This is a genomic window from Bacillus sp. FSL K6-3431, from assembly GCF_038002605.1.
Taxonomy (GTDB): Bacteria; Bacillota; Bacilli; order Bacillales; family Bacillaceae_C; genus Lederbergia.
Window position 1 is genome coordinate 4726585 of sequence record NZ_JBBOCT010000001.1, and the last position, 57671, is coordinate 4784255.

A 57671-nucleotide genomic window follows, 5' to 3' on the forward strand; every position below is an offset into this window, starting at 1 on the left:
TCGGGTCAATGCTTTACTTCCCGGCACAATCTTAACGCCATTTGTAGAAAATTATTTAAAAACGGCGTACAGCGATCCTGAAGAAGCGATTGAAAATATCAAAACAAGACAATTAAGCGGTGAATTAGGAAGGCCAGAAGATGTTGCCGACGCGGCTTTATTTTTAGCATCTGATGAAGCGAAATTTATGATGGGCTCGCCGCTTTACATCGATGGCGGAGTTGTCTTCGGAAAAAATGCGTAGCACAGCGTAGCGACGTGCCAGGCACCCGCACAGCTCTAGAATAATTCTGAGTTGTGCCAAAGTTGTGTCAGAGCCAGGTACCCAAAAACGCAATCAAAAAACGAAAGGGATGGATTACTTTGAAATTATTAACATTTGAAGATCAAGGGATACATAGATTGGGAGTGCAAACGGAGCAAGGAATTGTTGATGTTGCTGTTTCTGCTGAGAAGGTAGGTGTGGTAGATCTTAAGACAGATGTAATGTCTGTTATCTCCGCTTCTAGAGAGGAAGTAACCAAGCTTGAAGATTTTATTAAAACTGTTATCGCGGACAATCAAGCTGTATTAGTAGATGCAGATACGATTACTTGGGGACCAGCCGTTACAAAGCCACATAAAATTATTTGTGTTGGTTTGAATTACCGCAAACATGCTGATGAAACGAATGCTCCATATCCTGAATTCCCGATTTTATTTAATAAATTTGATAACACTTTAACAGGTCATAAAAGTGAAATTCCAGTACCAAAAGTAACAGAAGAACTTGATTATGAAGTGGAGTTAGGTATCGTTATTGGTAAAAAAACAAAATATGTAGAGGAAGACGAAGCGCTTGATCATGTATTTGGTTATTGTACCGTAAATGATTTATCAGCTCGTGATTTACAAATGAGAACACCACAATGGTTGCTTGGAAAAACTTGTGATAAATTCAGCCCTGTCGGACCTTATCTTGTTACGGCGGATGAAGTTGGCAATCCTAATGATCTTAATTTAAAAACATATGTAAATGGAGAAGTAAGACAAGATTCCAATACATCTGATATGATTTTTAACTGTAAGGAGATTGTTAGTTATATTTCTCAATATATGACGTTGGAGCCGGGGGATATTATTTTAACAGGAACACCTGAAGGAGTAGTATTGGGTCTTCCGAAAGAGCAACGAGTTTATGTTCAGCCAGGTGATGAAATCACAGTCGAAATAGAAAAATTAGGTTCACTTACAAATTACTTTGTAGAGGAGAAATAACAACGATGCTGAAAGGGATTCCGCCTATCATTTCCCCTGAATTGATGAAAACATTGATGGAAATGGGACATGGTGATGAAATAGTGTTAGCAGATGGGAATTTTCCTTCTGCTAGCCATACAGAACACCTCGTTAGATGTGATGGTCATGGAATACCGGAATTATTAACAGCGATTCTAGAGTTTTTTCCACTTGATACATATGTAGAACATCCTGTTATCTGTATGGATGTGGTGTCAAGGGATCCTGTCCCGACTATTTGGACAGAGTATGAGGAAATAATTAATGATCAGTTTAAATATCCGGTTCCGATGAAATGTATTGACCGTTTTGAATTTTATGAACGTACAAAAAAAGCCTATGCGGTAGTTGCTACTAGTGAACAATCTAAATATGCTAATATTATTTTGAAAAAAGGCGTTATTTAAAGGTTTTTTTAACTTCAATATATATACTTGCCAGTTCTGTTCATCCTCTTTTATTAGGTAAATGAAGAGGATGAACAGATTTAATTTAAGCTTTATGGGGGGCAAAAATGAAACCAAATGTTTTATTAGTAATGGTTGATCAAATGAGGTTTGATTGTTTAAGTTCAGCTGGACATCCAATTGTAGAAACACCAAACATCGATCAGCTTGCTCGTGAAGGAGTACGATTTACGAATGCCTATTCGGCAACGCCGACCTGTGTGCCAGCACGTGCAGCTGTGTTAACCGGTATGTCGCAACAATCACATGGCCGCGTTGGTTATCAAGATCGTGTGCCGTGGAATTATCCTCATATGCTGCCAGAAGAAATGAGTCAAGCGGGCTATCACACCCAAAGTATTGGAAAAATGCACGTATATCCATCGCGGAATTTATGTGGGTTTCACAATGTCATTTTGCATGACGGATATTTGCATCATAATCGTTTCAAAAATACACCATACCAAGAGTCGTTTGAACAGACGGATGATTATTTACCATGGCTAAGAGAACGATTAGGCGGGCATAAAGATATAACAGATCTCGGTTTGGATTGTAATGCATCGGCAATGAGCCGACCTTGGCATTTGCCAGAAGAGTATCATCCGACAAATTGGGTTGTCACCCAATCGATTGACTTTTTGCGCCGTCGTGATCCGCGCAAACCATTTTTCTTGAAAATGTCATTTGTTCGTCCACATCCACCATTTGATCCGCCACAAGCTTATTTTGATTATTATATGAGCAAGGATATAGATGATCCGGTAATTGGTAATTGGGCAAAACAGGCGGATGAGGCAGCAAATGGATTATTGCCTACAACTAGAATTGGGATCGTTCCGGAGCAGCGTCTGAAGCGAGCGAAGGCGGCCTATTATGCGTTAATTGCCCATCTTGATGATCAGATTGGTAGATTTATACAATCGATGATTGAATATCAAATCTATAATAATACAGTTATTCTATTTGTATCCGATCATGGAGAACTCCTTGGTGATCATCATTTCTTGGGGAAATCACTGGCATATGAAGGCAGTGCAAAAATTCCTTTTATTCTTGCTGATCCAGGCAATCTATTAAATATTAATAAAGGAACAACCTGCGATAAAGTTGTTGAATTACGTGATATTATGCCAACAATATTAGATGCGGCCGGAGCACCAACCCCAGAAACGGTTGAGGGAGAAAGTGTTATTCCGTTAGCGAAGGAATCTAATCCAGATTGGAGATCCTATATTCATGGAGAACATGCTTATGGTGATTTATCCCATCATTATTTAGCAAATGGAAAAGAGAAATATATTTGGTATTCGCAAACTGGCGAAGAGCAATACTTCGACCTAGTGAAGGATCCACAAGAAATGGATAATTTAAGTGAAGATCGAACCTACGTGGAAAAGCTTAATTATTGGAGAAAGGTACTTATTAGCGAGCTGAAGGGCAGAGAAGAAGGCTATAGCGATGGGACACGGTTAATTGTCGGATGTCGGCCAACAGCTGTACTCCAACATATTATTAGCTAGTAAATAATAAAAAGGGTGTGGATATATTGGAAAAGACAAAACTCGCTCTACCAACAAAAGCGCAAGTAGCATGGCAAAATTTAGATTTAGGAATGTTTTTTCATTTCGGCATGAATACATTCTGTGATCAAGAATGGGGAGAAGGCACTGATTCTCCATCATTGTTTAATCCAACAGAATTAGATGCGAGGCAGTGGGTAAGGGTTGCGAAGGATGCGGGATTTAAATATGTTGTATTAACTGCAAAACATCATGATGGTTTTTGTCTGTGGCCAACTAAAACGACCGATTACTCAGTGAAATCAAGTCCATGGAAAGATGGCAAAGGCGATGTAGTGCGTGAGGTTGCTGATGCTTGTAAAGAAGAAGGTGTGCATTTCGGCATCTATGTCTCACCTTGGGACCGTCATGAACCATGCTATCAAGATAAAGAAGCGTATGATGACTTTTATTGTGAACAATTAACAGAGTTGATGACACAATATGGACCAATGATGGAAGTCTGGTTTGATGGTGCTGGTTCCGAAGGTAGAGTATATGATTGGGAAAGAATGATAGGGATTATTAAGGAACATCAACCAGATGCAATGATATTCAATATGGGACAGCCAACGATTAGATGGGTCGGTAATGAAGAAGGTTTAGCACCTTATCCTTGCTGGAATACTGAAAGCGCTGCAAAAATCAGTATGTTTTCAGATGACAAAGTCGATTGGCTTCCAGGCACACCTGATTGGCTTCCAGCAGAATGCGATGTTCCAATCCGCAAACGGCATTGGTTCTGGCATCCAAATGATGAAGAAAGTTTGCTTTCACTAGATCAATTAATGCATATTTATTATAATTCAGTAGGACATGGCACAAATCTATTATTAAATCTATCTCCAGATGACCGAGGTTTGATTCCAGAGGTAGATGTTGAAAGATTAATGGAATTTGCTTCAGAAATAAATAGGAAATTTTCAACTTCACTTGGCAGTACAGAAGGCAATGGGCAGAAATTAGAATTAACGTTAGAAAATGAGACGACAATTGATCATATAGTTTTAATGGAAGATATTGTTTTCGGTGAGCGAGTAAGGAAATTCGAATTAGAGGCTCTTGTGGATGAGGAATGGATTTCAATCGGCGAAGGTAGTGCGGTTGGTCATAAATATATTAAACAAATCCCCCCGATAAAGACAGAAAAGCTAAAATTAACTGTAACAGAATCAGTTGAGACACCAATGATTAAAGAGTTTTCATGCTATAGTTCTGAAAAACGGTAAGTCAATTAGTTTTAATAAAAGAATAACGGATCAGGTTCATGTGTTTCCTAACATGAATCTTTTCTTTGTAAAAAAAATTGAAACATTATTGGTATGATAAAATGAGCATAGCCATAAATCTACAACTTTACAATACTACTAGGTGGAGAGGAGCCGGAAATGTTTAATTACTTTGAAAAAATACGTATCTTTAGAACGATCCTACTATCATATGTGTTAATCCTCCTAATTCCCCTAATATCAAGCTTTATTATATATCAAATCAGTATCCATAAAATAAAGGAAAATGCGACTGAGAATAGTAAAAACTTATTGAATCAAACGAAAGATATTATTGATCGGAAAAATGAAGAGTTGGAAAACTTCGTCTACCAGATCTCTATAAATCCAGATATTAATCAGTTGATATATCGAAATGAAAAAACTAATTCTAATCATGTTTACGATATCTATAAGATAAAAAATAGCATTAAACCATATGGGTATACAAATACGTTATTTCAAGACTTTTACATATACTTTAATGAAATTGATACAATTGTATCTCCAAAATCTTCCTATGTTCGACCCAAAGACTTTTATAATAATCATATGTATCAGGAAATAAGTTACGAAGATTGGATGAAAAATATCAATCAAGCATTTCATGCTCGACATTATTTACCATCAACTAAAGTGAAGATTTTGAAAAGTACAGAATCAATTATTACTTATGTACAATCCATTCCGCTAGGTACTAAAAAAAAGCCGCAGGCAAATGCCGTAGTTATGATTAATGAAAAAGAGATTGGTGGATTGTTAAATAGAATATCATCACAATATGATGGAGCAACCTTTATTCATGATGCAGAAGGGAATATTATTGTTAGTGACAATATGAAGGCAAGTATGGTTTCATTCAATCAGGCTACGAAAAAATATTCAATAAAAGATAATAAGAAGAAGTATATTATGATTGAATCAAAATCCGATAGCAATAAGTGGACATATGCTGCGATCATTTCAAAAGATAAACTTGCAGAAGATGTGATGTACATTCAAACAGTTAATTATGGTATCGCTTTAATTACGATTATCGTGGGATTATGTATCGCTATATACTTTTCATATAAACATAGTATTCCGTTAAATCGCCTATTGGGAATCATGTCTATTCCAGAAACAGGAACGGTTAAAAACCCATATGATTTTATTCATAGCAATGTGGAAGATATTATTACTAATAACGATCGCTTAAAAGGCCAAATTAAGGCGCAGCTACCTATACTGCAGGATACGATCATCAGAAAATTAGTCACTGGAGAAATCTCTTCCTCCAGAGATACGATCGCATTAATTGAGCAAGCTAACATCCCACTTAAAGGGGCCTTTGGTTACGTTGGTATCGTGCAAATTATTCATATGTTTAATAGAGTAGATAAGGACATGCTGGATGAAATGAATCTTGCCCAAATAATTATTCAAAATGAATTTGATGATATTTTTAAATTAGCTGCACTTTACTGTAGTCTAGATGTAGATCAAGTCGTATTTTTGATGACCTTTTATAAAAAGCCTTCACTTCTAGAGGAAAAAAAGCTAGAAGAGAATCTAATATTATTATTAAAGCGTTTAGAAGAAAAATATAGTTTAAAAGTGAACATAGGTATGGGCAAGAAATTTGAGCAGTTTGTCGATATTCATCAATCCTATGAAGAAGCAAAATTAAGCTTACCGTTTATTCAATCGATGGATGATACAGCAACCGTTTATACATACACGGACCAATCATCTGACGGGAAAATGGATTTCTATTACCCTATTGAGCTTGAACTGCGCTTAATGAATGCCGTGATGAATGGAAATTTAGAGGAGGTAAAAGAGCTACTAACTAAGGTATATGAGGAAAATGTAGAAGAAAGAATGTTGACACAGCAAATGGCTGGTCAAATCTTAGCGTCTTTGAACGGTACGATTATGAGGCTCCTAACAAAAAATACACAGCTCAAAAAAATAACAGTTGATGAAATTCGGGAACATATCGAAGAGATAAAGTCAAAGAAGATTGAATTTGATAAAGATATGAAATTGATTAGAGAGATTTTGATGAAAATTACTCAGAGTATTCACGAAAAAAAGATAGTGGGTAGTCAACGAATTATTCAAAAAATAAAAGAAGTGGTTAAACATGCTGCAAGTGACCCGGATTTATCACTGTATAAAATATCGGAAATGGTTGATTTTCCGGAGAAGATGCTTCCGGTGATATTTAAAGAACATACAGGGATAAATATCTCGGATTATATAGAAGATGTTCGACTAAATTTCGCGAAATCAAAGTTAACTCAAACAGATGATGCAATAGAGGACATTGCGCTGCATTCTGGATATAATAGTGCTCATTCTTTCAGACGCGCTTTTAAAAGAAGTACAGGAGTATCGCCTTCTGAGTTTCGGAAAATGATGAAAAATGCAAAGGATAAATAAGCAAAAAACTGTGCTTACAATAAATTGTACCATGTTGATCTAATGTACTGTAGATGAGAGTAACTTAGGAGAAACCCTTGATATTAAAGGTTTTTTTTCACTGTACGTTGGTTAATTATTGGATCTTTCTATTTCTTACGATTCTTTATATAGTTTTGTCATTGCGAAGGCGCTAGACAACAATAAATGTAAGCGTTTTACAAAAGGAGGGGATATGGAAGTGATACAAATTAGTCAGCCGACTATTCAAGGTGCAAAGGGAACAGAAGTTATTATTAGAAAAAAGTCGCCTTTAAGGAGAATGAAAAAACACTGGCAACTATATTTTTTAGTCGCGATCCCATTAATTTTTTTAATTACATTCAAGTATATTCCTATGGCTGGAATTGTGATTGCATTTAAGGATTATAGTGTTGTAAAGGGGATTGCCGCAAGTGATTGGGTCGGTCTTAAGTATTTCAAGTACTTTTTCGACAGCCCGAATTTTACTCTATTAATAAAAAATACACTTGGTTTAAGTATCTATGGTTTAATCGTCGGATTTATTTGTCCGATCATTTTGGCACTAGCACTAAATGAGGTGCAGAATGTTCGCTTTAAAAAACTTGTGCAAACAGTTACATATGCACCATATTTTATATCTACTGTAATCATGGTGTCGATAATTATCTTATTTTTATCGCCTTCGGCGGGACTGTTTAATAATATTCTCGGTTTATTTGGAATGGAAGCTAATAACTTTTTAGGCAACCCAGCGTATTTCAAATCGATTTATGTTTGGTCAGATGTGTGGCAAAACACCGGGTATGCAACGATTATTTATTTAGCTGCATTAGCAGGAGTAGATACAGAATTGTATGAAGCCGCTAAGGTGGATGGTGCGAGTAGAATACAAAAGATAATGAATGTTGATTTACCAGGAATATTGCCAATTATTATCGTTTTATTAATATTAAATATTGGAAATATTATGGCCTTGGGATTTGAAAAAATCTATTTATTGCAAAATCCATTAAATATCAATTCCTCAGAAGTGATAGCAACATATGTGTATAAAGTTGGATTGCTTGGAGCGAACTTTAGTTTCGCAGCAGCAGTTGGTTTATTTAATTCAATTGTTAATTTTGTCTTAATTATTTCAGCTAATTCAATTTCTAAGCGATTCTCATCATCAAGTTTATGGTAGGTGAAAAGGATATGAATGCAAAGACGAGTATAAGAATAAAAGAATCAATGGGCGATCGTTTTTTCGTTGGTGCAATTTACGTATTATTGATATTAGTTTTAATAGCCGTTCTGTATCCGCTTATTTATATAGTCAGTGCTTCATTCAGTAATCCATCTGCTGTAACATCTGGTCGAGTTTGGTTACTTCCGATAGATCCGACAATTTTAGGATATACAACAGTTTTTAAAAATCCACAAATTATTCAAGGTTTTTCGAACTCGCTGTTTTATACAGTTGCCGGCACATTAATAAGTGTAAGTATTACTATTATGCTAGCCTACCCACTCTCTAGGACAACGTTTTATGGACGCAAACTTATTATGATCATTCTTGTGTTTACAATGATTTTTGACGGCGGTTTAATCCCATTGTATCTGGTTGTAAAAAATTTGAACTTTATCGATACGATCTGGGCACTTTTACTACCTTCAGCTCTTGCTGTTTTCCAAGTTATCATTGCTCGTACGTTTTTCCAGTCAACCATTCCAGCAGAGTTAGTGGAGGCAAGTGAAATGGATGGTTGTAGCGATATTGGATTTATCTTTAGGGTTGTCTTACCATTAGCAAAGCCGATCATCGCTGTACTTGTGTTGATGTATGCAGTGATGAAATGGAATATGTATTTCGATGCATTAATCTATTTAAAATCGGAAGAACTATTTCCATTACAAATTATTTTAAGGAGTATCCTAATTTTGAATACTGACCCATCTGCAAATATTCAAGAAATGTTGAAGTTGCAAGGACTAAAAGAGTTAATGAAATACTCTTTAATTGTCGTTTCGAGTCTACCAGTTTTGATCCTCTATCCTTTTGTTCAAAAGCATTTTGTTAAAGGAATGTTAATCGGATCAGTAAAAGGGTGATCTGTAAAAATGCTTGTAAAATGATAGAGATTTGTAATGGATTTATATAAATTTAATAAAAAAGGGGAGAGATTTTATATGAGAAGGTTAGGATTTTTTAGTCTTACTCTATTAGTAGCACTTTTCATGATTCTTTCAGGGTGCGTACCTAGTAAGACTAATTCAGGAAATAGTCCTTCAAAGGATAATTCAGACCCAGATGGTCCAATAGAGGTATCTATTTTTACACCTAAATTTTCTAGCGATGCAGATTATAGTAAGGATCCATTTACGAAAATGGTTGAAGAAAAATTCAATATGAAAATTAAATGGGAGTATGTCAATCAAGATGCTGCAAAGGAAAAACGTCAATTATCGTTAGCAAGCGGGGATTACCCCGATGCATATATGTTAGTTACTTGGGTTGATAATATTTCGAAAGTAGATGCCCAAAAGTATGGTAAGGAAGGTGTCTTCATGCCATTAAATGATTTAATTAAAGATCACGCACCTAATATACAAAAGGCGATGGAAGACCTACCTTATTTGGAAAAAGGTATGACTGCTCCAGACGGTAATATTTACGGATTGCCATTAGTTAATGAATGCTATCATTGCTCAGTATCCGGGAAAATGTGGATTAATACAGAGTGGTTGGGGAATTTAAACTTAGAAATGCCGAAAACGACAGAAGAGTTTAAGAGTGTATTAGAGGCATTTAAGAATGATGACCCGAATGGAAATGGAAAAAAAGACGAAGTCCCTTTGAGTGGAGAAACTCCTAAGCTAGGTGGGAATCCTATTCAATTTTTAATGGGTGCCTTTATTCCGAATAACGGGATGGATTATATTAACGTCAGTGATGGAAAGTTATCATTGGGTGCCATGCAGCCGGAATGGAAAGATGGTTTGAACTATGTTCAATCATTATACGCAGAAGGACTAATCGATCACGGTGCATTTACACAAAATGCAGAGGCTTTTAAACAATTGGGGACACCTGAAGGAGATGCGATACTTGGAGCTGGTGCGGGGCAACACTCGGGCATCTTTGTAGACTTGCAATCCGAACACTCCAAAAACTATGATGTTATACCACCTTTAAAGGGACCTAAAGATGCTCAGTATACGTCGTCCAATTATGGAAACGTAAATAATTTTGCTTTCGCAATTACTGACAAAGCAAAAGGAAAAAAAGCGGAAGCCTTAATTAAATTAGCGGATTATTTATATACTGAAGAAGGTACAATTGCAACGACAAGAGGAGAAGAAGGGGTCAATTGGAGGAAGGGTGAGCCTGAAGATATTGATTTAAATGGTGAACAAGCAAAAATCGTAACCATTAAACAAGATCCAGATTTAACAGATGAAGAAAAAGAAGCTTTAAAGTACGGTTGGGGAGAAAGAGGCCCACTTATGTTGACGAGAACAATCAGAGACGCAACTGCGACTGATATAGATGAGTGGTCACCAGAAGGTTATGAGCGCAGATTGTTTAATGCAACTAAAAAATATGATGGGTTCCAACCAGAAGAACAATTCAATTTCGAATCAGCTTGGGTTAGTCCAGAAGATGCAGAAGAAGTTTCTTTGTTGAAAATCAATATTAATAAATATATTGAAGAAAATATGGTCCAATTTGTTACAGGCTCAAAGAATATTGATAAAGAATGGGATAATTATATTGATGGCTTTAAAGCATTGCAAGTCGATCGTTATCTAGAAATCTATCAAAAAGCATATGATTTAGAGTAAAAATGATCTAATAAACTAAAAACGAATACACTAAGTTTTTTAACTGAAGTGTATTCGTTTTTGTTATAATAAATACATATATTTACATTAGTTAGGGGTAATTGGATATGGATAAAACAAGAATCATTGATGTAAGAAAGTATGAGGGAGAAGTTGGCCCTTTTCAAGATTATACAATGATAGTACATAATTTGCTGCAGGATTTAAAAGGCTCAAAGGAACATTTAATTGTTTCATTTCCGCAAGGTACTTATCATTTTTACCCCGACTATGCTCCGAAGCGGGAGTTTCATACTTCTAATACGGACACAAGAAATCATCCGATTAAGAGAGTTTGCTTTCTTATAGAAGAATTGGAAAATATAACAATAGAAGGAAATGGTTCATTATTTCTTTTTCATGGTGATGTCATGGGATTTGGAATCTTTCATTCGAAGAACATTCAATTGCAAAATCTATCATGGGATTATGAGGTGCCAACTTTATCAGAATTGATGGTTCAAAGAACCGGAGAAGAGCAGGGGAGTATTTATGCAGATTATAAGATTGGTGATAATATTCCGTACGAAATTAGCGCAGATCAACAATCTTTTTATTGGTTAAGTGAGAGAAGTCCTTATTCAAAGGAACTGTATTGGAAAGATGAAGGATCTAAAAATGATATGGTCATTGTTGGGTTTGATGAAAGATCTGGGGTCAAAAGAAGGCATAAGGTGAATGGCGGGCCGTTCGCAAATAATAAAATAAGAATAGAAGAGCGCAAAAAAGGTATTGTACGTATTTATTATGATCGGGCGCTTCCAACTGAAGTTATCCCCAATCGTGTATTTGAATTTTGTAAAGTAACGGACCGTAATACAGCAGGAGTATTAATTTGGGAAAGTGAAAATATCTGTTTAACGAATGTAACGATCCACTATATGCACGGTTTTGGATTTTTGGTGCAAATGAGTGGTGATGTTTCTTTTCTAGAGACTCACTTCGTACCGAATACTGCCAAGGGGAAACATGGTTCAAGCTTTGCCGATTCTATTCATGTATCAGGTGCTAAGGGAAGGATTATAATTGAAGGATGTACCTTTACACATCCACATGATGATCCAATTAATATTCACGGTACTTACACGAGGATCCAAAAAATAATCAATGATCATACATTGGAAGTTATTTATGCACATCATCAACAATCTGGTTTTCCGCAATATCATATCGGAGATAAAGTTGTCTTTTTTAATCGAGCTACAATGGGAGAAGATTTCGCTGATGAATATGAAGTAATAAAGGTAGTCCACCCTGGACAAGAAGGAAATGATTTGCAAACAATGCAAGTGTCATTTGATCAAAAGTTACCGTTTGAAAAGATACAGAATGAGCATGGAGAGTATTTATATGTAATGGAGAATGTGACATATACACCTGAAGTAGTAATAATAAATAATTCCTTTGCACATGTACCGACAAGAGGCATTCTCTGCACTACACGTAAAAAAGTGCTAATTGAAGGAAATCACTTTCAAAATATTACGATGAGTTGTATATTTATCTCAAATGATTCAAATGACTGGTATGAATCTGGCCCTGTTAGGGACATGACAATCCGAGGTAATACATTTTACATAACCCCAATAGAGAGATGGAATTATCGTAAACCCGCAATTTACATTCATCCTATTGCATTAGGGGAGAAGGTATCGCCAGTCCCTATTCATAAAAATATTACTATTGAAAATAATACTTTTTATATGGGTCATGAATGTGCAGTTTCCGCTGAAAATGTTGACAATTTGAGCATTAAAAATAATAAAATTATTAATCTACAAGAAGATAGCGGTAATGAAATACAAGCTATTGAATATCAGCAGAAATATAATAGTGAGCATGCAATTTTATTTGAGGTCGACTCGTGTAAAAGTGTATTAATAGAAGGAAATCACTATGATCACTTCTCACCTTATGTTAGGATTAACCGGATGAGAGAAAGTGAGCTTATTATTAATAAGGAGCAGACTACAGTAGTTAATGCGTAGAAATAGATACATAATAATAGAATGAATGAGGGATTATCATATGAATCTTTTATCTTATAGTAAAGCGGCAAACGTTTGGACAGAGGCTCTGCCACTCGGTAACGGAAGAATAGGTGCGATGCATTTCGGTGGTATTGAAACAGATAGGTTTCAGTTGAATGCAGATACTTTATGGTCGGGTCCACCGAAGAAGAATAAGAAATACGATGATCAGGAATCGTTACAAAAGGTTAGAAAACTGATAGAAGAAGAGAAATACGATGATGCGATAAGTGAAACGAAGAATATGTTTGGCCCGTATACACAAGCCTATATGCCACTAGGGAATCTAGTGATTCAATATCTGCATGGCGATGTCGCCCAGAAATATGAGCGTGTATTAGATATTAATCAGGCGATTTCCTCCGTAAAATACAAGGTTGGAAAAGTTGAATATTCAAGGGAAGCGTTTATATCACATCCGCATCAAGTACTAGCAATCGAGCTTACAAGTTCAGTTGAAAAAAAGATAAATATTAATATCAGCATAGATAGTTTATTAAAGAGCAGAACAGAAAATGTCGAAGATAAGGTAATCCTACAAGGTATTTGTCCTGAAAGTTGTGCACCAACATATTTTCATGAGAATGAAGAGCCCATTATATATGGAGAATTTGGTGAAACACAGGCGATTCATTTCGAAGGAAGACTAGGTGTTGTTGTTGAAGATGGCCAAGTAGATTCCCAAAATGGAATTCTTTCTATTCAACATGCGACAAAAGCGATTCTTTATTTTTCTGTTGCTACATCATTCAATGGCTTCGATCAGTTACCGGGTACAGATTTTCGCGAATTAACTAAACAAAATGAAGCACATCTATCAAAGGCAATGAGTATCTCATATAATCAATTGAAAGCGCTGCATATACAAGATTACCAAAATTTATTTAAGCGTGTGGAATTCTCCTTACAAGATGGAAAATTAAAAAAGCAACTCGATACAGATGAAAGAGTGAAGAGATCCGGTGCTAATGACTTAGGTATGGTAGAACTATTATTCCAATATGGCCGTTATTTAATGATTTCTTCTTCTCGCGAGGGAACACAACCAGCGAATTTACAAGGAATATGGAATGATTCAATGCGTGCACCATGGTCATCAAACTACACATTAAATATTAATGCAGAAATGAATTACTGGCCAGCAGAGGTAACGAATTTAGCTGAATGTCATCGTCCATTATTAACAGCAATAGATGAACTTTCGAAAAACGGTACGAAAATGGTGAGTGAACGATATGGATTAAAAGGTTGGACGGCACATCATAATACGGATGTATGGAGACATGCTGAACCAGTTGGTGATGATCGCCATGGAGATCCGAACTGGGCGTTTTGGCCGATGGCAGGTCCATGGTTATGCCGCCACTTATGGGAACATTACATCTATTCGCAAGATAAAGAATATCTTACGAAAGAGGCATTACCAATCATGGCAGGTGCAGCGGCGTTTTGCTTAGATTGGCTAATTGAAGACGAAAATGGTTATTTGATCACATCGCCATCAACTTCACCTGAACACCATTTTTATACGGAAAATGGGCAAGAAGGATCTGTTACGAAGGGTGCGACAATGGATCTTCAAGTAATCTGGGATTTGTTTACAAACTGTATGGAGGCAGCTGAAGTTCTTAATTTGAATGACGAGTGGATACAGCAAGTAAAAGCAGCAAAAGATCGTTTGCATCCATTGCAAATCGGTAAATATGGACAATTACAAGAGTGGTTGATTGATTATGAAGATGTAGAACCACATCATCGCCATGTATCTCATTTATATGGACTTTATCCTGGCAATCAAATTACAGACGGACCGCTATTAGAAGCTACCAAACAAACTTTGAACAGACGTGGAGATGAAGGAACTGGTTGGAGTTTGGGCTGGAAAATTTGTCTGTGGGCAAGATTGAAAGATGGTGAGCGTGTCAATAAGTTGCTAGATCAATTATTTAACATTGTCTCAGCGAACAGAGAAGTTTTTATCGGTGGAGGATTGTATCCGAACCTATTAGGTGCTCACCCGCCTTTCCAAATTGATGGGAATTTTGGCTATACAGCGGGAGTAGCTGAGATGATTATCCAATCTCATAAAGGTTATGTGGAACTATTGCCGGCACTTCCGTCAACTTGGTTAAAAGGGACATTATCTGGTGTCCGTGTGCAAGGTGGATTTGAGGTAAATCTATCTTGGGACAAGATGCAAGCGAGTACATTAGAAGTAACTTGTAAAGCAGATAACCCCTTTGTTCTGAAATCAAGTAAATCTATCATCGTTCGTAAAGATGGAAATGAAGATAAAAAAATCGAGCCTGTTGATGGATTGATAGAAATAGAGATGGAACAAAATCAACAATATCAGTTCCTATTTTAACTTCATTCAGCAGAAGTCCCCATTTCTATAAGTGGCGGGATGAATACGATTTACCCTAATTCAGTGGGAGTGCAAACCCCGGTTGAATGAAGTGAAAGCCTCCGGCGGATGTCACAGATTTTTAGAGGAAGTTTATCGAGCGAGCTCGATAAAATCTGGACGCAATTCCGCCAAGGCGTAATTGATAATAAACATAGAATATTCCATTCATCCAATACAGATAGTATTTGATACCCGCTAATATAACGGAGTTGGATTGATTAAAATGACGGAAAAAAATAAATAATTGACAAAAGAGGTGAGCATAATGACACAATTAAGAATTGGTGTAATCGGGGTAGGCGGAAGAAGTTCGATTGTGCAATATTGGCATAATCCGGATGGGAATTCTGTTGTCGTTGGAGCAGCAGATATTTCACCAGAGTCACTAGAGAAGTTTAAAAAAGAAGTTAATCTAGACGCTTTCGTAACAACGGATTATCAAGAGTTATTAGCGAGAGAAGATATTGATGCTGTTGCTATATTATCACCGGATTATTTGCACGAGGAACATGCTACTGCAGCGCTACAGGCAGGAAAACATGTATATTGTGAAAAGCCATTGGCGATAACGCCAGAAGGATGCGACCGTATTCTTGATGAATGGAAAAAGTCAGGAAAACACTTGATGGTTGGATTTAATATGCGCTATATGAGTATGTACCAAACAATGAAAGAAATTATTGATTCTGGTGTGATTGGTGACATAAAAGCAGTATGGGTACGGCATTTTGTCGGACTTGGCGGGTATTTTTATTATCACGATTGGCATGGTACAGCAGCAAATACGACGTCATTATTATTACAAAAAGCCTCTCATGATCTCGATGTGATTCATTGGTTAACGGGAAGCTATGCAACTAAGGTATCAGCATTTGGTAGTTTAGATTATTATGGTGGAGATAAACCAAATGATTTGCATTGTCCAGACTGTGATGTGAAGGATACATGTCCAGATGTTAGTCTGAAACGGTTAACGCAATGTGCATTCCGCGAAGAAATAGATGTGGAGGACAATAGTATGTTAATCATGGAATTAGAAGGCGGCATTAAAGCTTCTTATATGCAATGTCATTTTACGCCAGACTATTCCCGAAATTATACATTTATTGGGACGAAAGGTCGTCTTGAAAATGATGATGTAAATGATAAAGTTTTTGTGAAAACAAGAAAGTCGGGTTCATGGCATGAAATGAGCGATATTACGTATGACATGAAGAAAACGGAAGGAACGCATGGTGGTGCAGACCCGCGCATCTGTGAAGATTTTGTTAATTTAGTTTTGGATAATAAACAACCATTAACGACACCTTTTGCAGGTCGGATGAGTGTTGCTGTCGGAGTCGCGGCAACTGAATCCATTCGTTCTGGAGGAAAAGTAGTCCATATTGATCAAGGGGAACATAAACCAAAAACAACAAATATAGAGGTGCAAAATGGCAAAGTTAACGTATAAGGATCAATCATTCTTACTAGATGGCAAGGAAACATTATTATTAAGTGGTGCAATGCATTATTTTAGAACAGTGCCAGAGTACTGGGAAGATCGGCTAATCAAACTAAAAGAATGTGGATTAAACACAGTAGAAACGTATGTGGCATGGAATATACACGAACCAGAAGAAGGGAAATTTGTTTTTGACGGTATTGCAGATATTGAGCGGTTTATTAAAACAGCTGAAAAAGTCGGTCTACATGTTATTGTCAGACCTGGACCATATATATGCGCAGAGTGGGAATTTGGTGGTTTTCCTTCTTGGTTAATGACGGTGCCGAATATTAAATTACGCTGCTTCAATGAACCGTATTTAGAAAAAGTAGAAGCTTATTTCGATGTATTATTTGAAAGATTACAGCCATTACTAAGTTCAAACGGTGGTCCAGTTATTGCTGTTCAAATTGAAAACGAGTACGGCAGCTTCGGGAATGATCAAAAGTATTTACAATATATGCGTGACAGTGTTCAAAAAAGAGTCGGCGATGAGCTTCTCTTTACATCAGATGGCCCTGCAGATTCTATGCTGAATGGTGGGATGATTGAAGATGTGTTTGAAACGGTGAACTTTGGATCACGTGCAGAATCGGCTTTTAAATTATTGAAGGAATACCAACCAAAGGCTCCACTCATGTGTATGGAATTTTGGCATGGCTGGTTTGATCATTGGGGAGAAGAGCATCACACAAGATCATCAGAAAGTGTTGTTGAGACATTAGATGAAATGTTACAACAAAATGGCTCCGTAAATTTTTATATGGCACATGGCGGAACAAACTTTGGTTTTTATAATGGAGCAAATCATAATGAGGAAATTTATCAGCCGACAATTACTAGCTATGATTATGATTCGCTATTGACGGAATCAGGAGATGTGACGGAAAAGTTCTATGCTGTTAGGAAAACTTTTGAAAAATATGTTGATTTGCCGGAGATGCAACTGCCAGCACCAACACAAAAAAAGCAATATGGTGAAATTCATTTTACTGAGCGATTTGCATTGCTAGATTCATTGAATCAACTTTCTTCTCCACAGCAAAGCCAGGCGCCATTGACGATGGAGGAATACGGACAAGATTACGGGTTTATCGTTTATGAAACAATTATTAAAGGTGCGTATGGTAGGCAAAGGTTGACTGTTCAAGATGTCCATGATCGTGGACAAGTTTATTTGAACGGCGAATATGCCGGCTTAGTTGATCGAATTAGCGGTAAATCTAGTTTGGAAGTTGATATTACAGAGGAAGAAACAAAACTACAGATTATTGTAGAGAATATGGGACGGATTAATTACGGTCCTTTCCTTGTTGATTTCAAAGGTATTACAGAGGGAGTCAGGATGGGGAACCAATTCCTATTTGATTGGACTGTTTATCCTCTACCATTAAATGAGTTGAGTAAGTTGCAGTTCACTGCGGAGGAACCAAAAGAAAATCATCCGTACTTCCATCGTGGTATCTTAGAAGTAGATGAGGTGGCGGATACTTTCATAGATGTGTCAAAGTGGACAAAAGGTGTTGTCTTTGTAAATGGCCATAATCTTGGTCGCTATTGGGAGATTGGTCCACAACAAACATTATATTTACCGGCTCCATTTTTACAAGAAGGAGAAAATGAAATTATTGTACTAGAATTGCATAAGCATGAACATAGTGTAATGTTTGTTGATACACCTAAGCTAGGATAAGTATTCATAAAAGGGGGCTATGGAGCCTCCTTCTAAAAAAACATTTACACGCAAAGTCTCCAATATTAAATAGATAAAAATGCTCCAAGAAGGAGATCTTATAATATGGAAAAAGTTGAAATAAGAACGATACATAGCAATGAGGAACTAGAACAGGTTTATGAACTATGGGCCAATGTTTTTCCGGAAAATAAAGCTTTTTTTCAAGAGCGCATAGAACTTAATTCAGATTATGATTTTCAAACTACTTGGATTGCGAAAGTGAATGGTAATATCGCAGCATCTGTGCAAATATTTCCGTATTATACCTACTACGAAAACACCTATTTGAAGGTAGGCGGGATTGGAAACGTAGCTACCTATCCAGAATATCGGGGACGAGGACTTATTCAAACGATATTAAAAAAGCAAACAATGTGGATGCGTGATAATGGTTTCGACTTATCCTTGCTATTCACAGATATAAATTCTTTCTATGAAAAAGCTGGGTGGCATACGGTTCCGATCCAATCTAATGTTGCAAGGAATATACCTGAAATACCAGCATTCGATTATTCTATTGGGGAATTCACTTATTCGAACTTGATAGAAGTAAAATCCCTGTATGACGGATTTTCAAAAAAAAATATTGGCCCTTGGATTAGATCATCTATCTATTGGGAGAGACAGCTCAACAAGAGAAATGAAAAACCCGCAAATTTTCTTATTGCCAAAAGTGATAATAAAGTTGTTGCATATATAAGATTTCAGTCTATGAATGGAAATATTGCGATTGATGAGTGTTGTTATAGAGAGGAACATGAAAATGCAGGGCTCTCTTTATTGAAAGAAATTCTTACTAGAAATAACGATTATCAGCGTGTTCGTATTACTTTAGCTAAAAACCATGTATTAACCCGTCACTTTCAGGAGTGGGATACTGAAACTGTTGTTGAAACATCTGGTATGTGGAAGGTCATTAATTTTTATGGATTACTGGAGAAATTAAGAGGTGTTTTCACTGATAGGATGCAGGTTGAAAATACTAGTAAATCAATAGATATGGACTATACTATTCTATTGCAATGTGGGGATCTCGATGCTCTTCTTGTAAGAAAAGAAAAGATAATTGATGTTAAAAAGCCTTCTGAATCATTTACTTATAACGAATTAATAAAACTAGATAATAGTGCATTCATCTCTATGATACTGAACGGTTCAGAGAAAAAGGGACCCGACCAATTGCAGAATTTATTTCCAAATGTCGACTATACTTTCTGGGGGACGGATTCTTTTTAGGAATACCCCAACAACCACTATCAAAAAATGCATATACAAAAATGCCAAAGGGAGAACCAAACTTCCCTTGGCATTTTTCGTTTATACTTAATCTTGCTTTTGGAATCCCCAATATTTCAGAAATGAAACGAGTTTACTTAGGACATTTGGGAAACTTCCATTTCAATACTATGAGGTTCTTCTTCCGGGATTACTTTTCTAAACTTAATATCTGCGATCCAGTATATAAGATAGGCAGAAACACTGAAAAAGAAAAAGAAAATTAAAAAGGTGAAGCGCAAAGATAAAATGGTCCAAGCGCCAAGAATAATCAAACAAATAATTGTTAAATGAAGTTTGTATAATCCCATTTGTAAACTGGAAATACATAAACGTTTGAATGTTGTACTCATATGGACCATAAGTGGATAAATACTTATGAAAGATAATAGCGCTAAAATACTAATAAATAGGAGCGCGATATAAATAAAAATTTTCATGGAAGCAGTTATTTGGGTTAATAAGTAGAAATCGTACATTAGAAATGCTCCAATTAATGTGAACAGAATGCCTACCAAATAACTCTGTTTCCAATTTTCGAGAAACATTTCCTTGAATTGTGAAAATACAGCTACATCTTCATTTCTTCTCCATTTTCGTATGACTCCAAAGAGCGCTGCAATAGATGGATAAATCGTAATAATAGGTATACAGAAAACAATAAACAAAATATTCAAATACATAAAATTATATATCCAAGTACCCGTTCGGTAGAAAATACCATCCATGCTAAAAATGTTCAACACCCCATAATATTAGAAATTGTGCGAAAATACTTTATAGTAATTATATCAAAAGTAAAGTAACCAAACAATGGCATAAGTATTATTGCACAATACTATCGTATGAAAAAAACTAATATTATCAGAATGAGAAAATTATTTTAGATGCTAAACAAGCAAAAATATGATAGAACTAATAATTAAAATACTTCGTCTTCATATAAGTCTCTCAATTCTCAGTAAAAGGCAAATATTTAACGACTCCTCTTATGAGCAGCTGGATATTATCGTCTAATATAGAATGGTATAAAACATAGTATGGATTAGACTTCAAAGTACTTATTGGTAAGTAAATAACTAAATTCATAGTCTTAAAGAGGAAGGGCTGTTCTGTATGCTCGGACGATTCAAAAAATATATTACATTACGGAATCAAATATTATTTGTATTTTTATTCGCAATGGCCATTGTCTTATGTTTAGTTGGATTTGTCATTTTTCATTTGGTAGGAACGATATTGACCAACAATGCTGATAAACAGATTCAGCAGACAGCTATACAAGCAAGTGGAAGAATTGATAATTTGTATAAACAACTCGAGTTATTAACGAGTCAGGTTGCTACAAATGCAAAAGTACAGCAATTGCTTACGCAAGAAGTAAAAGGGGATTTTGCTTCTTTTCAAGAAAGGCAGTCTTTGATGCAAACAGTTAATTCTTTTCGCGCTTACTCCAACGGCATTAATGCACTAGAATTGTATTTGCCTGATTTTCAAATGCTATATCCAATTGGCGATTCATATCTAGACCAAAAAATAAGTATTAATTGGGCTATGGAAGCTGATAAAGCAAAAGGAGCAATGGTATGGATTGGCAAAGATCCTAATAACTCTGAGCAATTACTTGCTATCCGCAGAGTTAGTTTAATGGATCGCTGGTTTTCCAAAGGTGGCTATTTATTAGTTTATATTGATAAAGGATATTTTAATTATCATAACGAGGCTGAGGGAAAACCCCCAGAAGATGAATATACGATTATATTCGATAATAATATGGAAACTGTATCTTCAACGATAAAAGCTGATATTCAAGAAATTTCTCCGCTTGATACATCTACAATATCTATTAAAGATATTGACTATATGATGGTAAAACAAACTTCCAATGCCACCTCTTGGACATTGGTTATTTTGACGCCATTAAAAAAATTAACAAAAGGCCTTGAAGTTTTAAAAATAGCTATTCTGGTTTCTGGGATCATTGGCTTTATCATTTTCTTTATATTATCTTTACCACTATCAACAATGATAACTAGACCAATATTCAGGTTAATTAAAACGATGAGAAATACGCATCGAGGTGAGCTTGTTCCAAGTCCAAAATCATCTTCAATTATTGAAATAGCCGAATTAAATAGAACGTATAATAAATTGGTCGCTGATACTAATCATTTAATTCAAGTTGTGTATGAGAAGGAATTACTTCGCAGCCATACCGAATTGAGAGCGTTGCAGGCGCAAATAAATCCCCATTTTTTGTTTAATACATTGAATGCGCTTTATTGGTCACTTGATGAAAAAGGAGAAGACAATTTGGCAAATCAAGTGATCGCGATGTCCCATTTATTCAGGTATACGATCAGTCAATCGAAGAAGGATGAATGGGTGACAATACAAGAGGAGATCGAACATATAGAAAGATACATGTTTATTATGCAAATGAGATTAGGGGAGGAACTAATATGGGAAATAACAATACCAGAAGAATACAGAAATGTCAGAATTCCGAAGCTTATGGTTCAGCCACTTGTCGAAAATGCAGTGATTCATGGTATAGGAAATAAAGTGGGTGGAGGGGAGATTAGTATTATTATCAAGAAATCCAATCAAACCAATCTACTTATTATTGTTCGTGATAATGGCCCAGGCATAGATAAAAAGACACTTGAAGAAATTATTGAATCTATGGAAAATGGTCAAGTTCAATCACCGAAAGGAACCGGCATAGGGATTTCTAATGTGAATAGAAGAATACAACTATACTATAAGGATATGAATGGTAAAGGGCTCGAGATAGATAGTAGCATCGGTAAAGGTACGATGGTCTCTTTTGAAATACCGATAAATGGAGGGGGATTGGGATGAATACAAAAACGATATTAATCGTTGATGATGAACAACAAGCACGACAAGGATTAAAGCGAACATTGGAAGGGTGGGGGAAGGAAAAGAATTATGTATTAAGCGCTAGAAGTGGAAAAGAGGCCCTAGCTCTTTTTGAAACGAATAAAATCCACCTTCTCATCACTGATATTAGAATGCCAGAGATATCAGGCATTGATTTGCTTAAAGCATTACAAAAGACAAATTATCAGCCTGTTGTCATTATTATTTCCAGCTATTCAGAATTTGAATATGCGCAAGAAGCAATTAGGCTGGGTGTAACCAATTATTTGCTGAAACCATTTACTAAGCAAAAACTAATTGAAGCAGTGCAGGATGCCTTAAAAACCGAGGAGAAAATAAATAAAACAGGAATCTTGGAAAGAGTGGCAGATGAGCAGCTGATGAAAATGGAGTCAGAAAGAAGTAGCATGAGAGATTCAATCAAAAATGCATTGGAATATATTGATATGAATATAAAAAAACAAATCAATTTAAGCGAAACGGCCAACCACGTACATTTAAATTCGAGCTATTTTAGTGTTTTATTTAAAGAGCAAACAAATATGACATTTAGTGAATATATTACCCGCAAAAGACTACAGGCAGCAAAGAATCTTCTCATTCATTCGGATCTAACCGTTGAGGAAATATCTTATGCTATTGGTTATCAAACCCCGAAATACTTTATTAAATTATTTAAAGAACATGAGGAAATTACACCAAGTAAATATAGAAAAATGGAATGAACCTAATAATAGTGGTATTTCCCCCAATTGTAGTGGTCTTATTTGCAAGCGCTAACAGTGATAAACTTTATACAAATGAATCATCAAGGGGGAGAAAATAATGATAAATAGAGCGCATACGTTAATATTGGTTTCCGTACTCGTTTTGGCAGTAGTCTTATCAGCTTGTACATCTTCAAATAAAGATGCCGGAGCTGGGGATAGTAAAGCTACTGAAAAAAAAATTAAGTTTATGCATTTATGGCCATCTGGAAGCTCTAAACAACAAAATATGATTGTCGAAGATATTATTAAACAGTTTGAAGCAGAAAACGAAGGTGTAAAAGTCGAGGTTGAGATACTTGAAAATGAACAATATAAAAATAAAATCAAAGTACTTTCCTCTTCAAATGATCTACCGGATGTCGGTTTTACTTGGGCAGCTGGGTACTTGAAGCCATTTGTAAAGGGAGAACTATTAGCTCCACTAGATGATGTGTTGGATGGTGGATTAAAAGATGCATTCGTATCAGGGACAACGGAAGCATATGCGATCGATGGCAAGACATATGGATTGCCTCTTGAATTAAATATCGCCCCCATTTATTACAATAAAAGCATTTTTGATAAATATAGTTTAGAAGTGCCTGAAACGTATGAGCAATTTGAACAAATCGTTAAAACCTTGCGTGAAAACGATATTGCTCCGATTGCGCTTGGCAATAAAGACCGCTGGACAGGCTCTTTATGGTATATGTATTTAGCTGACCGTATTGGTGGATCTGATTTACTCACACAAGCAATTAATCGTGAAGGTTCGTTTGAAGATGAAAGCTTAGTTAAGGCAGCAGAAGAAATTCAAAAACTAGTAAAAGCGAATGCATTTAATAAAGGATTTAATGGCTTGTCAAATGATGAAGGAAAGTCTGAATTTATGAATGATAATGCGGCAATGTATTTGATGGGTACTTGGGAGCTTCCTAACTTAACGACAAATGAAGATATTCCGCAAGAATTTAGAGATAATGCAGGTTTCTTTAAATTCCCGACGGTTAAAGGTGGGAATGGAGATATTGACAGTTGGGTTGGTGGACCTGGTGTGGGATTATTTGTTTCCGAAAAGTCGAAGGTAAAAGACGAAGCGAAGGAATTTGTTACATTCTTTGTTGAAAGATGGGGAGAGCAGGCAGTAACAAATGCTGGGGTCATTCCTGCCACGAAAGTAGACACTGCTAAGGTAGATTTGCCAGATCTTTATATTGATGTTCTTAACGAATTGAATAAAGCAAGCAACTTAACATTATTTGCGGATGTTCAAATGAGTGCATCTGTTGCAGAAACACACTTAAACTTAATTCAGTCTTTGTTTGGTAATGAAGTGTCGCCAGAAGACTTTGCTAAACAGCATGAAAAGGCACTAGCTGAGGAATAACTACATTGAAAGGACATATCTTCCACTCGGTATGTCCTTTCATATATTAAAAATGAAAGGAGTAACATAAATGAATAGAGTCATGTCAAATAAAAAAGTGATTGCTTTATATACAATTCCTGCCTTGTTCTTAATAATTGGTTTAATATATGTACCTATCATTTTAACAGGCTATTACGGACTGATGAAATGGGATGGAGTCGGCTCAATGGAATTTATAGGACTTGATAATTATAAGAAACTTATTAGCGACTCCATGTTTTGGAAAAGTGCCTATCATTCCTTTTTATTAGCACTCTTTTCAACAATGAGTCTTGTGATTTATTTACTCATATCAATTGTTCTTTCGGGAAAAATTAAAGGTGCAGATTTTTTACGAAAGGTATATTTAATTCCTATGTTACTTGCATCAGTGGCAATTGCACAACTTTGGATGAAAATTTATCATCCGACAAACGGGATTTTAAATACGATGCTCATGTCATTAGGAGTAGATGATCCACCAGCTTGGCTAGCAGACTCTAATATCGTTCTATTGGCTATTTTCATTCCGATTTTATGGCAATATGCAGGGTTTTATATATTGATTTATTATGCAGCATTAAAAAATATTCCAGAATCGCTCATGGAAGCTGCGAGAATAGATGGTGCAACACCACTACAAATTGCATTAAAAATCAAAATACCATTAATCATGAATGTCATTATGGTCACAATCGTACTAGCTGTCGTGGGGTCGTTAAAGTATTTTGATTTAATTTATGTGATGACAGATGGTGGGCCTAATGGAGCCAGTGAAGTAATGGCATCCTATATGTATCATAAAGCTTTCAGAGGATTTGACTTTGGTTATGGAAGTGCTATTGGATTTTTTCTATTAATTATTTGCCTTGTCGTTACATGGATCATACGCAAGGTGACGACGCCTAAGGAAGAAATTGAATTTTAAAGGAGGAGACAATATGAACATCAATACGAGTGCTGCAACCTCCACTAAACAACTGAAGCGAACGAGCACCAATCGGATTGCATACGGAACCATGTATATGTTGCTAGCAATTGTTGCTGTCTTTCAAATATTTCCGATCATCTGGCTTTTCCTTTTTTCATTGAAAAATAATCAGGAAGTATTTAATATGTCGCCATTCGCGATCCCAACTAATCCTAAGTGGGAAAACTACGTGAAGGTTTGGGTAGAAGGCAATATTAGTCAATACTTTTTTAATAGTGTCGTATACACATTGGCAGCAGTTATACTAACCGTTTTGCTTGCGAGTATGGTTACATTTACGATAACACGGATGAAGTGGAAGTGGAGCAAGCTAACATTAGGTTTATTCATGGTTGGTTTAATGATACCTGTGCACTCTACATTAATTCCGTTATTTAGTACTTTTTCAAAGCTGAATTTGATAGATAACCCAATTGCTATCATACTTTCCTACACTGCTTTTAACTTACCAATCACAATAATGATATTATTGGGTTTTTATCAGACATTACCAAGAGAAGTAGAAGAGGCAGCAATTATGGATGGCGCATCCATTCATAGGCTGTTTTTCCAGATTACTTTGCCAATGACAACGCCCGTCATGGCGACCGCCGGCATTATCAATATGATCTATAACTGGAATGAATTTGTATTTGTAAACACATTTATCAGCTCCGATCGATTCAAAACACTCACGGTTGGTATCCAGAATTTTATTGGTCAATATACAACTGATTGGGGAGCGATCGGTGCTACATTAATGATTAGTATTATTCCTATATTGCTAGCCTTCCTTTTATTAAGCAATCGAATTGTTGAAGGTATTGCAGCTGGCTCTGTAAAAGGTTGAAAAAGTTGTGTACTAGTATGGCACACTCTATGAAAGTGATTACATTAATATAAGTGGAGGTTTTTGAATATGACAAAAATTCTTAATCCAATTTTGACAGGTTTTCATCCAGATCCGAGTATATGTCGTGTAGGAGAGGATTATTACATCGCCGTATCCACGTTTGAGTGGTTTCCGGGTGTCGGAATTTTTCACTCGAAGGATTTGAAAAACTGGCATATTGTGAGTAGACCATTAAATAGGCTAAGTCAATTGAATATGATCGGAAATCCAGATTCTGGTGGAGTTTGGGCTCCGCAACTATCGTATAGTGATGGTCAATTTTGGCTTATTTATACGGATGTAAAGGTGACGGAAGGTCAATGGAAAGACTGTCATAATTACTTAGTAACGAGTGAAACAATCGATGGTGATTGGTCAGAACCTATATATTTGAATAGTTCCGGCTTTGACCCTTCGCTTTATCATGAGGAAGATGGTAAAAAATACTTGGCTAATATGTTCTGGGATCATCGGAAGAATAAGCATAATTTTTATGGCATCGTTCTTCAAGAATACGATCCAAAAGAACAAAAACTAGTCGGTAAATCGGAGATTATATTTAAAGGCACCGACATAATGCTGACGGAAGCACCTCATATTTATAAAATCGATGGCTATTATTATTTATTAACTGCGGAAGGCGGCACGAAATATGATCATGCAGCGACAATAGCAAGATCGAAAAATCTGTGGGGGCCATACGAAGTTCATCCGGAAAATCCGCTTATTACAGGTTGGGCAACACCGCGAAATCCTTTGCAAAAAGCGGGACATGCCTCGATCGTTCATACGCACACAGATGAATGGTTTTTAGTTCATTTGACAGGGCGTCCATTACCTAAAGAAGGTCAGCCGCTATTAGATCATCGTGGTTACTGTCCACTTGGAAGAGAAACCGCTATCCAAAGGCTGGAATGGAAAGACGGCTGGCCTTATGTTGTAGGAGGGAATTTTCCAGCATTAGAGATTGAAGGTCCGAATATGGAAGAGGTACGATGGGATGCAGATTATCCTGAGAAAGATGACTTTGATGCTGCTACATTGAATCTTCATTTCCAATCTTTACGAATTCCATTAGATGAAAAGACTGTTTCACTAAAAGCCAATCCTGGTCATTTACGTTTATATGGTAAAGAGTCATTAACGTCTAAATTCACACAGGCTTTTATGGCAAGACGCTGGCAGCATTTTAATTTTAAGGCAGAGACGAAGGTGGCTTTTAATCCAGAGTCGTTCCAACAATCAGCAGGTTTAGTAAACTATTATAACACGCAAAATTGGACATCTTTGCAAATGTCATGGCATGAAGAAAAAGGGAGAATACTAGAATTAATGACTTGTGATCAATTTATTTTTGATCAGCCACTACTTGGAGAGGAAATTCCAATTCCGCTAGATTTAGATTATGTTTATTTACGGGTTGAAGTGATAACAGCTATATATCAATATTCCTATTCTTTTGACGGTAAAAATTGGACAGCAATTCCTGTGAAATTCTCATCCTATAAGCTGTCGGATGATTATATACAAGGAGGAGGATTCTTTACTGGGGCATTTGTTGGTATGCATTGTCAAGATACATCGGGACAAAGTCTCCACGCTGATTTTGATTACTTTGTGTATAAAGAAGAACAGAACTAAATTATTAATATGTGAGGGTGATTTCACCCTCTTTTTCATAGCTCAAACATGTTTATTGCATTTGAATAGAATTTGTTGTTGACAAAATACGACTTAAAAAGCTAGTATGGTAGTGTACTACTTAAATATTCAGATTTATTTTACTTTTTAAATTGTAAGCGTTATCGACGGGTATTAATAATTTGTGCACTCTCGTGAGTAGTTTATATTCCTAAATGAATCGGCAGAAATATAGTAAGCAGTAGAAAAGAGACAGAATAAAAGAATGGAGGATATTCTTATGCAAAATATGAAACAAAAAGTAATGGAAGCAAATAGTTATAAGGCATGGTTGCAATACGCCCGAAAAATAGAAAATAAGCAAAAGGACTATTATTCAGCTTATTTTCAAGCGATTACTTATTTTGAAGAATCAGAAGTAATCGATGCTGCTATCCAAGAATTAGCACGGGCAGTAAAAGGGATGTTAGACATAAGTCCTGATATCAAAAAGGGTTCGATTGACGAACAATCAGCAGGAATTATCCTTAAGGTAAATTCGACATATGTGACCAAGGAGCAGCAAAGATATAGCAAACAATTAGACGCATATCAAATAAAACAAGATGATGAACAGATTATCATTAGTAGTGGCTCTGATAAAGGGATTTTATATGGAGTATTCCATTTACTTAAAATCGTTCAGTCAGATGAATCGCTTGAAGGGATGTTGATTAGTGAAAAACCACGGAATCAGCTCCGGATGATTAATCAATGGGATAATATGGATGGAAGTATTGAAAGAGGGTATGCTGGCTCATCCATTTTTTATCAAGACAATCAATTTATTGGCGACGGTAAACGGATTGAGGATTATGCAAGATTACTATCCTCTGTAGGTATTAATGCTATTTCGATTAATAATGTAAACGTACACAAAGTGGAAACTAGATTAATTACAGATCTGCTTCCAGAGGTGAAAAAAACAGCAGCAATTTTTAGAAAATATGGGATCACATTATTTTTAAGTATCAATTATTCTAGCCCAATTGAAATTGGGGGTCTCACTACCGCGGATCCGCTTGATCAGGATGTGCAAGTATGGTGGGCAGAAGCTGCGAAGAATATTTACGCGCAAATTCCTGACTTTGGTGGTTTCGTCGTAAAGGCAGATTCAGAGCACCGACCGGGTCCTTTCACATATGGAAGAGATCACACAGATGGAGCGAATATGCTTGCCAAGGCATTAAAGCCGCATGATGGAATCGTTATTTGGCGCTGTTTTGTTTATAATTGCCTGCAAGATTGGCGTGATCGAAAAACCGATCGTGCAAGAGCTGCATATGATCATTTTCAACCACTTGATGGGCAATTCGCTGATAATGTGATATTACAGGTGAAAAATGGTCCAATGGACTTTCAAGTCAGAGAACCAGTATCACCATTGATCGGCGCTTTGAAAAAAACAAACCATTTGCTTGAATTACAGGTAACGCAGGAGTATACAGGCCAACAAAAGCATCTATGTTATCTCGTACCTCAATGGAAAGAAGTATTAAATTTTGATACATATGCAAATGGAGAAGGTACAGAAATTCACAATATTATAGCTGGTGATGTATACGAGTATCAATATAGTGGTTTGGCGGCCGTTTCTAACATCGGTGCAGATTTGAATTGGACGGGGCATGATTTGGCACAAGCCAATTTGTATGGATATGGTCGTTTATGCTGGGATCCTACTTTGGATACGCAGGAACTGACATTGGAATGGATTCATCAAACCTATGGAAAGTTAGATAGATTAGTAGATTCATTACTGCAAATTATGCTTAAATCATGGGAAATTTACGAGAAATATACTGCTCCCCTTGGTGTTGGCTGGATGGTAAATCCAGGGCATCATTATGGTCCTAATGTAGATGGATATGAATATTCGCTTTGGGGTACGTATCATTATGCCGATCGAGATGGGATCGGAGTAGATCGTACGATAGAGACGGGTACAGGTTATACCGAACAATATTATCAACCGAATGCAGATAGGTATAATTCACTTTTCGACTGTCCGGATGAATTGATTCTTTTTTTTCATCATGTGCCATATACCCATCAGCTTCAATCTGGAAAAACAGTTATTCAAACCATTTATGATACTCATTTTGAAGGGGTTCAAAATGTACAAGCTTTACATGATGAATGGTTAACGTTAGAAGGAGAGATGGATGAACAGCGATTTAAAGCTATTTCCCAACGGTTAAATGACCAATTCGAACATTCAAAACAATGGCGTGACATGATCAATACTTATTTCTATCGAAAATCAGGCATTGAGGATGAACAAGATAGAATAATTTATTGAGAAAAAGCGGAGGCGCCTGTTAACGATGTACGGACAGCATCAACAGGATTATGGGGGCGTCGGTTATCACAGGACATGGCAATTTTAGTCGACGATCCTTTGTTAACATGCTCGAGATAAAGGCGGTCAATGTTGACTTATCGTAGGATGCTTTCTGAAGTTTCCAAGTCGCCGGGTGCTGTACCTAGACAAAGAAAAGCTACTGTGTAGAGCGTGAAATGATGATAGTTATTATTTTAAGGAGTTTATATAGAAAAGTATATTAAAGAATATAGAAGGGGGAGAAATATGGAACCCATAATTGAAATAAAAACGCAGCCTCGAAAAAGTAGATTGGTTCTAGGCCTTCGGGCTATAAAAAAGGATTGGCAACTCTACTCGTTATTAATACTACCAATCCTGTATCTTATCATATTTAAATATGGACCAATGGCTGGAAATATTATTGCCTTCAGAAAATTCGTACCTGGGGGAAGTATATTCGGAGAAAGCTGGGTTGGTCTACATTATGTGAAAATGTTTATAGCTGATCCAACATTTTTAAAGGTTTTTAAAAACACTCTTATTCTTAGTGGTATGACATTACTTATTACTTTTCCAGCCCCAATTATTTTTGCTCTTTTATTAAACGAGTTAAAATCAATGAAATTTAAAAGATTTGTACAAACAGCCTCTTATTTACCGCATTTCTTTTCGGTTGTAATTGTATCTGGAATGATTTTGGAACTAGTAGCTGTAAATGGATCGATTAATAATATTGTAGAACTCTTTACAGGACAAAAGATTAGTTTTATTCAGAAACCTGAATGGTTTAGAACGATCTATATTGGTTCTGAAATATGGCAAGGTCTAGGTTGGGGAGCAATTCTTTATCTTGCCGCGCTTACGGGCATTAGTGAAGAGTTATATGAAGCAGCTAAGATTGATGGAGCAAATCGATGGAAACAGACGATTCATATTACAATTCCAGGAATTCTCCCTACGATTGTTACTTTATTAATTTTAAATATTGGTAGTTTGCTAGCTGTTGGATTTGAAAAAATATTACTGCTTTACAATCCCCTAACCTACAAGACATCTGATGTTATTGCTACCTATGTTTATAGGGTAGGGCTAGAATCTAGTAACTTTAGCTATGCAACAGCCATTGGTCTATTTGAAGGGATAGTGGGACTCATTTTGGTGTTTTCCGCTAATTATATTTCAAAAAGGCTAACAGAAAATAGTTTATGGTAAGGAGGGGGAAGTATTTTGAAGGAATCGGTACAATACAAGGTATTTAAAGTATTTAACGTCATTGTATTATTGCTTATAGTAGCTTTAACATTTTACCCGTTTTTGAACATCGTTGCCCAATCGTTTAGTTCGGAATCATATATAAATTCCGGGAAAGTAAATATATGGCCGAAGGGATTTAACGTAGAAACGTATAAAGTTATTATTAAAGATAATATGTTCTGGATTAACTATAAAAACACAGTAGTTTACACCGTTGTAGGGACGGCATTTCAGATGATAATGACCACGATATTTGCCTATGCTTTATCTAAGAAGCGTCTTATGGGAAGAGGATTTTTCACTATGTTTGCTGTATTTACAATGTTCTTTGGTGGAGGATTAATTCCAAACTATGTCTTAGTTCAGTCACTTGGATTTGGTAATACGATGTGGGCGATTGTAGTACCAGGAGCGATCAGTGTTTTTAATATGTTAATAATGAAAGCGTTTTTTCAAAATATTCCTGATGAACTTGAGGAAGCTGCAATTATGGATGGATCTAGTACATATGGAACTTTGTTCAGAATAGTACTACCTCTTTCCTTACCAATTATTGCAACAATGATTCTGTTTTATTCTGTAGGAAATTGGAATGCGTGGTTCCCAGCGTTTCTTTATCTTGAGGATAAAGAACTGTTTCCTGTACAAATTTATTTGAGAAATTTAATAAAGGGCGCTGAAAGTAGTCGTACTGCAGGTGCGTCTAGTGCAGATAACCTTACCCAAATTTCTGCAAATATTAAAGCCGTAACAATGGTTTTAACTGTGCTTCCAATCTTATGTGTTTATCCCTTTGTGCAAAAATATTTCGTTTCTGGTGTAATGTTGGGGTCTGTAAAAGGGTAACCACATCTTGTATTAGTTAAGATAAAGCATTTTTGTGAAATAAGGGGGTGATTTACTTAGGATTACTCTGTATTACCTGAATTCAATTAAAAATGGGGGGAATAACGAATGAATAATCGGTTCAAAAAGCTATTGTACTTAATCTCTTTCTTGTCGATCATTAGTTTACTATTAGTTGCTTGCAATAATTCAGAAAAAACCGAAGGAAACAAGAAAGCCGCAGTACCTAAAAGTGAGAATGCAGTAGAAGAATACGGAGTAGATGATCAATTTAAAGCAAAGGAGGAGTTAACCTTTTCCATGATGTTTAGTGATCATCCTAACTATCCTTACAAAAAAGACTGGCTTTTAATTGAAGAGATTAAGAAAAGAACAAATGTAAATTTAGACATGACAATCATACCAATGAGTGATTATTCACAAAAAAGGAGTTTACTTATAAGTAGTGGGGACGCACCTTTAATCATCCCTAAAACTTACCCAGGTGAAGAAACACCATTTGTAGCTTCAGGTACAATTCTGCCAATAAGTGATTATGTTGACTTAATGCCAAACTTTAAAGACAAAGTAGAAAAGTGGAATATAGAGCCATTCTTAGAAGGGTTACGGAAAGAGGATGGTAAATATTACTTGCTCCCTGGTTTGCATGAGGATGTTTGGCCTGATTATACGCTTGCAATTAGGACGGATATAGTCGAAGAATTGGGATTGGAAATGCCAACAACATGGGATGAACTAGAAACTATATTAGTAGCAATGAAAAAAGCTTACCCTGATTCTATTCCATTCTCTGATAGATGGCAATTCAATAGCACTCTGAATGTAGCTGCTACAGGCTTTGGAACCGCGGCTGGTTGGGGGTTAGGATCTGCTTTAAAGTATGACGAAGGGAAAGATGAGTTTTCATTTGCACCAGCAACAGAAGAATACAAAACGATGTTAACGTATTTCCATGGTCTTGTTGAAAAAGGTTTACTTGATCCAGAAAGTGTAACGCAAGATGATGATCAAGCTATGAAAAAGTTTATCAATGGAGAGTCATTTGTAATCGGTGCCAATTCACAAACGGTTGTTGATTATCGAAAGGATATGAATGAAACTTTAGGAGAAGACAAATTCTCCATTAAGAAAATAATTGCACCTGGTGGACCAGAAGGACAGCTAATGGGAGGATCTAAATTAGAAAATGGTCTGATGATTTCTGCGAAGGCGAAAGATGATCCTAACTTTGAAGCATTACTACAATTTATTGATTGGTTATGGTATAGCGATGAAGGTCAAGAATTTGCTAAATGGGGTGTAGAAGACGTTACTTATACTAAAAATGATGAAGGTAAACGTGTTCTTACTGATGATGTTAATTATGTTGGTCTAAATCCAGCTGGGGCGAAAGCATTGAATGTTGATTTTGGATTCTCTGGCGGAAACATTGCCTACGGTGGTACTACAGAGCTTCTTCATTCTATGTTCAGTGAAGAAGAAATTGAATTCCAAGATGCAATGCGTGATACGAAAGAACTTGTATTACCAGACCCGCCAATTAAGTATGAGGAAATGGAACTTGAACAAGCAAATCTATTAAGTACACCTTTAAAAGACTTTGTCGGCACAGCGACTTATGAATTCATCTTAGGGGATCGTGATTTATCCAAATGGGAGGAATTTGTAACCGAGTTGGAGAGCATGGGGATGCAGGATTATGTTGATTTAGCAAATAAAGTATACAAAAATCAAAACAAATAAAACGATTGAATAAGGAATAACTGTCTGCAATAAGATAGTAACAGAAATTTACCTAGGTCTTTGAATCCTTAGTGGGAGTTACCAATCAGGTAGGGTCTATTCCCTACCTGATTCCTCGATGTTTAGCTTGCCGAAATGAATTTACTTAACGAATATCAAGAGTATTCTTTAAATAAAGTATTATACATAAAAATTGATTTATTACAATTAAAAGAAGGATGAACTAACGTATGGACAATCGTAAAGAATTTGGTCAAGGAATATTTTTTGTTATCTCAAATTATATCTATTGGTTAATGTTAATCAATATTTACTTTGTATTTTGCAATATTATTTTTTTATTTTTCTTCATGACATTAGAACCTGTTTTTTCAAATCTTATCATTATTTTCATAGCATTAATCCCAACTGGACCTGCCATCATGGCACTTTGCTATGTAATGGATAAATTAGTTTGTGAAAAAGAAGTTTCTCCTACTAGAGACTTTTTCTATGGCTATAAACTTAATTTTAAAGATACATTAAAAGTGTGGATACCAATGCTTGCCCTGATATTTATTCTAATCATTGATTTGCAATATTTTTATGAGGATAGTACTGCAACCAATCAAGTATTAAGCATTGTATTTTTAGTTGTCCTGACTTTACTCATTTGTCTCTCGTTTTATGTATTCCCGATCACTGCAAAATTTAAATTTAGAACTAGGGACATATTTAAACTCTCAATCTATTATAGTTTTAAAAAGCTGAAAATCAGTCTTGGTAATATTGGAATTATGATAATAGGATTATTTCTAATGTTTATGACATCAAATTTTCTTATTTTATTTATAGTAGGCGTTCTAAGTTATGTATTAACATTAAATAGTAAAGAGGTTATTGAAGATATTAAATTAAACTACACTAAGTAAATTGGGAATAAAGCAACCAAGGAAGCGTATCTGTTTAATTACTATGTATGAATGGTTAGCATTCATTCGAATTTCTGTTTGAAGGTAGGTAATAGATTAATGACAACGACAATTAAAAATGTATTAGATCAATTAATGGAACCTGTACAAAAAATAGAAATTACAGTGGATGCACTTGAATATGGGCATGAGGAAACTCTTGTAAAGGGTATTGCTACAACATTTATGGCTACGAATGATGTGATTCAACAAGCAAGGGATTTAGGGGTAAATCTGCTTATCACTCATGAAGGGATGTATTATAGTCATCATGATAAAAAGGATAGATGGCTAAATGATCCTGTATACCTTGAGAAAAAGGGGCTTGTTGAAAAATCGAATATGGCAATTTTCCGATTTCATGATTATTTTCATTCGTACAAGCCTGACGGTATAATGACCGGCTTACTTCACAGTTTGAGTTGGGAAACTTATATAGAAAAGGATCAAATCAATGCATCCATACTTTCCCTACCTGGCATGTCATTAGGAGAAATGGCAGAATACGTAAAATCGAAGCTGAATATTTCGTATGTTCGGGTTGTTGGTGATTTGTCATTGATGTGCGAGCGTGTAGGTGTATTAGTCGGCTACAGAGGAGGGGGAGAAAATGCTATACCCTTATATAATCAAGAACAGCTCGATTTGATTATTTCGGGGGAAGGACCTGAATGGGAAACGCCAGAATACGTGAGGGATGCAGTACAGCAAGGACGAAAAAAGGCCTTAATCGTACTGGGGCATGCCGAAAGTGAGAAATCCGGTATGAAATATTTAGCCAAACAAATTCAATCGATATATCCCAATATTCCCGTACATTTTATCGATGAAAATCCAGTCTTCCAAGTAGTATAAAGGTTAACTTTTAAAAAAATGAAGAGATGGTGATTTATCAAACATGAATAAGAAAATGCTATTTAATGACGGTTGGGAATTTGCCAAAAGTAATCTAGAAGTAACTAATAGTACTCATCTGCAATTTGAACCGGTTGATATCCCCCATGATTGGCTTATCTATAATACATTAAATCTTCATGAAAACAGCATAGGTTGGTATCGTAAGAGATTTATGTGTAAGAAAGATAAAGAGCAAATTCTCTTGTGTTTTGATGGAGTTTATATGGATTCTTCAGTATATGTGAATCAACAGTTTGTAGGAGAATGGAAATACGGTTATTCCTCTTTTGAACATGAGATAACAGATGCAGTTGTGGAAGGGGAAAATGAAATTCTTGTAAAAGTAGTTTATCAAAGCCCAAATAGCAGATGGTACTCCGGTGCTGGTATTTACCGTAATGTATGGCTGAAGATAAGAGGTAAAAATTATATTGCAACAGATGGTATTTATATAACAACGAAACAGCAAGATGCTGGGTGGCAGGTTGAAGTCGATACAGACATTAACATCAGTGAAGACTTACAAATTTCCCATACAATCATATATAAGGGACAGGAGGTTGCCGCATCTTCAGGGAGGGTTGTTGCAGGTAGTGATTCAAGCGCAAAAAGTCATCAAACCCTATTTGTTAGAGCCCCTTTTTTATGGAGCACGGATGAGCCTAATCTTTATCAGCTTATCACGGAAATACAGCTGGATGTGGGAGCTAATGATGAAAATCGGAGGAAGGAAGTAATAGAATCCGTATCTCAAAATATTGGGTTTCGAAGTATCGTCCTTGACCCTCAGGAAGGTTTTAAGCTTAATGGACGTAAGATGAAATTAAACGGGGTCTGTGAACATCACGATTTAGGAGCCTTGGGAGCTGCTTTTAATAAAGTTGCTCTAAAAAGAAGATTAGAGATATTGAAAGAAATGGGCGTTAACGCGATCAGAACAGCTCATAATATGCCTGCTGTAGAGCTGATGGAATTAGCAGATGAAATGGGATTTCTTGTTGTATCAGAAGCCTTTGATATGTGGGAAAGATCAAAAACACCTTATGATTATGCGAGATTTTTTAAAGAATGGGCATATGTTGATGTGAAAAGTTGGGTCACGCGAGATCGGAATCATCCAAGTTTGTTGATGTGGAGTATCGGGAATGAAATTTATGATACCCATGCAGATGAGAGAGGCCAGGAAATAACAAAAATGCTCATGGAATATGTACAAAAATATGATTCGAAAGAAAATGCAATCGTTACCATCGGGTCGAATTATATGCCATGGGAAAACGCTCAAAAATGTGCTGATATTGTTAAAATTGCTGGATATAATTATGCAGAAAAATATTATCAAAAACATCATAAGGAACATCCAGATTGGATCATTTATGGAAGTGAGACATCCTCTGTCGTCCAAAGTAGGGGCATCTATCATTTTCCATTTGAAAAGTCTATTTTAGCAGATGATGATGAACAATGTTCTTCTCTTGGAAATAGCACGACGAGTTGGGGGGCGAAGTCGGCGGAAGCATGTATTTTAGCAGAAAGAGATACACCTTTCTCCTTAGGTCAGTTTCTATGGACTGGATTTGACTATATTGGCGAACCTACCCCATATCATACGAAGAATTCATATTTTGGGCAGATTGATACAGCTACATTTAAGAAAGACTCTTTTTACATCTATCAAGCAGCATGGACAGACTACAAGAAAAAACCAATGGTTCACCTTTTCCCCTATTGGGACTTTAATGAAGGGCAAATCATGGATATTCGTGTATGCTCTAATGCACCTAAAGTTGAACTACAATTAAATGGTCGTACAGTAGGTACCCATGATATTGACCATGATCATGGAACAGAGCTCGTGGGATGGTGGAAGGTCCCGTATGAACAAGGGGAATTAAAAGCAATAGCTTATGATGAAACAGATGAAATTATTGCCACAGATGTGAGAAGATCTTTTGGTGATGCGAAAAAGATCTGTTTGAATGCTGATAAAAAAGAACTTATTGCAAATGGTACGGATTTAATTTTTGTAGAAATTAACGTGGAGGATGAACAAGGCCATACTGTGGAGAATGCAAATAATCGTGTTTCTGTTCACGTATCTGGTGCGGGTCGTTTGCTTGGCTTAGATAATGGAGACAGTACGGATTATGATCAATATAAAGCGCTGAGCAGGAGATTATTCAGTGGTAAATTAATGGTAATCATAGGATCCACATTAGAACCTGGAACAATCCAATTCGAGGTAACTTCTCCAGGTTTGAAAAGTAAGATTGTGGAATTTGAGTCCCTTCCAATGAAAGATGAGGTTGCAGTGGGAATATCTGCAAGTAGTAGGAATCAGGATTTACCATATGTTATGGGGAACAAGGAAGAAATACCACTTCGAAAGATTGAAATTATTAGCGATTCAGGGCAAGCGTTTGATCAATCAAGAAAAGAGATTAGTGTACAAGCAAGATTATATCCAGAAGATACTTCTTATCAAGAAGTAAGGTGGAGTGTCGTGAATGATGTTGGGATTGAATCCAATATTTCTAAAGTAGAAGCAGATGGCCATAAAGCGAAGGTAATGGCATTAGGTGATGGCGAATTTCGACTTCGTTGTACAAGTAAAAATGGTACAGAGAAAGTGAAATTAATATCTGAACTAGAATTTAAGGCAGTTAACCTTGGCACCGCCTATAAAGACCCTTATGGATTTATTTCTGGTGGACTATATGACTATCGTAAAGGGGAAGTTGGCAACGGAAATGAAAGGGGAGTAGCCACGAGTAGAGATGGGGAAACTCAAGTAGGTTTTCGCGAAATAGACTTCGGTTCTTATGGTTCAGATATGATTACGATACCGATTTTTGCCTTATCAAGTGAAGAGTATGCCTTGCAAATTTGGGAAGGAATGCCTGATGAAGAGGGAAGTAAATTACTTGCGGATGTAATCTATCAAAAAGAATCCAAGTGGAATGTGTATCAAGCGGAAACCTATCGCTTGTCCAAAAGACTTCGCGGTATTACTTCAATTTGTTTTGTCCTTAATCAGAAGGTACATATTAAAGGATTTTCTTTTGAAAAAAAGAATAGGGCTTTTGAAAAAAACCGAGTGGTAGAATCCGACCAAATCTATGGAGATACATTTGAACTAACGGAGATACATTTGAACTAACGGAGAACAGTGTAGAAGGTATAGGAAATAATGTTTCTTTAGAGTTTGAACATATGGATTTTACAAGCGAAGGTGCTACGAAACTATTCATTTTTGGCAGGTCGCCAATAGAAAAAAATACGATTCATATTCGTTTTTCTGATTCTGGAGAAAATAATCAAATAATAGAATTCATACAGTCCGATGATTATGAAGAGCAAGCATTTGAACTAGAAAAAATAGCAGGAATACAAAAGATAACTTTCATGTTTTTACCAGGAAGTAACTTTGACTTTAGTTGGTTCTGCTTTGAGAAGTAAATATTAAGTAGTAGAGCCGTTATCCATAACGAATTTACGAATCGATAATGGTTTCTTAGGTACAGTGTTAGCATATGGTGGAACAACGGATTGACAGTCGATTTGTACAAGGAGTGTTTTAAATGTTGAAAGTTGGAATTATTGGTACTGGAGCAATTGCTTCCTCACACATTGAAGCATACTTCACATTTCCGAGTCGATGTAAAATTGTTGCGTTATGTGACATATATCCTGAAAAAGCGGAAAGTACAGCATCAAGATTTAATCTTGATGCTGACATATATAATGATTATCAAGCGATGTTGGAACGGGCAGATATAGATCTTATTTCTATATGTACACCACCATATACACATGCAAATACCAGCATTGACGCATTAAATGCAGGAAAACATGTACTCGTTGAAAAACCAATGGCGTCTTCATTAGATGAATGCGACCGAATGCTGGCAGCGGCTGAAAAAAATAACAAAATTTTATCTGTCGTTGCACAAAATCGCTTTCGCTCGTCAATGATGAAATTAAAACAAGTGCTAGATTCAAAATTAATGGGGCCGATTGTGCATACTCAAGTAGATTCCTTTTGGTGGCGTGGCCATAGTTATTATGATCTATGGTGGCGGGGTACATGGGAAAAAGAAGGTGGCGGCTGTACATTAAATCATGCTGTTCACCATATTGATATATTTCAATGGATGAATGGGATGCCTACTGAAATTACTGCAGTAATGAGCAATACCTCCCATAATAACGCAGAAGTGGAAGATATATCAATAACTATTGGTAAGTATCCAGATGGAAGTCTTGCACAAGTTACGAGCTCTGTCATTCACCATGGTGAGGAACAACAGCTAATTTTTCAGGGGGAAAATGCCCGGGTATCAGTGCCTTGGAAGGTAAAGGCATCAAAGTCGAAAGAAAATGGATTTCCGCTTGAAGATAAAGAATTAGAAGGAAGAATTGAACAACAGTATAACGATTTGCCTGAATTACAATTTGAAGGGCATGCGGGCCAAGTTGATAATGTGTTAACAGCGATCGAAGAGAACAAAGATGTGTTGGTTAATGGTGAACAAGGAAGGCAAACATTGGAATTAATTACAGCTATTTATCAATCTGCTAGTTTAGGTTGTACTGTAAAACTTCCTCTTAATAGTGACAGTCCTTTTTACACGCGTGAAGGTATCATGAAGCATGCTACACATTTTTATGAAAAAAATACCAGTGTGGAAAATTTTTCGGAAAACAAGATTACTACTGGTGGTAATGAATAATATTGTTACAATGAAAGGAGGAAGCGATAATGAACAAAAACGCTGGAATGAATTATGCACTTAAGGGCATTAAAATCAATAAAGTCGATGAAAATGGTGAGTTTTTGTTTGCTGCAATTGGTCTAGATCTTGGTACTTTGGGAGACGAAAATGCTATTAAAACGGCAGAATTATCTACACACGCAGAGGGAAATGCAATGAAAATTAACACTTAGAAGTATGGTGAAAGGGTGAGAGAAAATAAATAATTACTTGGGTGCAAAAGAAGGACAACGGGGCTCTACAAGAGATTTTTCTTACAATAAACTAAAACAGAAAATTCTTAACTTGGAATTAGAGCCAGGAACGAAAATATCGGAAAATGAAATTGCAGAAGAATTTAAGGTGAGTAGAACGCCTGTCAGAGAAGCCTTTATGAAACTAGCCCAAGAAGAACTTCTCGATATCATTCCACAAAGCGGCACAATTGTTTCCCGAATTAATTTAGAACATGTAGAAGAAGGACGATTTATTCGAGAGAAACTTGAAACAGAAATTGTGGCGTTGGCTTGTGAAAATTTCCCGGAGGAATACTTGTTTCGTTTAGAAACAAATATTGCATTGCAAGAGCTTTGTGTAGGGAAAAACAACTACCATCAGCTATACGAGCTTGATGTAGAATTTCATCGGATTATATTTCATGGATGTGGAAAAGCGCGTACATGGGATATGCTTCAGCTTTTAAATAGTCATTTTAATCGTTTAAGAATGCTACGCCTTTCTCGAGACTCCAATTGGGAACATATTATTTCACAGCATAAAGAAATATATGAATTAATTAATAATAAAGATGCTGAAAGAGCAAGGTGTGTAATGGTAAAACATCTAAGAATGGTAGTGATTGAGAAAGATCAATTAATGAGAGACTATCCACATTACTTCATTTAAGATAAAGTCTATTATTATTTTAAGGAGAAAAGCACATGAAGGTTTCATTCCGCTGGTTTGGTAGCAAAGACGATAGCATTTCATTGACGCATATCAAACAGATTCCTGGAATAGAGGGGATCGTGGGAACACTTCCGGACATTCCAGCCGGTGAATTGTGGCCACAGGATAGAATAACGGCACTTAAAGGGGAAATTGAGCAGTATGGCTTGAAACTTGAGGTGATTGAAAGTGTCAATATTCATGAAGATATTAAGTTAGGCCTACCTACTCGTGATTATTATATCGAAAATTATATAGATACAATTCGGAATTTATCGCAAATTGGTGTAAAGGTAATTTGTTATAATTTTATGCCTATTTTTGATTGGATTAGATCCGATTTAGCAAAGGTTCTGGCTGATGGCTCAACAGTCCTTGCTTATGAAAAAGCTAAAGTGGAAACCGTTGATCCTTCTGTCTTATTTGGAAAGATGGAAGGAGAGGCAAATGGCTTTTCACTTCCTGGGTGGGAAGCGGAAAGGCTTAAGTTAATCAAAGATTTATTTGAATTATATAAAGATGTGACTGAAGAAGATTTATTTAATAACTTAAAGTACTTCTTAGAGAAGATAATTCCTGTTGCAGAAGAATGTGGCATAAAAATGGCGATTCATCCAGATGATCCACCTTGGTCAGTATTTGGGTTACCGCGGATCGTGACAAATAAAGAAAATCTACTAAGGATCATTCAACTCGTTGATAGTCCATCTAATGGGCTTACAATATGTTCAGGTTCATTAGGGGCCAATCCTGAAAATAATATACCTGAAATAATGAGGTATTTTTGTGAAATGAATCGTGTGCCATTTGTACATATTAGAAATATCAAACTTTATGAAAATGGTGATTTTGAAGAAAGATCACATTTAAATAGTGATGGTTCACTTGAAATGGTCGAAATCGTCAAAGCTCTTCATGCTACTGGTTTTACCGGCTATTTTCGACCAGATCACGGACGGATGATATGGGACGAGGAAGCTCGTCCAGGATACGGTTTATATGACCGCGCACTTGGAATTATGTATATATTGGGAATATGGGACAACCTAGAAAACCTAAAGAAAGGGAGAACAAAATGCTTCCAATCAACGATCGGTTAAAAGGAAAAGTCGCAGTCGTTACAGGTGGAGGAGGTGTGCTTGGCAGTTATATGGCGAAGGAACTTGCTAGACAAGGTGTGAAGGTAGCCATTTTAAATCGGACTTTCGAAAAAGGAAAAAAAGTCGCAGATGAAATCATTCGCCAAGGTGGAACGTCACTAGCTGTTGAGTGCAATGTTGTAAATATGGAAAATGTAAAAGTAGCGGAAGAGGCTGTATATAACGAATTCGGAAAATGTGACATCTTAATTAATGCGGCAGGTGGGAATCATCGTGATGGAATGACAACAAATGAGATATTGCAATTAAATGACTTAAGTAATAAGGACATCAATACATTCTTTGATTTAACACTCGAAGGGTTTGAGTTTGTTTTTAATCTTAATATTATTGGTACGTTAATACCTACGCAGATTTTTGCGAAAAAAATGGTTGGCAATAATGGAACCATCATTAACATTTCATCTATGAGTGCACCAAGCCCAATGACAAAAGTGCCGGCATATAGTGCAGCTAAAGCCGGGATTGAAAATTTTACGAAATGGGCTGCTGTTCATATGGCGGAATCTGGCATTCGTGTCAATGCAATTGCACCCGGCTTTTTTCTCACTGAACAAAATAAAGCCATGCTAAAAAACGCTGACGGATCAAATACAGATCGTACAGAAAAAATTATAACCCATACTCCAATGAGGAGGCTGGGTAACCCAGAGGATTTGCTTGGCACTTTATTATGGCTTGTTAATGATGAAGCAAGTGGATTTGTAACGGGAATCAGTGTGCCAGTTGATGGTGGATTTATGGCTTATTCTGGTGTGTGAGTTTCCTTCAGCAAATACCCAAAAGTAAAAAAATATTGAATTGTCTTGAAACACACCAGTATGCACGGGTGTCAGGTGCTACTACGATAACTGTTTGTATGTTTTTGCGATATTAGTGTTAAGCGGGAAATAAAAAATAGGTTACCTAAAAATTGCTAAAGGATTCTTCCTTTGGCAATTTTATTTGTTATGTGAAATCCATGATTGCAGAAACGATGAAAAGGATAGAAATACGCCTGAAATGCAGAGAAAAAAGACCTGTAAAAATATTAATCTATAAGCTTCTATTTATTGCGGATTATATTAGATGAATGTGATAATATAGAGCGATGGATTTTTGTTAGAAAAATACAAAAAAAGGTGTGATGAAACCATTGATAAAAGTACTTGGTCTGCATCATCTTAGTATAGCGATTACGAATTTAGAGAAGAGCAAATTATTTTACGGCGAAATATTAGGGCTTCAAGAATTACCTCGTCCTAATTTCGATTTCGAGGGAGCTTGGTATCAAATTGGAACCCAGCAAATACATTTAATTGTATTCCCCCATTCTAAAACGCTAAGAAATTGTGATGAAATTAATACAATAGATAGTCATATCGCACTTCAAGTGCAGAATTATCAAGAAACATTGGATTATTTAAGGAATCACGATGTTCCGGTGATAGAAAATACAGGCACAAAAAGTGGTTTAAAACAAATTTTCTGTTTAGACCCAGATCAAAACATTATAGAGTTGAATTTAGGATAGTAAATATCACAAGACAGTGATTGTTCAGTAAGTACGTTGGCATCTAACAGTATGTATAAGTAAGCTGATTTATACATGGCATGTGGATGCCTTTTTTAAAAGGAGATATAAGAGCTTATGAGTAAGGTAACAAAAAAGAAATTAACGCTATTTGCATTAACATGGCCAATTTTTATTGAATTGCTTCTTCATATGTTAATGGGTAATGCCGATACATTAATGTTATCGCAGTATTCAGATCAATCAGTTGCTGCTGTAGGTGTATCGAATCAACTACTATCACTTGTTATAGTTATGTTTGGTTTTATCTCAACTGGTACAGCTGTTTTAATTGCACAAAGTATTGGGGCCAAAAAAAATAGCACTGCTAAAGAAATTGCGGTTGTTTCAATCGGAATGAACTTACTTTTTGGTGTGGTATTAAGTTTACTGGTCTTTATTTTTTATAAACCAATCTTGGCAGTGATGGACTTACCGAGTGAACTTTATGACGAGGCAGGGATCTATTTAAAAATTGTTGGTGGTTTTTCTTTTATTCAAGCGATCATTATGACCATCGGAGCAATTGTACGTTCTTATGGTTTCACAAAAGATATTATGTATGTGACGATAGGCATGAATATTATCAACGTAATAGGTAACTACTTATTTATATTTGGCCCATTTGGTTTACCAGTTCTCGGTGTGGAAGGTGTCGCTATCTCAACTGCTGTTAGTCGGTTTATCGGGGTCATTGCGGCAATTATTATATTATTTAAACGTGTTCAAGGGGAATTTCCATTTCAAATGTTATGGAAGGTCCCAAAAGCACATGTTCAAAATTTATTACGAATCGGAGTTCCATCTGCTGGAGAGCATTTATCATACAACGCATCACAAATGGTCATCACTTTTTTCATCGCAATGCTAGGAACAGAAGCACTTACTTCAAAAGTTTATGTACAAAACGTTACAATGTTTTTAATGTTGTTTGGAATGGCAATTGCGCAGGGAACGCAAATTATTGTGGGGCATATGATCGGTGCTAAAGAACTGGAGCAAGCGTATAAACGAGGTTTGGATAGTTTAAGAAAAGCAATTATCCTCGCTTTTGGGATGGCAATCGTCGCGTCTATTTTTTCAAAGAATCTCTTAGGCATCTTTACATCCAATTTAGACATCGTTCAAACTGGAAGTATCTTAATTATACTTTCTATCATACTCGAGCCAGGTCGCGCATTTAATATGGTTTTAATTAATTCATTAAGAGCTGCTGGTGACGTTAAGTTTCCCGTGTATATAGGAATCATGTCAATGTGGGGTGTATCTGTTCCACTAGCATACATACTAGGGATACACTTTGATATGGGCCTACTAGGAGTCTGGATCGCCTTTATCGCAGACGAATGGCTACGGGGAGTACTAATGCTAAGACGTTGGAAAGCAAGAGGCTGGCTAGAAAAAACACGCTTCTTTGTAACATGAACAGAAATGCGGAGGCGCAGTAGCTAGACATGAAAAAGGAATATCGGCTAAGATCGCCACGTCGTGTGGCAACGTCCATATGACCCACATCGTGTGGGCTAAGATCCAGCTCCTTGTTCCTCGATGTAGGTTTTGGATTATGTCGGTGAAAGATTCAATTATTAATAAAGGAAGGGGGTGTCCAAAAAGGCATATAATTGGCTTTTTAGGAGACCCTCTCAATTTTATACTCATCGCGAAAAAGGCACGACCTGATCATTGGACCCCTCCCTGCGAAAAAAGCAGCACTAAGGTAAATCGAACGTCTACCGATTGCCCCTCACTGCAAAAAGAGCAGAACTAAGGTAAATCGAACGTCTACCGATTGCCCCTCACTGCAAAAAGAGCAGGCCTAAGGTAAATCGAACGTCTACTGATTTCCGCTCACTGCAAAAAGAGCAGGACTAAGGTAAATCGAACGTTTACTGATTTCCGCTCACTGTGAAAAAGGCACTCCCAAGGTCAATTGCTCCCCCTCCCGCTCCAATATCAACTGATATTTTTCTCTAAATCAGAGCAAGATGAAAAATCAGCAGAAAGCCTTTTTAACGATTTTCCTACTTATCGGACAGCTCCTTCCTTTTAATGTTTTTGGTTTCAGCTTCAAAAAGGTAGTTCAAAGTATTTTTGAAATCTTGTATATTCCTATCAAAGAGAAAATATATGATTAAATAAAAGAAAGTGTACGAAAATACTAAGTTTTTATTCTGTAACATGGACAGACACTAACAAATAGTCATATAATAAGGTCATATATACATAGCACAAAAATGAATCACGTATAAAGGGGGGATAAATAAATGTCTGTTGTGAGAATCTTGACTGGTCTTTGGAAAAATAGTACGGAGACAGGCGATAAAGCGAAAGATCCTAACCTAAAAACTCGTTATTATAAAATAAGTAAGCGCAAACTATTGGACCGAATAACGTTTGTTGTTAATAATAAGCTTAAGGGATGGAGTATCACCCACGTAGATCAGGATCGCGGTGAAATGTTAATTGAAAAAAAGGGAACTGTAAGACAAAACCAAATTGTTATCTCAGTCTACCAAGTGGAACCGTTGACTTCTGCTGTTGATATCGTGTCCGCGTATAAGGAAGGCTTTGGCGATTTAGGATTAAGTTATTTTACAGTTATCAAATTCTTTGAAATATTAAACAAAGAAGTTCCAGCCGTTAGTAAATAATATGAATCGGACTAAGTATGCTGTAATAGTAAAAGCAGAAACTTAGGCCGGTTTTTTGTATCCGAGTGTAATGGACAGTAATTTCATGATGCATCTATGCTGATGTGGAAATGCCCTCTAGCGCGGGGGATTTCTAAAACTTTGACTTCATGTAGATTTGGGATCTGTTAGGTTTAAATACTTTGTTTATTCAACGGATAAAGAAAAATGTAAGTGTTATCATTAAAATATACAAATATTTCAGGAGGCATAACCATGAAGTATCGAAAACTAGGTAATACAGGTATAAATGTGAGTGAGGTAAGCTTTGGTACTTGGGCGATTGGTGGAGCTTGGGGGAAAACGAATGATCAAGAGTCATTGAAAGCTTTGAATTATGCAATAGGTCAAGGTGTTAATTTTTTTGACACTGCAGATGTGTATGGTGATGGCCATAGTGAAGAGCTGTTAGCTAAAGTGACCAAAGGGAAGGAAGACGAGATATTTATTGCAACAAAGTTTTGTAGAAGTGGTGATATTTTATCTAAGGAAAATTATTCATATGAAGCTGTTCGAACATATTGTGAAGCTAGTTTGAAACGTTTGAACCGTGAAGCGCTTGATTTATATCAAATTCATTGTCCACCGACTGATATTTTAAAAGATGGAGCAGTATTTGAAGTGCTTGATCGTCTGCAAGAAGAAGGGAAAATTAAGAATTATGGTGTAAGTGTTGAAACAGTCGAGGAAGGTTTGCTTTGTTTGGAAAACCATAATGTAAAAACATTACAAGTCATATTTAATATTTTTCGTCAAAAACCATTGGAAGCACTTTTACCAGAAGCGTATAAAAAAGATGTTGGTATACTTGTCAGATTGCCACTTGCTAGCGGTTTACTCACTGGAAAATTTACAAAAGATCATATTTTTGAAGAAAACGATCATCGCAAATTTAATGAGAATGGAGAATCGTTTAATGTAGGGGAAACCTTTGCTGGTCTTGGCTTTGCAAAAGGGGTTGAACTTTCAGAACAGTTAACATGGATTGCTAAAGGAAGGGATTCTATGGCAACCTCTGCATTGCGCTGGCTACTTGATCAAAAAAAAATATCTTGTATTATTCCGGGATTTAGAAACATCGGGCAAATTGATGAAAATCTAAAAGCATTAAAAGAAAAGAGTTTTACAGATATAGAAATGAATAAAATATCTAGATTTTATCAAGAAAATGTAGAATCATTCATTAGAGGTCCCTATTAATCTATAATAAAAACAAAACGGCCTAAGTATGCTGCTATAATAAGAGCAGAAACCTAGGCCACTTTTTATTAAATTAGCTTTCCAAAATGGATGCGTTTGTTCAATGCAATCATCAGTGGTATACCGACTAACATGACAATAAACTCTCCTATTGCGACAGTTAACCATGTGAACAGAAAAGGAAACCCAAGTGCCAGATTCAATTCAAACGCAATAATAAACATCGTAAAGGTAAAGATGAGTGTGTTAAATATCATCCGATTTCTCATACTTTTAATGAATCTTGCGGAGAAAATTGTAATGGATAAGGCAATAATCGATTGGCTTACACCGAATACTAGATCAAACCAGCCAAGTGGTGAAAATAAGTTTGTTAGAAACACGCCAGCCACAATTCCGAAAATATACTTTTTATTAAAAACAACAAGATGATTAAACACCTCAGAAACACGAAATTGGATGTTAGTGAAACCGAATGGTGCGATAAGTGCAAAAATCGCACAATATAACGCCGCTATTACAGCGTTTATTACAAGTGTTTTTATTTTCATTTAAAAATCTCTCCCTAGTTTTTTTGCGTGGGATGGTTACGAACCACGTTGTATATGGACCCAAGGAGGTATTGTATAATAGATTAGGTGGTTACGTCAATGGTTTGCATAAAAAAAGGACCTTCCATTTAGTGGAGAGCCCTGTGCAAATGCTAATTAATCACTTACTGTTTTTCCTCTTGTCAGTTGTTCGAACTCCTTCATATCTTCATTATTTGTTTTGGTTAGGTGGAATGGATTATTTGTTTTATTCATATCTATCCTTATACCCATTTTGCTACTAGCTGTTCCTATAGAATCATTAATAATTCCTTCTTGCTTGCCGTCGAAATGAGGGTCAGAATTAGCCCCTAAGTCCCGTTTTTTATCTGGCATCATTATCAGCTCCTACTGAGTAGGTTGGGACCAATAATGAAAAATATACGTGGGAATATAGAAAAATTCGAAAAAAAACCACTTTCCAGTAGAGGAAAGTGAGAAAAAGTTATTACTGTTTTAAATCTATTTTTATTGGTTCCATTTTAATTGGATTATTTGAACTTAAAGTACCAAATGGAACCATAAGAGAATAATCAGCGTAATCAAAATCATCAGTGTTCTCAATGATAAAAGTAGATTGGAAATGTAACTCGTTCTCATTCGTTCGTTTAGCTTGATCGCTGAGAATCGTAAAGCCAAGCGTTTCATCGATTAGTTCACTTTGCTTATCTACTTTGATATCATCTGTTTTTATTATTTTTATGAAATCGGCGAAGTTCTGAATGATATCCTTTTTAAAATCGTCCATGCTAATATTTTGAATGGTATAATCTACAGTTAATTTTTCCTCGTTCGTTACTATGTTGTTTACGTTTATCTTATATTCAAATCGATCGCTTTCAATCGAGAATGGGGTAGGACTATTCAATGATTTGATTGTATCCTTTTCAACTTTTTTTATTTCAGGATAAACCATTAAATAATTGGCATTCTCATCAATTTTGCTTGTGAAAAGTTCTCTTACCGATTTCTCTACCTTTCCATTCAATTCATTCATGTTTAATAGATCAGTGCTGTTTTTCGATAGCCTATTCTTGTTATCATCAAAAACAGTTATGTTTATTTCATCAACTACCCCGGGCATTGGTACAATGGTAGTGTACTCAAACATTGTCGTAGCTTTTCCCTTAGTAATAGATTTCATGTTAACAGTATAATCACCATCTTTTGATGTAGTTTCATAAACGGTAGATATTTTTTCAAAAGGAATTTGTTTAACAGGAACATCGAACTTCCAATTACCTTTTATATCGGCCATCGAAGTGAAAGTGAGAGGGATAGTAAAGTTGGCGGGAATTTGTTTATCTGGATTGTAAAATTCGACTGCCCCAATAAAACCATCCTCCATCTCCTTTAAATCAGTACTACTTGATGACCATTGATTTTTAGCTAATCCATCAAATAAATGGTAGCTATATCCCGATACGGGGCGGTTACCCTCATCGATATGTTTGATTGTTAGATCTTTCCCGGTCGTTTTAAATGTAACACCGATGACATTCCCATCATAATAGGCACTTGTTATAGTAATATCAACACCATTATTGCTGGCTTTTTCATTAAGTGATGTGATTAGGTTATTCGTATATAGTTCATTTCCCACTGGAGATGTAAAGTTTTCATAAATGGAACCTAGCAATGGTACGTTCGCTAATACATTTGATATCGGTGTAAATAGGAAGCCAGATGCAAGGAAGAGAGAGGCAGCAGCTGTTGAAACAAATAAGCTAGATTTCATCTTCCTTTTTTTGGTTTTACTCTTTTTTCCATTTGATATTGCTTTTGCAATGACGGAACTCACATCTTCCTTTGGCACTTCAATTTCATTTATCTGTTTATCAAGCCATTCCTTGTTCATAGTAATTCGCTCCTTTCAACGCTTTTTTTAATTCCATTTTCGCACGATGAAGATGGGGCTTTATTGTCCCCTCTGGTTTGTCCATCGTTTCCGCGATATTGGCAATGGATAAATCATGATAGTAAAAAAGAATAATAACTGATTGATAATCATGCTTTAGTGTAGATATTGCATTAGTTATATCAATCCTAGATTCAATTTTATCTGTTTTGTTTTCGGTAATATTTTCAAAAAATATATCACCAGTTAAAACATTTCTTTTTTTCTTTTTTAGGACATCATAAGCTGTTCGAATGAGAATTTTAGTAAGCCATGTGCTGAAATACTCCGGATTTTTCAAGTGTTTAATAGAAATGAAAGCTTTATACGTAGTTTCTTGAAGCACATCTAATGCGTCGTCCTTATTGCGAACATATAGATAAGCTGTTCGATAAAGCTTGTCACTATCGTTCGTTATCAGTGTTTCAAAGGCTCTTTCATTTCCTTTGACGGCTTTCTTTACAAGTTTTATATCAGTCATATTTCAACCTCCTTTCACACCTTAGAGAGAGTATCAATCAGAAAAGTTTCAAAGAATTTTATTTAATTCGATTGAATAGATGAATTACTATAGTATGTAGGCGAAAAATGGATCTAATGGAAGTATAATAGAAAGAAGAAAAACATGTTGAAAATTAATTATCAGGGGAGGGAAGAATCATGTATTTAACAATAAAGGAGACAGCAGAGTATTTGCAATTTCCGATAGATTTTATAGAAAGTCTTGTTCAGCAAGGGAAAATAAAGGCGCTTCATGATGGGGAAAGTTATATGATTAACAAAGAACAATTTAATGATCACCTTGAAAAAATGGAGAAGTATAAAAAGCAATTAGCAGAATGGCAAATGGAACCATTACCTGAGGATATAGATATAAAAGATGAAGACTAATCTTGAATATTCACATTATTATAAGGAAATTAACCTTTCACTGTGGTACACTAAAGGGAAGAAGCGGTAGGGGAAAAGGGGATTGAAATGATTAAAACAGTTTTATTTGATGTGGATGGCGTATTATTAAGCGAAGAACGTTATTTTGATGCGTCCTCATTGACAGTATGGGAAATTTTATATAGCAACAAATATTTAGGACTAGCTCCCGAGAAATATAAAACGGATATCAATGATAAGGATATTACTAAAATCCGTGCGGAAATATTTCAAAGCGACCGTGTGCTTAAGCTAATGAAATCTCATGGTTTAAATGCGAACTGGGATATGATTTATCTAACTGTATGTTATCAGCTTATTCATATATTGGAACAGGTAAAAGGCATAGAGAAAGGTAATATTGAAAACTGGGTATCAAATGAAATAGATCGTAGTGTAATACAAGAGATTGCTGGTGTTTTATCCGGGAAACTAATAACCTTAGACTTTGCAGGAATCCTAACTGGCTTTGAAGAGGCAGAATTATCGAAAGAAGGTTTATTCTCGCATATTGATCAGATTGCACGGGAGCGATTGGGTGTTAATACAACAGTGTTTGGTCAAAAAGGAGCGCTTTGGTCGATGTGTGAGCACGTTTCCCAAGAGTGGTATGTTGGTGATCAATTTGTCTTAGCTTCTACAGGGAGACCATCTGTTCAAACTGGAAAAAAAGGATTTTTATCTGATGAAAAAATATTAGCCGACTCACAAGAGATTTCCGATCTTTTCATAGCATTGAAAGAAGCAGGAGTAACAATTGGTATAGGAACTGGTCGCCCAGAACTTGAGACAATTGAACCGTTTAAATATCTAAATTGGTTGGAGCATTTTGATATGGATAATATTGTTACTGCTGATGATGTTTTGGAAGCAGAGCGTGAGTTTCCTGACAATCCTGCCCTGGCAAAACCACATCCATATACATATGTATTAGCTTTATCTGGTAAAAAGAAGACGGCGAAAGAATGCATAGAAGAACCAATGCCTGTAGCGCATGGTAAAGAAACAATGATTGTGGGCGATTCACTCGCGGATCTATTGGCAGCACAAGAAATGGGCTGTACATTCGTAGCTGTTCTTACAGGTCTATCTGGAAAAGATGCACGCGCGGAGTTTGAAGAAAGGAAAGCAGAGTACATTCTTGATAGTGTGCTTGATGTTAAGGATTTGGTATTGTCTTTAGTGAAATAAATGATAGATAAGAAAAAATCCAGTCCGGGAAGTGAAATCTCGACTGGATTTTTGTTTTTCGCCTCATATTCAAGGTTAGCTCTCAAAATACGAGACACTCAGACGAAATGCGAGCCACCGCACGGAATACAAGCCACTCGCTCGAAATACGAGCCGACGCAAAAACATTCTTATAAAATTGAGTCTATGTAAAACACAAAAAAGGATCACCTCGTTATGTGGAGGTGATCCTTTTGATTAGAAATTAATTTGTAAGTTCAAGAAATTGTGCGCCAGCCAAACCTTTTAATTCGACTAGGGCTTCAATGACATTTTGTTCTACTTTTTTATCAAGTGTGAGAATCATGATAGCGTCACCGCCGACATCAGCACGGCCCACCTGCATTGTACCAATATTTACATCGAAATCACCTAGAGTCGAACCAACGCGTCCAATCATACCAGGGATATCATGATGCTTAATATATAATAAATTATCAGGACGGACATCTACACGGTAATCATTCATTTTGACAATTCGTGCTCCGTAGCCATTTAGTACTGTTGCACCGATATTAGATTTATTGGCGCCTTTATATAGAGTAAGCTCGACATAGCTTGCGAATCCTTTTGTTACTGGATTTTTAGCTACATTTGAAGAAACGCCTTGATCTTTCAATAAATGTAGGGAGTTGATTAGATTTACACTGTCACCTAAGTGGTATGACAGAACACCCTTGATAATTATACGAGTTAATAAATCAGTATTTTCTTTTGCTAACTCGCCGTAATAGTTGATTTCTACTTTGTCGGGAGCTTCTTTTAGTAATTGGATGGCAAGCATACCCATTTGTTCTCCAAGTGTAATAAATGGTTGTAGCTTTTTATGTGTTTCACCAGAGATTTTTGGCATATTTACTGCATGACGAATCGATTCTGTTTCAAAGATTTCAATGATTTCCTCACTTACTTCATGTGCCACTTTTTCTTGTGCTTCCACAGTAGATGCACCCAAGTGTGGAGTCACAACTACATTTGGGTGACCCAGAAGCTCGTGGTTAGTTGAAGGCTCAGTTTCGAAAACATCTAAAGCAGCACCGGCAACTTGGCCAGATTGTAATGCCCGTACGAGAGCAGCCTCATCAATAATACCTCCACGCGCGCAGTTAACAATACGAACATCTTGTTTTGTTTTGGCAAAGAACTCATCATTAATGATGCCTCTTGTTTCTTTTATTAAAGGTGTGTGAATCGTGATAAAGTCAGCTTCCTGTGCAATTTCATCTAAAGTTGCTTTTGAAATACCAAGCTGTCCAGCTCTATCTTCTGTTAAATATGGGTCATATCCAAGTATTTTCATTCCGAAGCTTTTAGCTCGTGTTGTAACTTCTGTGCCGATTTTACCCATTCCAACGACACCAAGCGTTTTTCCATACATTTCGACGCCTTTAAATGATCCGCGTTCCCACTTTCCTTTAGAAGTGGAAGCGTGAGCGTGTGGAATACTCCGAGCAAGGGATAGCATCATGGCCATTGTAAGTTCCGCTGCTGAAATTGTATTCGCTCCAGGCGCATTGATAACGATGATTCCTTTTTTTGTTGCTGCAGCAACATCAATATTATCTACACCTACGCCAGCACGAGCAACTACACGCATATGATCCGCGTTTTCTAGGATATCTTCTGTAACTTGTGTCGCACTACGAACAATAAGTGCATCATAGTCTTTGATAATGTTTTTTAATTCTTCTGGTGATAATCCAGGCAGTTTATCCACCGTGAATTTTGGATGGTCATACAATGCTTTTAACCCTGTATCACTGATTGCTTCTGCTACAAGTATTTTATACATAATTGTTCTTACCTCCTATGATATGATTGATGTAATGCCGAATATATTTTGGGAATGAAAACGCCCCCATAACAGGCGCGTGCGCCTTGTTATGAGGGACGTGATATCGTGGTTCCACCCTCGTTCGCTATTCGTAGTTAAATAGCCTCGAGTCATTAACGGCGTGCGCCGGGCCAAGGGCCGGTTCAGAAGTGCTGGGCATTTAAAGAAAAAATATCGGTTTTCACCAACCACCGATTCTCTTAGACTTTTTCTTTATACCTTCTTCATCATTACTTTTATCGTTATTCTGAATTAATTGAAAATGAATATACAAAACATAATACCACAGCATTTTAGTAATTTAAAGAGTTAAATGAAAAAATGTAAAAAAATTTGCATGATCCATGCAAGATTTGTCGAAATGCAATATAGTAAGAATAATTACGTTTTATTTTATATAGATTTAAGGGAGGAAGATATAAATGATTAAATTTGGTGTAGTCGGAACGAATTGGATTACAGATTCACTCATTCAGGGAGCTTCTGATTTAAAAGACTTTCAACTAACAGCTGTTTATTCAAGAACAGAAGAAAAAGGACATGAGTTTGCAGGAAAGTATGATGTAAAAAATGTTTTTACAGATATAGAAGAAATGGCAAAAAGTGATACTATTGACGCTGTTTATATTGCTAGCCCGAATTCATTGCATGCAGAGCAGTCTATTATATTTTTAGAAAATGGAAAACATGTATTATGCGAAAAACCGATTGCATCTAATCCAACGGAACTAGCTTCTATGATTAATGCAGCAAAAGAGAATAATGTATTATTGATGGAGGCCTTAAAAACCACCTTTTTACCGGGCTTTGCTGCGCTCCAACAAAATTTACATAAAATTGGCCAGGTGAGGCGCTATGTTGCAAGTTATTGTCAGTATTCATCTCGATATGATGCTTACCGAGCAGGAACTGTTTTAAATGCCTTTAATCCTACATTTTCAAATGGTTCGTTAATGGATCTTGGCGTATATTGCGTTTATCCGCTTGTCGTTTTATTTGGAAAACCTAAAAATGTGAAAGCAATTGGGACAATGCTTGAGTCAGGAGTGGATGGTGGAGGAAGTCTTATACTTGAATACGATCAATTTGAGGCTGTTATCACACATTCTAAAATAACAAATTCCTATTTACCGTCGGAAATTCAAGGCGAGGAAGGAAGTATCATTATTGAAAAGATATCCACCCCCGAAAAGGTAGATATTCATTATCGTAATGGTACAACAGAAAAGGTTGGTAAAGAAATGCTTCATCCATCTATGTATTATGAAGTAGAAGAGTTTATCAACTTAATTAAATCCGGTAAGTATGAGTCTTCAGTGAATACATATGAAAATTCTATGACTACAGTACAGATTGTAGCTGAAGCAAGAAAACAAATGGGACTGATTTATCCGGCTGATAAAAAAAATTAAGAAGTCATTAAATCAGAAAGACGGTGATTTGAACATGGTAATGGAAGAATCATTGATCCAGAAACTATACTATGAAAAATTGGTATTAAACACTGAAAAACATGATCAACCAATTGCGATATTAGGAGATTTATATTTTAAAGAACAAAAAAATGAACTACCAGATCTCTCCAATATTCGTTTTGCCCAAGGAGAAGTATATTTTCACAATAAGGATTTCGAAGCCGCGATATTCAAATGGGAAAATATTCAAAATGAACTTGAACCATGGGCTAAAAAAAATAAGGCGGATGCTTATTTTGAATTAGATTTACTAGAGACGGCTGAAAAAATTTATCAAAGCATTAAAACAGATTCTTTAACTTTAAATACAGAAATCACTTTACAGCTATTTGGAATATATTTAGCCGAACAAAGAAAGCTAGATGCAGATCAAATGATTAAACAGGCAGTTATGATAAATCCTGATTATCCTAATGTGACAAAATTAGCACGTGCTTTTTTTGAAGATCAGCATAATTGGAGTAGCTCAATTGAACTTGCAGTGAATGAGGCAATGAGAACAAGCTCACTGAATTGGTTTCAGATCTTAAATATATATGTTGAAAATGGTTATACAAAATCAATAAATCCAACTTATTTTATTCCAGCAATGTCTCTATTATCTGACATGGACATGGAACAATTTGAAATATCAGTTGTTGACCTTTGGTTAAGCTATGAGCAAGAAGAGACCTATTTATCTTGGATTTGTGAAGCAAGTCAATTAATACTTGAAACTGATTTTAATCATGAGTTTAAATTACGACGCCTGCCTACTCTTTTGCAGGAAACATATATGGATTTAATAAGCGGAAAGTATTATATCGTGGAAATACAATCTGTGGTCCCCGATTTGTTAAAAGCATGGATGAAAATAGCAGATTCTTCAACTGCCTTTTATGCCTCAGCAAGCCTGCTTGCTTGGGAAGATATTTTCCCCAATAGCTTGGAGAAAGAGGAAATAGAAAAGGCTGAGTTTGTTTTATCAAATACGCATGGTGATAATAGTCTAATGGAAGAAATGCT

General features: G+C 36.1%; 45 protein-coding genes, 1 pseudogene and 1 riboswitch (2 of these 47 only partly in view). Of the genes and pseudogenes, 40 read left to right on the top strand and 6 right to left on the bottom strand.

The window, feature by feature from the left end:
- The 14 genes from MHB53_RS22440 to MHB53_RS22505 all read left to right on the top strand — a co-directional run.
- Positions 1–244, top strand: the 3' end of a protein-coding gene (locus MHB53_RS22440; protein ID WP_340922628.1) for an SDR family NAD(P)-dependent oxidoreductase. 530 nt of this gene lie to the left of the window's left edge; 244 of the gene's 774 nt are visible here — the last part of the coding sequence; its start codon lies beyond the left edge, outside the window; it ends in the stop codon at positions 242–244.
- Positions 245–363: 119 nt separating this feature from the next.
- Entirely contained in the window at positions 364–1257 is an 894-nt protein-coding gene (locus MHB53_RS22445) for a fumarylacetoacetate hydrolase family protein (protein ID WP_340922629.1), read from the top strand.
- Between the two features lie 5 nt (positions 1258–1262).
- The gene (locus MHB53_RS22450; protein WP_340922631.1) at positions 1263–1685 is read left to right on the top strand and encodes an RbsD/FucU family protein; all 423 of its coding nucleotides are present in this window, start codon (positions 1263–1265) and stop codon (positions 1683–1685) included.
- Between the two features lie 107 nt (positions 1686–1792).
- Positions 1793–3247: an arylsulfatase gene (locus MHB53_RS22455; protein ID WP_340922633.1), complete on the top strand. Its 1455-nt coding sequence runs from the start codon at positions 1793–1795 to the stop codon at positions 3245–3247.
- Between the two features lie 26 nt (positions 3248–3273).
- Positions 3274–4515: an alpha-L-fucosidase gene (locus tag MHB53_RS22460; protein WP_340922635.1), complete on the top strand. Its 1242-nt coding sequence runs from the start codon at positions 3274–3276 to the stop codon at positions 4513–4515.
- A 159-nt stretch (positions 4516–4674) separates the two neighbouring features.
- Positions 4675–6981: an AraC family transcriptional regulator gene (locus MHB53_RS22465; protein WP_340922639.1), complete on the top strand. Its 2307-nt coding sequence runs from the start codon at positions 4675–4677 to the stop codon at positions 6979–6981.
- A 214-nt stretch (positions 6982–7195) separates the two neighbouring features.
- Positions 7196–8167: an ABC transporter permease gene (locus MHB53_RS22470; protein WP_340922642.1), complete on the top strand. Its 972-nt coding sequence runs from the start codon at positions 7196–7198 to the stop codon at positions 8165–8167.
- Between the two features lie 11 nt (positions 8168–8178).
- On the top strand, positions 8179–9075 hold the full coding sequence (locus tag MHB53_RS22475) for a carbohydrate ABC transporter permease (RefSeq protein ID WP_340922644.1): 897 nt from the start codon (positions 8179–8181) through the stop codon (positions 9073–9075).
- A 78-nt stretch (positions 9076–9153) separates the two neighbouring features.
- A complete protein-coding gene (locus MHB53_RS22480; protein ID WP_340922646.1) occupies positions 9154–10809 on the top strand; it encodes an extracellular solute-binding protein in 1656 nt (551 codons plus the stop codon).
- A gap of 107 nt (positions 10810–10916) precedes the next feature.
- A complete protein-coding gene (locus MHB53_RS22485) occupies positions 10917–12836 on the top strand; it encodes a right-handed parallel beta-helix repeat-containing protein (RefSeq protein ID WP_340922649.1) in 1920 nt (639 codons plus the stop codon).
- Between the two features lie 40 nt (positions 12837–12876).
- Positions 12877–15246 carry a glycoside hydrolase family 95 protein gene (locus MHB53_RS22490; protein ID WP_340922653.1) on the top strand — a complete coding sequence of 790 codons (2370 nt, stop codon included), beginning with the start codon at positions 12877–12879 and terminating at the stop codon, positions 15244–15246.
- 307 nt (positions 15247–15553) lie between these two features.
- A complete protein-coding gene (locus MHB53_RS22495; RefSeq protein WP_340922656.1) occupies positions 15554–16741 on the top strand; it encodes a Gfo/Idh/MocA family protein in 1188 nt (395 codons plus the stop codon).
- Entirely contained in the window at positions 16722–18467 is a 1746-nt protein-coding gene (locus MHB53_RS22500; RefSeq protein ID WP_340922659.1) for a glycoside hydrolase family 35 protein, read from the top strand. The genes MHB53_RS22495 and MHB53_RS22500 overlap by 20 nt, the downstream gene beginning before the upstream one ends.
- A gap of 105 nt (positions 18468–18572) precedes the next feature.
- Positions 18573–19745: a GNAT family N-acetyltransferase gene (locus MHB53_RS22505; RefSeq protein WP_340922662.1), complete on the top strand. Its 1173-nt coding sequence runs from the start codon at positions 18573–18575 to the stop codon at positions 19743–19745.
- A 137-nt stretch (positions 19746–19882) separates the two neighbouring features.
- Here MHB53_RS22505 and MHB53_RS22510 read toward each other — a convergent pair whose 3' ends face one another.
- A complete protein-coding gene (locus tag MHB53_RS22510) occupies positions 19883–20467 on the bottom strand; it encodes a YesL family protein (RefSeq protein ID WP_340922664.1) in 585 nt (194 codons plus the stop codon).
- 433 nt (positions 20468–20900) lie between these two features.
- On the opposite strand from MHB53_RS22510, the gene MHB53_RS22515 reads away from it, so the two are divergent.
- From MHB53_RS22515 to MHB53_RS22620, 22 genes and pseudogenes are all read left to right on the top strand, one after another.
- Positions 20901–22649, top strand: coding sequence for a cache domain-containing sensor histidine kinase (locus MHB53_RS22515; RefSeq protein ID WP_340922666.1), 1749 nt, complete (start codon positions 20901–20903; stop codon positions 22647–22649).
- The gene (locus MHB53_RS22520; RefSeq protein ID WP_340922667.1) at positions 22646–23416 is read left to right on the top strand and encodes a response regulator transcription factor; all 771 of its coding nucleotides are present in this window, start codon (positions 22646–22648) and stop codon (positions 23414–23416) included. The genes MHB53_RS22515 and MHB53_RS22520 overlap by 4 nt, the downstream gene beginning before the upstream one ends.
- Before the next feature lie 100 nt (positions 23417–23516).
- Positions 23517–24827 (top strand): extracellular solute-binding protein, encoded by a 1311-nt coding sequence (locus MHB53_RS22525; RefSeq protein WP_340922669.1) that lies wholly within the window; start codon positions 23517–23519, stop codon positions 24825–24827.
- Between the two features lie 70 nt (positions 24828–24897).
- Positions 24898–25776: a carbohydrate ABC transporter permease gene (locus tag MHB53_RS22530; protein WP_340922671.1), complete on the top strand. Its 879-nt coding sequence runs from the start codon at positions 24898–24900 to the stop codon at positions 25774–25776.
- A 91-nt stretch (positions 25777–25867) separates the two neighbouring features.
- On the top strand, positions 25868–26668 hold the full coding sequence (locus MHB53_RS22535; RefSeq protein WP_445661541.1) for a carbohydrate ABC transporter permease: 801 nt from the start codon (positions 25868–25870) through the stop codon (positions 26666–26668).
- Between the two features lie 69 nt (positions 26669–26737).
- Complete coding sequence (locus MHB53_RS22540; RefSeq protein ID WP_340922677.1) at positions 26738–28351, top strand: glycoside hydrolase family 43 protein; 1614 nt, start codon at positions 26738–26740, stop codon at positions 28349–28351.
- 304 nt (positions 28352–28655) lie between these two features.
- Positions 28656–30692 carry an alpha-glucuronidase family glycosyl hydrolase gene (locus MHB53_RS22545; RefSeq protein WP_445661542.1) on the top strand — a complete coding sequence of 679 codons (2037 nt, stop codon included), beginning with the start codon at positions 28656–28658 and terminating at the stop codon, positions 30690–30692.
- A 288-nt stretch (positions 30693–30980) separates the two neighbouring features.
- Positions 30981–31928, top strand: a complete 948-nt coding sequence (locus tag MHB53_RS22550; RefSeq protein WP_340922682.1) for an ABC transporter permease — start codon at positions 30981–30983, stop codon at positions 31926–31928.
- Positions 31929–31943: 15 nt separating this feature from the next.
- Complete coding sequence (locus tag MHB53_RS22555; RefSeq protein WP_340922685.1) at positions 31944–32816, top strand: carbohydrate ABC transporter permease; 873 nt, start codon at positions 31944–31946, stop codon at positions 32814–32816.
- Between the two features lie 108 nt (positions 32817–32924).
- On the top strand, positions 32925–34559 hold the full coding sequence (locus tag MHB53_RS22560) for an ABC transporter substrate-binding protein (RefSeq protein ID WP_340922687.1): 1635 nt from the start codon (positions 32925–32927) through the stop codon (positions 34557–34559).
- Between the two features lie 230 nt (positions 34560–34789).
- Positions 34790–35470: a YesL family protein gene (locus MHB53_RS22565; protein ID WP_340922689.1), complete on the top strand. Its 681-nt coding sequence runs from the start codon at positions 34790–34792 to the stop codon at positions 35468–35470.
- A gap of 99 nt (positions 35471–35569) precedes the next feature.
- On the top strand, positions 35570–36364 hold the full coding sequence (locus tag MHB53_RS22570; RefSeq protein WP_340922691.1) for a Nif3-like dinuclear metal center hexameric protein: 795 nt from the start codon (positions 35570–35572) through the stop codon (positions 36362–36364).
- Between the two features lie 43 nt (positions 36365–36407).
- A pseudogene (locus MHB53_RS22575) lies at positions 36408–39865 on the top strand (glycoside hydrolase family 2 TIM barrel-domain containing protein).
- A 122-nt stretch (positions 39866–39987) separates the two neighbouring features.
- On the top strand, positions 39988–41139 hold the full coding sequence (locus tag MHB53_RS22580) for a Gfo/Idh/MocA family protein (protein ID WP_340922694.1): 1152 nt from the start codon (positions 39988–39990) through the stop codon (positions 41137–41139).
- A gap of 29 nt (positions 41140–41168) precedes the next feature.
- Positions 41169–41354 (top strand): hypothetical protein, encoded by a 186-nt coding sequence (locus MHB53_RS22585; protein ID WP_340922698.1) that lies wholly within the window; start codon positions 41169–41171, stop codon positions 41352–41354.
- A gap of 37 nt (positions 41355–41391) precedes the next feature.
- Complete coding sequence (locus tag MHB53_RS22590; protein WP_340922700.1) at positions 41392–42066, top strand: GntR family transcriptional regulator; 675 nt, start codon at positions 41392–41394, stop codon at positions 42064–42066.
- A 35-nt stretch (positions 42067–42101) separates the two neighbouring features.
- Positions 42102–43208 (top strand): mannonate dehydratase, encoded by a 1107-nt coding sequence (gene uxuA / locus MHB53_RS22595; RefSeq protein WP_340922703.1) that lies wholly within the window; start codon positions 42102–42104, stop codon positions 43206–43208.
- The gene (locus MHB53_RS22600; RefSeq protein WP_340922705.1) at positions 43184–44029 is read left to right on the top strand and encodes an SDR family oxidoreductase; all 846 of its coding nucleotides are present in this window, start codon (positions 43184–43186) and stop codon (positions 44027–44029) included. Before uxuA ends, MHB53_RS22600 begins: the two co-directional genes overlap by 25 nt.
- A gap of 374 nt (positions 44030–44403) precedes the next feature.
- A complete protein-coding gene (locus MHB53_RS22605; protein WP_340922707.1) occupies positions 44404–44781 on the top strand; it encodes a VOC family protein in 378 nt (125 codons plus the stop codon).
- 117 nt (positions 44782–44898) lie between these two features.
- Entirely contained in the window at positions 44899–46245 is a 1347-nt protein-coding gene (locus MHB53_RS22610; RefSeq protein ID WP_340922709.1) for an MATE family efflux transporter, read from the top strand.
- An 839-nt stretch (positions 46246–47084) separates the two neighbouring features.
- On the top strand, positions 47085–47471 hold the full coding sequence (locus MHB53_RS22615) for a hypothetical protein (RefSeq protein WP_340922711.1): 387 nt from the start codon (positions 47085–47087) through the stop codon (positions 47469–47471).
- A 255-nt stretch (positions 47472–47726) separates the two neighbouring features.
- Positions 47727–48710: an aldo/keto reductase gene (locus tag MHB53_RS22620; RefSeq protein ID WP_340922713.1), complete on the top strand. Its 984-nt coding sequence runs from the start codon at positions 47727–47729 to the stop codon at positions 48708–48710.
- A gap of 68 nt (positions 48711–48778) precedes the next feature.
- Here MHB53_RS22620 and MHB53_RS22625 read toward each other — a convergent pair whose 3' ends face one another.
- The 4 genes from MHB53_RS22625 to MHB53_RS22640 all read right to left on the bottom strand — a co-directional run bounded on the left by MHB53_RS22625 (position 48779) and on the right by MHB53_RS22640 (position 51678).
- A complete protein-coding gene (locus tag MHB53_RS22625; RefSeq protein ID WP_340922717.1) occupies positions 48779–49261 on the bottom strand; it encodes a QueT transporter family protein in 483 nt (160 codons plus the stop codon).
- Between the two features lie 8 nt (positions 49262–49269).
- A riboswitch (PreQ1 riboswitch) is annotated at positions 49270–49314 on the bottom strand.
- 103 nt (positions 49315–49417) lie between these two features.
- The gene (locus tag MHB53_RS22630; protein ID WP_340922720.1) at positions 49418–49639 is read right to left on the bottom strand and encodes a hypothetical protein; all 222 of its coding nucleotides are present in this window, start codon (positions 49637–49639) and stop codon (positions 49418–49420) included.
- A gap of 109 nt (positions 49640–49748) precedes the next feature.
- On the bottom strand, positions 49749–51158 hold the full coding sequence (locus MHB53_RS22635) for a DUF4179 domain-containing protein (protein WP_340922723.1): 1410 nt from the start codon (positions 51156–51158) through the stop codon (positions 49749–49751).
- Entirely contained in the window at positions 51139–51678 is a 540-nt protein-coding gene (locus MHB53_RS22640) for a sigma-70 family RNA polymerase sigma factor (protein WP_340922727.1), read from the bottom strand. The genes MHB53_RS22635 and MHB53_RS22640 overlap by 20 nt, the downstream gene beginning before the upstream one ends.
- 179 nt (positions 51679–51857) lie before the next feature.
- Between MHB53_RS22640 and MHB53_RS22645 the strand changes: the two genes are divergently transcribed.
- Together MHB53_RS22645 and MHB53_RS22650 are read left to right on the top strand one after the other, a co-directional pair.
- Complete coding sequence (locus MHB53_RS22645) at positions 51858–52088, top strand: excisionase family DNA-binding protein (protein ID WP_340922731.1); 231 nt, start codon at positions 51858–51860, stop codon at positions 52086–52088.
- Between the two features lie 87 nt (positions 52089–52175).
- Complete coding sequence (locus MHB53_RS22650) at positions 52176–53318, top strand: HAD family hydrolase (RefSeq protein ID WP_340922734.1); 1143 nt, start codon at positions 52176–52178, stop codon at positions 53316–53318.
- 244 nt (positions 53319–53562) lie between these two features.
- Here the strand turns inward: MHB53_RS22650 and serA are convergent, their stop codons facing one another.
- Positions 53563–55149 (bottom strand): phosphoglycerate dehydrogenase, encoded by a 1587-nt coding sequence (gene serA, locus MHB53_RS22655; RefSeq protein WP_340922737.1) that lies wholly within the window; start codon positions 55147–55149, stop codon positions 53563–53565.
- 464 nt (positions 55150–55613) lie between these two features.
- On the opposite strand from serA, the gene MHB53_RS22660 reads away from it, so the two are divergent.
- Positions 55614–56603: a Gfo/Idh/MocA family protein gene (locus tag MHB53_RS22660; RefSeq protein WP_340922742.1), complete on the top strand. Its 990-nt coding sequence runs from the start codon at positions 55614–55616 to the stop codon at positions 56601–56603.
- A 34-nt stretch (positions 56604–56637) separates the two neighbouring features.
- On the top strand, positions 56638–57671 hold the beginning of the coding sequence (locus MHB53_RS22665; protein ID WP_340922745.1) for a GTP-binding protein. The gene runs 1717 nt beyond the window's last position; 1034 of the gene's 2751 nt are visible here — the first part of the coding sequence; the start codon lies at positions 56638–56640; its stop codon lies beyond the right edge, outside the window.

Bases quoted from the DNA above. Each gene is read 5' to 3' on its own strand.
- MHB53_RS22450 (WP_340922631.1), top strand. From the start codon at position 1,263: ATGCTGAAAGGGATTCCGCCTATCATTTCCCCTGAATTGATGAAAACA.
- MHB53_RS22455 (WP_340922633.1), top strand. From the start codon at position 1,793: ATGAAACCAAATGTTTTATTAGTAATGGTTGATCAAATGAGGTTTGAT.
- MHB53_RS22465 (WP_340922639.1), top strand. From the start codon at position 4,675: ATGTTTAATTACTTTGAAAAAATACGTATCTTTAGAACGATCCTACTA.
- MHB53_RS22470 (WP_340922642.1), top strand. From the start codon at position 7,196: ATGGAAGTGATACAAATTAGTCAGCCGACTATTCAAGGTGCAAAGGGA.
- MHB53_RS22475 (WP_340922644.1), top strand. From the start codon at position 8,179: ATGAATGCAAAGACGAGTATAAGAATAAAAGAATCAATGGGCGATCGT.
- MHB53_RS22480 (WP_340922646.1), top strand. From the start codon at position 9,154: ATGAGAAGGTTAGGATTTTTTAGTCTTACTCTATTAGTAGCACTTTTC.
- MHB53_RS22485 (WP_340922649.1), top strand. From the start codon at position 10,917: ATGGATAAAACAAGAATCATTGATGTAAGAAAGTATGAGGGAGAAGTT.
- MHB53_RS22490 (WP_340922653.1), top strand. From the start codon at position 12,877: ATGAATCTTTTATCTTATAGTAAAGCGGCAAACGTTTGGACAGAGGCT.
- MHB53_RS22495 (WP_340922656.1), top strand. From the start codon at position 15,554: ATGACACAATTAAGAATTGGTGTAATCGGGGTAGGCGGAAGAAGTTCG.
- MHB53_RS22500 (WP_340922659.1), top strand. From the start codon at position 16,722: ATGGCAAAGTTAACGTATAAGGATCAATCATTCTTACTAGATGGCAAG.
- MHB53_RS22505 (WP_340922662.1), top strand. From the start codon at position 18,573: ATGGAAAAAGTTGAAATAAGAACGATACATAGCAATGAGGAACTAGAA.
- MHB53_RS22510 (WP_340922664.1), bottom strand. From the start codon at position 20,467: ATGTATTTGAATATTTTGTTTATTGTTTTCTGTATACCTATTATTACG.
- MHB53_RS22515 (WP_340922666.1), top strand. From the start codon at position 20,901: ATGCTCGGACGATTCAAAAAATATATTACATTACGGAATCAAATATTA.
- MHB53_RS22520 (WP_340922667.1), top strand. From the start codon at position 22,646: ATGAATACAAAAACGATATTAATCGTTGATGATGAACAACAAGCACGA.
- MHB53_RS22525 (WP_340922669.1), top strand. From the start codon at position 23,517: ATGATAAATAGAGCGCATACGTTAATATTGGTTTCCGTACTCGTTTTG.
- MHB53_RS22530 (WP_340922671.1), top strand. From the start codon at position 24,898: ATGAATAGAGTCATGTCAAATAAAAAAGTGATTGCTTTATATACAATT.
- MHB53_RS22535 (WP_445661541.1), top strand. From the start codon at position 25,868: ATGTATATGTTGCTAGCAATTGTTGCTGTCTTTCAAATATTTCCGATC.
- MHB53_RS22540 (WP_340922677.1), top strand. From the start codon at position 26,738: ATGACAAAAATTCTTAATCCAATTTTGACAGGTTTTCATCCAGATCCG.
- MHB53_RS22545 (WP_445661542.1), top strand. From the start codon at position 28,656: ATGGAAGCAAATAGTTATAAGGCATGGTTGCAATACGCCCGAAAAATA.
- MHB53_RS22550 (WP_340922682.1), top strand. From the start codon at position 30,981: ATGGAACCCATAATTGAAATAAAAACGCAGCCTCGAAAAAGTAGATTG.
- MHB53_RS22560 (WP_340922687.1), top strand. From the start codon at position 32,925: ATGAATAATCGGTTCAAAAAGCTATTGTACTTAATCTCTTTCTTGTCG.
- MHB53_RS22565 (WP_340922689.1), top strand. From the start codon at position 34,790: ATGGACAATCGTAAAGAATTTGGTCAAGGAATATTTTTTGTTATCTCA.
- MHB53_RS22570 (WP_340922691.1), top strand. From the start codon at position 35,570: ATGACAACGACAATTAAAAATGTATTAGATCAATTAATGGAACCTGTA.
- MHB53_RS22580 (WP_340922694.1), top strand. From the start codon at position 39,988: ATGTTGAAAGTTGGAATTATTGGTACTGGAGCAATTGCTTCCTCACAC.
- MHB53_RS22585 (WP_340922698.1), top strand. From the start codon at position 41,169: ATGAACAAAAACGCTGGAATGAATTATGCACTTAAGGGCATTAAAATC.
- uxuA (WP_340922703.1), top strand. From the start codon at position 42,102: ATGAAGGTTTCATTCCGCTGGTTTGGTAGCAAAGACGATAGCATTTCA.
- MHB53_RS22600 (WP_340922705.1), top strand. From the start codon at position 43,184: ATGCTTCCAATCAACGATCGGTTAAAAGGAAAAGTCGCAGTCGTTACA.
- MHB53_RS22610 (WP_340922709.1), top strand. From the start codon at position 44,899: ATGAGTAAGGTAACAAAAAAGAAATTAACGCTATTTGCATTAACATGG.
- MHB53_RS22615 (WP_340922711.1), top strand. From the start codon at position 47,085: ATGTCTGTTGTGAGAATCTTGACTGGTCTTTGGAAAAATAGTACGGAG.
- MHB53_RS22620 (WP_340922713.1), top strand. From the start codon at position 47,727: ATGAAGTATCGAAAACTAGGTAATACAGGTATAAATGTGAGTGAGGTA.
- MHB53_RS22625 (WP_340922717.1), bottom strand. From the start codon at position 49,261: ATGAAAATAAAAACACTTGTAATAAACGCTGTAATAGCGGCGTTATAT.
- MHB53_RS22630 (WP_340922720.1), bottom strand. From the start codon at position 49,639: ATGATGCCAGATAAAAAACGGGACTTAGGGGCTAATTCTGACCCTCAT.
- MHB53_RS22635 (WP_340922723.1), bottom strand. From the start codon at position 51,158: ATGAACAAGGAATGGCTTGATAAACAGATAAATGAAATTGAAGTGCCA.
- MHB53_RS22640 (WP_340922727.1), bottom strand. From the start codon at position 51,678: ATGACTGATATAAAACTTGTAAAGAAAGCCGTCAAAGGAAATGAAAGA.
- MHB53_RS22645 (WP_340922731.1), top strand. From the start codon at position 51,858: ATGTATTTAACAATAAAGGAGACAGCAGAGTATTTGCAATTTCCGATA.
- MHB53_RS22650 (WP_340922734.1), top strand. From the start codon at position 52,176: ATGATTAAAACAGTTTTATTTGATGTGGATGGCGTATTATTAAGCGAA.
- serA (WP_340922737.1), bottom strand. From the start codon at position 55,149: ATGTATAAAATACTTGTAGCAGAAGCAATCAGTGATACAGGGTTAAAA.
- MHB53_RS22660 (WP_340922742.1), top strand. From the start codon at position 55,614: ATGATTAAATTTGGTGTAGTCGGAACGAATTGGATTACAGATTCACTC.